General features: G+C 68.6%; 40 protein-coding genes and 2 tRNA genes. 25 read left to right on the top strand and 17 right to left on the bottom strand.

The window, feature by feature from the left end; genetic code table 11:
- The 7 genes from N1031_RS19755 to N1031_RS19725 all read right to left on the bottom strand — a co-directional run.
- A partial coding sequence (locus N1031_RS19755; protein WP_259481656.1) for a cutinase family protein occupies positions 1 to 1695 on the bottom strand: 1695 nt, incomplete at its 3' end.
- Between the two features lie 56 nt (positions 1696 to 1751).
- Positions 1752 to 2528, bottom strand: coding sequence for a hypothetical protein (locus tag N1031_RS19750; protein ID WP_259481655.1), 777 nt, complete (start codon positions 2526 to 2528; stop codon positions 1752 to 1754).
- A gap of 375 nt (positions 2529 to 2903) precedes the next feature.
- Positions 2904 to 3374 carry a hypothetical protein gene (locus tag N1031_RS19745; RefSeq protein WP_259481654.1) on the bottom strand — a complete coding sequence of 157 codons (471 nt, stop codon included), beginning with the start codon at positions 3372 to 3374 and terminating at the stop codon, positions 2904 to 2906.
- Positions 3375 to 3496: 122 nt separating this feature from the next.
- Positions 3497 to 3883, bottom strand: a complete 387-nt coding sequence (locus N1031_RS19740) for a VanZ family protein (RefSeq protein WP_259481653.1) — start codon at positions 3881 to 3883, stop codon at positions 3497 to 3499.
- A 165-nt stretch (positions 3884 to 4048) separates the two neighbouring features.
- Positions 4049 to 5065, bottom strand: a complete 1017-nt coding sequence (locus tag N1031_RS19735; RefSeq protein WP_259481652.1) for a hypothetical protein — start codon at positions 5063 to 5065, stop codon at positions 4049 to 4051.
- The gene (locus tag N1031_RS19730) at positions 5065 to 7962 is read right to left on the bottom strand and encodes a pre-peptidase C-terminal domain-containing protein (protein ID WP_259481651.1); all 2898 of its coding nucleotides are present in this window, start codon (positions 7960 to 7962) and stop codon (positions 5065 to 5067) included. Before N1031_RS19730 ends, N1031_RS19735 begins: the two co-directional genes overlap by 1 nt.
- A gap of 196 nt (positions 7963 to 8158) precedes the next feature.
- A complete protein-coding gene (locus tag N1031_RS19725) occupies positions 8159 to 9034 on the bottom strand; it encodes a TetR/AcrR family transcriptional regulator (RefSeq protein ID WP_259481650.1) in 876 nt (291 codons plus the stop codon).
- Between the two features lie 207 nt (positions 9035 to 9241).
- Between N1031_RS19725 and N1031_RS19720 the strand changes: the two genes are divergently transcribed.
- Both N1031_RS19720 and N1031_RS19715 read left to right on the top strand, forming a co-directional pair.
- On the top strand, positions 9242 to 10090 hold the full coding sequence (locus N1031_RS19720) for a hypothetical protein (RefSeq protein WP_259481649.1): 849 nt from the start codon (positions 9242 to 9244) through the stop codon (positions 10088 to 10090).
- Positions 10087 to 11034, top strand: coding sequence for a ThiF family adenylyltransferase (locus N1031_RS19715; protein WP_259481648.1), 948 nt, complete (start codon positions 10087 to 10089; stop codon positions 11032 to 11034). Before N1031_RS19720 ends, N1031_RS19715 begins: the two co-directional genes overlap by 4 nt.
- Positions 11035 to 11092: 58 nt before the next feature.
- On the opposite strand, the gene N1031_RS19710 is transcribed toward N1031_RS19715, so the two are convergent.
- Positions 11093 to 11665 carry a hypothetical protein gene (locus tag N1031_RS19710; RefSeq protein WP_259481647.1) on the bottom strand — a complete coding sequence of 191 codons (573 nt, stop codon included), beginning with the start codon at positions 11663 to 11665 and terminating at the stop codon, positions 11093 to 11095.
- A 169-nt stretch (positions 11666 to 11834) separates the two neighbouring features.
- The gene (locus N1031_RS19705) at positions 11835 to 12245 is read right to left on the bottom strand and encodes a hypothetical protein (RefSeq protein WP_259481646.1); all 411 of its coding nucleotides are present in this window, start codon (positions 12243 to 12245) and stop codon (positions 11835 to 11837) included.
- A gap of 136 nt (positions 12246 to 12381) precedes the next feature.
- On the opposite strand from N1031_RS19705, the gene N1031_RS19700 reads away from it, so the two are divergent.
- Positions 12382 to 13368: a GlxA family transcriptional regulator gene (locus N1031_RS19700; RefSeq protein WP_259481645.1), complete on the top strand. Its 987-nt coding sequence runs from the start codon at positions 12382 to 12384 to the stop codon at positions 13366 to 13368.
- Here the strand turns inward: N1031_RS19700 and N1031_RS19695 are convergent.
- Both N1031_RS19695 and N1031_RS19690 read right to left on the bottom strand, forming a co-directional pair.
- The gene (locus N1031_RS19695) at positions 13353 to 14174 is read right to left on the bottom strand and encodes an alpha/beta fold hydrolase (protein ID WP_259481644.1); all 822 of its coding nucleotides are present in this window, start codon (positions 14172 to 14174) and stop codon (positions 13353 to 13355) included. The genes N1031_RS19700 and N1031_RS19695 overlap by 16 nt on opposite strands.
- Before the next feature lie 110 nt (positions 14175 to 14284).
- Positions 14285 to 14887: a TetR/AcrR family transcriptional regulator gene (locus tag N1031_RS19690; RefSeq protein ID WP_259481643.1), complete on the bottom strand. Its 603-nt coding sequence runs from the start codon at positions 14885 to 14887 to the stop codon at positions 14285 to 14287.
- Between the two features lie 85 nt (positions 14888 to 14972).
- Here N1031_RS19690 and N1031_RS19685 point away from each other — a divergent pair, with 85 nt between their 5' ends.
- Positions 14973 to 16118, top strand: coding sequence for a heparan-alpha-glucosaminide N-acetyltransferase domain-containing protein (locus N1031_RS19685; RefSeq protein WP_259481642.1), 1146 nt, complete (start codon positions 14973 to 14975; stop codon positions 16116 to 16118).
- A gap of 6 nt (positions 16119 to 16124) precedes the next feature.
- On the opposite strand, the gene N1031_RS19680 is transcribed toward N1031_RS19685, so the two are convergent.
- A complete protein-coding gene (locus N1031_RS19680) occupies positions 16125 to 16367 on the bottom strand; it encodes a hypothetical protein (RefSeq protein WP_259481641.1) in 243 nt (80 codons plus the stop codon).
- Positions 16368 to 16648: 281 nt separating this feature from the next.
- On the opposite strand from N1031_RS19680, the gene N1031_RS19675 reads away from it, so the two are divergent.
- The 3 genes from N1031_RS19675 to N1031_RS19665 are packed head-to-tail and all read left to right on the top strand — an operon-like array spanning position 16649 to position 18795.
- Positions 16649 to 17035 carry a VOC family protein gene (locus N1031_RS19675; protein ID WP_259481640.1) on the top strand — a complete coding sequence of 129 codons (387 nt, stop codon included), beginning with the start codon at positions 16649 to 16651 and terminating at the stop codon, positions 17033 to 17035.
- Between the two features lie 53 nt (positions 17036 to 17088).
- A complete protein-coding gene (locus N1031_RS19670) occupies positions 17089 to 18174 on the top strand; it encodes an Rv2578c family radical SAM protein (protein WP_259481639.1) in 1086 nt (361 codons plus the stop codon).
- A 9-nt stretch (positions 18175 to 18183) separates the two neighbouring features.
- Positions 18184 to 18795: a thymidine kinase gene (locus N1031_RS19665; RefSeq protein ID WP_259481638.1), complete on the top strand. Its 612-nt coding sequence runs from the start codon at positions 18184 to 18186 to the stop codon at positions 18793 to 18795.
- 328 nt (positions 18796 to 19123) lie between these two features.
- On the opposite strand, the gene N1031_RS19660 is transcribed toward N1031_RS19665, so the two are convergent.
- The 3 genes from N1031_RS19660 to N1031_RS19650 form a co-directional block, all read right to left on the bottom strand.
- Positions 19124 to 19197 (bottom strand) — tRNA-Pro (locus N1031_RS19660).
- Positions 19198 to 19272: 75 nt separating this feature from the next.
- Positions 19273 to 20196: a metallophosphoesterase gene (locus N1031_RS19655; RefSeq protein WP_259481637.1), complete on the bottom strand. Its 924-nt coding sequence runs from the start codon at positions 20194 to 20196 to the stop codon at positions 19273 to 19275.
- Between the two features lie 11 nt (positions 20197 to 20207).
- On the bottom strand, positions 20208 to 22664 hold the full coding sequence (locus N1031_RS19650; protein WP_259481636.1) for a transglycosylase domain-containing protein: 2457 nt from the start codon (positions 22662 to 22664) through the stop codon (positions 20208 to 20210).
- A gap of 110 nt (positions 22665 to 22774) precedes the next feature.
- On the opposite strand from N1031_RS19650, the gene sp36 reads away from it, so the two are divergent.
- Together sp36 and N1031_RS19640 are read left to right on the top strand one after the other, a co-directional pair.
- Entirely contained in the window at positions 22775 to 22948 is a 174-nt protein-coding gene (sp36, locus tag N1031_RS19645) for a Sp36 family protein (RefSeq protein ID WP_259481635.1), read from the top strand.
- Between the two features lie 2 nt (positions 22949 to 22950).
- Positions 22951 to 23421, top strand: coding sequence for a RidA family protein (locus tag N1031_RS19640; RefSeq protein WP_259481634.1), 471 nt, complete (start codon positions 22951 to 22953; stop codon positions 23419 to 23421).
- 95 nt (positions 23422 to 23516) lie between these two features.
- On the opposite strand, the gene acs is transcribed toward N1031_RS19640, so the two are convergent.
- Positions 23517 to 25487: an acetate--CoA ligase gene (gene acs / locus N1031_RS19635; RefSeq protein WP_259481633.1), complete on the bottom strand. Its 1971-nt coding sequence runs from the start codon at positions 25485 to 25487 to the stop codon at positions 23517 to 23519.
- Between the two features lie 429 nt (positions 25488 to 25916).
- Between acs and N1031_RS19630 the strand changes: the two genes are divergently transcribed.
- The 5 genes from N1031_RS19630 to N1031_RS19610 all read left to right on the top strand — a co-directional run bounded on the left by N1031_RS19630 (position 25917) and on the right by N1031_RS19610 (position 29008).
- Complete coding sequence (locus tag N1031_RS19630) at positions 25917 to 26927, top strand: TadA family conjugal transfer-associated ATPase (protein WP_259481632.1); 1011 nt, start codon at positions 25917 to 25919, stop codon at positions 26925 to 26927.
- A complete protein-coding gene (locus N1031_RS19625; protein ID WP_259481631.1) occupies positions 26924 to 27940 on the top strand; it encodes a hypothetical protein in 1017 nt (338 codons plus the stop codon). Before N1031_RS19630 ends, N1031_RS19625 begins: the two co-directional genes overlap by 4 nt.
- A 68-nt stretch (positions 27941 to 28008) precedes the next feature.
- A complete protein-coding gene (locus N1031_RS19620) occupies positions 28009 to 28239 on the top strand; it encodes a DUF4244 domain-containing protein (RefSeq protein ID WP_259481630.1) in 231 nt (76 codons plus the stop codon).
- Positions 28240 to 28299: 60 nt separating this feature from the next.
- Entirely contained in the window at positions 28300 to 28623 is a 324-nt protein-coding gene (locus N1031_RS19615) for a TadE family type IV pilus minor pilin (protein WP_259481629.1), read from the top strand.
- Positions 28616 to 29008 carry an Rv3654c family TadE-like protein gene (locus N1031_RS19610; RefSeq protein ID WP_259481628.1) on the top strand — a complete coding sequence of 131 codons (393 nt, stop codon included), beginning with the start codon at positions 28616 to 28618 and terminating at the stop codon, positions 29006 to 29008. The genes N1031_RS19615 and N1031_RS19610 overlap by 8 nt, the downstream gene beginning before the upstream one ends.
- Positions 29009 to 29069: 61 nt before the next feature.
- On the opposite strand, the gene N1031_RS19605 is transcribed toward N1031_RS19610, so the two are convergent.
- A complete protein-coding gene (locus tag N1031_RS19605) occupies positions 29070 to 29303 on the bottom strand; it encodes a DUF8847 domain-containing protein (RefSeq protein ID WP_259481627.1) in 234 nt (77 codons plus the stop codon).
- Positions 29304 to 29446: 143 nt separating this feature from the next.
- Between N1031_RS19605 and topA the strand changes: the two genes are divergently transcribed.
- The 11 genes from topA to N1031_RS19550 form a co-directional block, all read left to right on the top strand.
- Complete coding sequence (gene topA / locus N1031_RS19600) at positions 29447 to 32236, top strand: type I DNA topoisomerase (protein ID WP_259481626.1); 2790 nt, start codon at positions 29447 to 29449, stop codon at positions 32234 to 32236.
- A complete protein-coding gene (gene tmk / locus N1031_RS19595; RefSeq protein WP_259481625.1) occupies positions 32233 to 32859 on the top strand; it encodes a dTMP kinase in 627 nt (208 codons plus the stop codon). The genes topA and tmk overlap by 4 nt, the downstream gene beginning before the upstream one ends.
- 49 nt (positions 32860 to 32908) lie before the next feature.
- Positions 32909 to 34135: a DNA polymerase III subunit delta' gene (locus tag N1031_RS19590; protein ID WP_259481624.1), complete on the top strand. Its 1227-nt coding sequence runs from the start codon at positions 32909 to 32911 to the stop codon at positions 34133 to 34135.
- Positions 34132 to 35700, top strand: a complete 1569-nt coding sequence (locus N1031_RS19585; protein ID WP_259481623.1) for an alpha/beta hydrolase — start codon at positions 34132 to 34134, stop codon at positions 35698 to 35700. The genes N1031_RS19590 and N1031_RS19585 overlap by 4 nt, the downstream gene beginning before the upstream one ends.
- 88 nt (positions 35701 to 35788) lie before the next feature.
- Positions 35789 to 35861, top strand: a tRNA-Thr gene (locus N1031_RS19580).
- Positions 35862 to 36041: 180 nt separating this feature from the next.
- Positions 36042 to 36722, top strand: a complete 681-nt coding sequence (locus tag N1031_RS19575) for a hypothetical protein (protein ID WP_259481622.1) — start codon at positions 36042 to 36044, stop codon at positions 36720 to 36722.
- An 85-nt stretch (positions 36723 to 36807) separates the two neighbouring features.
- Complete coding sequence (locus tag N1031_RS19570) at positions 36808 to 36969, top strand: hypothetical protein (RefSeq protein ID WP_259481621.1); 162 nt, start codon at positions 36808 to 36810, stop codon at positions 36967 to 36969.
- A gap of 61 nt (positions 36970 to 37030) precedes the next feature.
- Positions 37031 to 38020, top strand: coding sequence for a Gfo/Idh/MocA family protein (locus N1031_RS19565; RefSeq protein ID WP_259481620.1), 990 nt, complete (start codon positions 37031 to 37033; stop codon positions 38018 to 38020).
- Between the two features lie 67 nt (positions 38021 to 38087).
- Positions 38088 to 39551 (top strand): D-alanyl-D-alanine carboxypeptidase/D-alanyl-D-alanine endopeptidase, encoded by a 1464-nt coding sequence (gene dacB, locus N1031_RS19560; protein ID WP_259481619.1) that lies wholly within the window; start codon positions 38088 to 38090, stop codon positions 39549 to 39551.
- Positions 39552 to 39608: 57 nt separating this feature from the next.
- Complete coding sequence (locus N1031_RS19555) at positions 39609 to 40202, top strand: isochorismatase family protein (RefSeq protein ID WP_259481618.1); 594 nt, start codon at positions 39609 to 39611, stop codon at positions 40200 to 40202.
- 87 nt (positions 40203 to 40289) lie between these two features.
- On the top strand, positions 40290 to 40564 hold a 275-nt coding region (locus tag N1031_RS19550; protein WP_259481617.1), incomplete at its 3' end, for an aldehyde dehydrogenase family protein.

Here is a 40564-nt window from a genome sequence, read left to right as displayed (position 1 = left end):
GACTGCCCGCAACCGTTCACTTTTCAACCGCCACAACCGTTCAGAACTGCACCGCCACCGACAGGAGACTGAGCCATCGGCGTCCCGAATGAAAAAGCTGAGACTCATCATGCATCCGTAGTCAGCCGAACCATCGATCTTGTAGGACTTCTTGATTGCGCCGGGGATGCCATCAGGTGCGTTGACGGCCCCCTCCCCCTGACAGTCGTACTTTGACCAGCGGTATCCGATCTGAAAAGGCGACGCATCCCACGAGCCCGTCTTGGCGTTCAATGTTCCGTTCCATGGCAGGACCCCACCCGTTGGTTTCGTGATGGTGTAGTTCGGCGTCGGAATGAGCGCGATCGGATCGGAACTGATGGTGTGGTTGGCGTATCCGGAATCTGGCCCTGAGACAACGACACGCAGGGTGGGACTTGGTGTGAGGTAGTCATCCCATACTGGCGTATAGGTCTGTGCCGTTGCGCCTGCGATTGGCTGGTTCCCTCGATACCACTGATAGGTCACCGGGATGGACTCAGCTGCCCAGGCGCCGATCTTTGCGGTGAGCAACTTGTTCGCACCGAAGGGGCTGCCTCCGATTGTCGGCCTTGGGCCGTTGATGGAGTTCATCACCTTCGCCATCTCGGCGCCACTCTTGTCAAGATTGCGACCGTACTGCTCGTGGATGCTCTTCCCGATCGCCACCTGTGCGAGAGCCGCAGGAACAAATGCTGGCCCAAGGAGCGACGTGTTCGCCACATCGCACACGGGATCATAAGCCAGGCAATATTCAATCGTCTTCATCCGCGTCGCTTTCGGAATACTGCCGAACTGGACACCGAGCCCGTACAGCAGGCCGCCGACCTTCGCCGGGTTGCCGAATGTGACAGCGTTCGCGTGATTCTTGTGACGGGAGGGGTCTGCGATCAACACGACACCGACGAGCTTCTCTACGTCACCAAAAGTCAGAAGTGCAGAATGAACGACGCCTGCACCTGCCGAGTATCCCGCCAGCACCAGCTTCTCTGACGGGCACCTCTGCTGCGAGTCAGCGATCACATCTTCGATCTTGCGACGGCCCTCGGCCATCGAATCGAAGTATATATTAGTGCCGTCCCGGACGTCATTGGCGGCCTGCTCTGTCGGAGGAGCAGGATAATCGACGGCAAGCTGCCGAACTCGCACATCCGTTCGCAACGTTGAAACGAAACCATCCCGTACCTTCGCGACCATGTGCCCGTAGCCATCGAAAGTGTCGTAACTCTCTCCAGATCCGCGTGCTCCGATGAAGAGCACATCCGCACACGGCGACACGGTCGCCTCCGTTGCTGTCATCGGAGGCGACACTTTCGACGACGCAGCTGTTGCAGACTGCGGAATCTGGACAATCAACACAGCGATCAGGCCGGCCACTGAAATTGCCGCGCCGAGCGTTTTCTTCGACATCCCCATCATCGTTCGGTTCATCTTCAACCCCCAACGGAAGACTACGGACCGATCGCTGATCCCTGCATCTCCCCATTGGGGGGCCACATCTGTCGAACAATGAGGTGTCTTGTTATCGCGCTCGGTCGCGAAGTACGCGTTGTTTGTGATCTGACAGCCATCCATCGATGCGATGTCAACATCGCTGGTGCACACCGGGTTGTAGATGTTGCGGGAAGAGTAGCAGCCCGAGGTATCAGCAATCCCCGCCGCGCGAATGTGCCTCATCGCACAATCGCCGAGCGAAGCGGGGGGGGGTCCGTGTGACACCCTCTATGACGAGATCACTGCTCTTCTCGCGCGGGCGTGGAAAACGGACTGATTAGAGTCTTGCTCACCGGACTGTACATCACGGAGACGTCATGCTTTCCCACGATGTTGAAGGGAGAGTGCTTCCACTCTTTCTGACGAAGCGACTGCGTCGTGCCAGCAGGAAGATCCTGGCATGGCCATCGGATCGACTCTTTCACCGTCGGTGCGAGATATGGGAAATCATCCCTAGGGGGGTTGTCCTTAGTGAAGGCGACGCGCTGGCCGGGAAAGAAGATCACGCTCTCGAAGAGAAGAATGCCGAGCGGTTCGACGCTGCTGAGAACGTGACTATTCCACTCCTTTGGCCAATTGGGCGCCAGGAGCTTCGGAGGCGTGGTGGTATTGAGCGGATCGACAATTCCGACTCTAACGCTCGCTTCGGGCAGGTCGGATCCCTCGGAGTCGAGCATTCGCATCACCATAGCGCGGTCACGCTCATAGGATTCGTCAGTCTTCGGCTCCGGTCCCTCGATGTAGAAGGTCTCGGTGCGGAGAAGGTTGTACAGCAGATCAGTCTTCACGCGCCAGCGGGCCACAACTAGCTGTTCCTCACGAGTCAGCACTCCTGGAGTCCGGTTCATCATGTGCTTTAGAACCTTCGACGCAGGCGTGTCGAACACTCGGCTCAGCTCGTTGTTGCACCGTTCACAGATATGGATGACTACTCGCGGTGGGAAGCCCGTCGGATTCGTTGACTTGTCCGCAAGAAACTTACGAAGCCAGGAGTTGAACACGTCTTCTTTAGTCATGTCCACGCCTGGCGTGAGGCACAGCGGGCACCTCTCGGGCTCGGTATCATGAAACAGCGCTGGCTTCAGATTGCCACCCACAGGCTGCTCCGACTGATGTGCCACCTTTACCGCTCCCCGTGATCGATGTGCGAGAACGCTAGCGGCACACCAATCAGGCACGCGAAATGCCAAACGCCGGCCCTATCTGCAGGCTCTTTCTGCCGACGCGAGCTGAGTTTCGCAAGTGGATCACCACCGACCGCTGTTGATGCGTTCTTCGAGCCACCAGTGCGGGGGAAGGGCCAACCAGCCGTCCGCTCGAGCAGTGCCCAGATACAGGTGCGACGGGCGGCCATTGATTGTGCAAACCGGTCCAAGAACTTGGCTTCTCCGCTATTCGTCGAGTCCCACCGCGTTGGAGTGGAGCATGATGCCGTTGACTATGAGCGTGTATTCGAGCACTGCTCCGTAAACGCTGTTGGGGATCAGATTGGCGTCAAGGGTGACCGTGTAGGCCTCTCCGGCGGCCATCCTTCGCCCGGAGATGCTCAGGGACGAGGGATTCTGTCGTTCGGTCACGGTTGGCCAGCCCCCGGGTACCTGAGAGGCTGTGAAGGTCGTCTGGCCGCGACGGAAGATGCTGAAGGTGACGCCACCCTGGGTTTCGTAGGCGCTGTCGTTGAATACGGTGAACGTCACCTCCTGCTGACCATAAAGGAGCGGATACGTGGTGATCGCAACTACGACGTCCTCTGTCACGCTCGCCGCTACCAACGGTGTGCCGACCGTGACGGCGATGACAGGCAACGACCATGCAGCTGCTGAGATTACGGTGCGGCGCTGCACCTGCTTTGGAGGCTCCATGCAGCGAATACTAGGACTAAGCAACACCTGTGTGGAAGTCCCAGTGGCAAATCCAAGCGGGAGCGCTCAACTGTAGAGACCGTGGCCGAGGTGTCATCGCTCAGGTCCTCACACGCGTTCTCTCACAAGCGAGACCGCCGCCACGGCCGCGCCGAATACACCGCCCCCGCGACGACGGTGCCGAGCGCGGCGCCGAAGGAGTTCGCGACCACGTCTTCGTAGGTCGCGAAGCGCTCGGGGAGGAAGAAGTATTGCAGCAACTCGATCGAGGTCGAGAACCCGATCCCGACCACGAGCGCGATCCACCACCAGTGCGGCCCGAGCGTCAGGCCGAGCAGCACCCCCAGCGGCACGAACATCGCGACGTTCGCGGCGAACTCCACCTCCGAGTAGCCGATCGAGCGCGGTAGTCCGTGATCGTGCAGCACCGACAGAAAGCGCAGCAGGTCCCCCCGCGACCCGGAGTCCACCGGCGTGGGCCAGAACACCACGTAGGCCACCCCGAGCACATAGAGCGCGAGCAGGATGCCGGCGACGAGCTGCAGTTTGGGCGATCTGGTCAGAGCGTTCCTCCTCAGTGGAACCTCGACCCTATCCAGTCCCGAGCATCCGACCCTGGGTTCTCTCCGAGTGTCGGACGCACGTCAGGGATGGGGACCCAGAACAGGTGACACTCAGCTCTGGGGCCCGAGCGCGCCCAGCACGATGTCTCGCAGCACCTCCACCTCGGGCGAGGCGTAGGTGTAGTCGTAGAACCAGTAGCCGCTGTCGAAGAGGTCGTGCATCGAGCCGTACCAGTCCGTCTCCATCGAGTTCGCCTCGCCCGCGTAGGCGTATGACGTGCCCGTGCCGCTCGGGGTGGCCGTGAACCCGAACGTGGCGAGATCGGCCTCCTTGGCCGCCCGAGTGGCGTCGTCGATGGCGGCGTATCCCCAGCCGCCGGCGCAGCCGTCGAGGCAGTCCGAGGCGATCGAGCAGTGCAGGCCCTCGAGCGGGATGCGCTCACCGGTCGTGCTCCCGATCATGACGAGGGAGGGCGATCCTGACTGGATGGACTGCCCCTCGGCCGCGGTCTTCGAGATGCGCGACGACGGCACCAGGGAGTCGCAGTCGAGCGTGTCGGCGGTGCGCGCCGTGACCAGCCGCTCCACGACCGCCGTGCCGGGATCCGAACACGGCAGCCCCGCATCCTCATCGGCCCTGGTGCGCACTCTCTCCACCACCACGAACCCGCCCTGCCCCGGGGTGACGCTCTCGGCGAGAGTGCCGCAGCGGCTGCCCGACGAGATCGAACCCGGTTGCTGCACGGGAACGCCGTCGGCGCCGGTGAGCCAGAGGTACCACTCGTGGAACGCCCAGGTGTCGCCCGTGAGCGACACCGACACGGCGGCATCCTCGACGCCGTCGCCGTTCGCGTCGCCGTACACGATCTCGCCGAGGCTCAGCGTGCCGTTCGCGGTGGCCGCGGTGCCGTCGATGAGGGCCGCCGCGCTCGGTGCCACCATGAGCTGGTGCCAGGTGGTGTTGCCGAAATCGAAGTCCCGGATGCTCGGGGCGGCTTCAGCGGCCGACGTCGAGTCGGTCGCGGTGCCATCCGGTGCATCGTCGGGTGCGGGCGCACCCGTGGAGCAGGCCGCGACTGTGATCAGTACGGCGGCCGACGCGAGGGAAGCGAGCAGGAGGCGCCGCATCACTTCGCCTTCACCGTCACCGCGGCGCTCGACTTCTTCACCGTGGCGTAACCGGCCTTCGAGCCCACCACGACGACGGTGAGCTTCTTGCCCACGTCGGCGGTGGCGGCCTTGTAGGTCGACTTCGTCGCGCCCGAGATGGTGACGCCGTTGCGGAACCACTGGTAGCGCAACGCCACCGACGCGGGCGACCACGTGCCCGGCTGAGCCGTGAGCGTGCTGCCCACCTTCGGGGTGCCCGAGATCTTCGGGGTGGGCGTGGCGGTCAGGGTGCCGAGCGGGATCGCGAGCTTCGCGCTGGTCTTGCTCGCGGTGGCGTAGCCGGCCTTCTTGCCCGTGACCGTCACCGTGATCGTGGTTCCCGCATCCGCCGTCGTGAGCTTGTAGGTCGACTTCGTCGCACCGGTGATCGCCTTGCCGTTGCGGCTCCACTGGTAGGTGAGTGAGACCGGCGCGGGCGACCAGGTGCCCGGCTGTGCCGTGAGAGTGCTGCCGGCTTTCGCGGTGCCCGAGATCTTCGGGGTGGGTGTGGCGCTGAGGGCCGGAACCGGGATCGCGAGCTTCGCGCTCGTCTTCGTCACGGTGGTGAAGCCGGCTTTGCGGCCCGTGACCGTGACGGTGATCGCGGTGCCCACATCCGTGGTCGTGAGCGTGTAGCTTGACTTCGTCGCGCCCGAGATGGGCTTGCCGCCCCTCAGCCACTGGTAGGTCAGCGTGACAGGTGCGGGCGTCCAGGTGCCGGTGGTGACGGTGAGGGTGCTGCCCGCCTTCGTGGTGCCCTTGACCGTGGGGGTCGGGGTGGCGGTGAGGGTGCCGGGGGCGACGGTGACGGCCGCGCTCGTCTTCGTCGAGGTGGTGTAGCCCGACTTCTTGCCCGTGACCGACACGGTCAGCTTGGCACCCGCATCCGACGCCGTGGCCGTGTACGTCGGCTTGGTGGCTCCTGAGATCGGTTTGCCGCCCCGCAACCACTGGTAGCTGAGAGTGGGTGACGGGTTCCAGGTGCCGGGCTTCGCGGTGAGGGTGCTGCCCACCTTCGCGGTGCCGGAGATCGTGGGGGTGGGGGTCGCCTTCCACGGGTAGGAGACGGTGAGACTGTACGGCTTGCCCCAGCTCGACCAGTTCTGCCGCGCGAAGACCGTGATGACGGAGCGGCCACGGGGCAGCTCGATGGTCTGGCCGCGCAGCCACTGGCCGTTCGCTCCGCCGAATTCGGTACCGGAGAACGTGTGGGAAAAGAGCTGCGCGCCGGTGGGGCCTGTGACCCAGAACTCGTAGACGCTTCCACCAGCCAGGCCGGCGGGATAGCGGAAGTCGAGCGTGACCCGGCCGGAGGCGGGGAGGTCGACGGCATAGTAGTCGTGGTCGTAGGAGCGGTGGATGAGGCTCGAACCCGTGACGGTGGTGGCGAGGGGGAGCGCGTCGGCGGAATTCGAGGTGTCGTTGAATTCCGTCTCGACCGCGCCGGGCGTGTTGGTGAGCGTGAGCGAGTAGGGCTTGCCCCAACTGGCCCAGCTGTTACGGGCGAAGATCTGCACGTAGTAGCGGCCCTTGGCCACGAAGGTGGCCTGGTCGCGCAGGAAGCTGCCGTCGGAGTCGAAGCCGTCGAGATCGTAGCTGTAGAGGTAGTTCTGCGCGTCGTCGAGGACGGCGAGGGAGTAGGCGGAGCCGCCCCCGAGATTCTTGTCGAAGCGGAAATCGATGCCCAGGCGGCCGGCGGTCGTGACGTCGACCGCGTAGTAGTCGTAGTCGTACGAGCCGTGGGCGAGCGAGGAGCCCGCGAGCGTCTTGCCGAGCGGCAGAGCGTCGGCCGAGCCGCGATTGTTGTTCAGCTCGGTCTCGACCAGCCCGGGCGTCACCTGCGCGGCGAGGGTGTACGGCTTGGACCAGCTCGCCCAGGTGTTGCGGCCGTAGATCTGCACGTAGTAGCGGCCCTTGGCCGCGTAAGTGGCCTGGTCGCGCAGGAAGCTGCCGTCGGAGTCGAAGCCGTCGAGGTCGTAGCTGTAGAGGTAGTTCTGCGAACTGTCGTACACGGTGAGGCCGTAGGCGGAGCCGCCCCCGAGGTCTCCGTCGAAACGGAAGTCGAGAGTGAGGCGGCCGGCGGCAGGGGCGTCGAGGGCGTAGTAGTCATAGTCGTAGGTGCTGTGCACCAGCGACGAACCGCCGAGCGTCTTGCCGAGCGGCAGGGCGTCGGCCGACGAGGTGTTGCTGTTGAACTCCGTCTCGACCAGACCGGGGGAGTTCCTCGCGGTCAGGGTGTAGGTCTTTCCCCAGCTCGCCCAGGTGTTGCGTGCGCTCAACTGCACGTAATAGCGGCCTTGAGCGAGGAAGGTCGCCTGGTCGCGCAGGAAGCTGCCGTCGAACTGGTAGCCGTCGAGCGTGTAGTCGTAGAGGTAGTTGCGTGCGTCGTCGAGCACGGTGAGCGTGTAGGCGCTGCCGGCACCGAGATTCTCATCGAACCGGAGATCGAGGGTGAGGCGGCCGTCGGCGGGGATGTCGAGGGCGTAGTAGTCGTACTCGTAGGTGCGGCCGGCGGTGAAGACGGAGCCCGTGACGGTGTCGCCGAGCGGGAGGGCGGTGGCGGTGATGGGGGTGTCGTTGGGTTCGATCTCGGTGCGGGTGGCGAGGGGGGTGACGGGGGCGCCGGGGGTGCGGGTGGGGGTGGGTGTGGGACTGGCTGTGGGAGCGGTTGTCGGGGCCGGCGTCGGCGTCAGGGTCGGGGTCGGCGTCGCGGTCGGCGTAGCGGTGGCAGAGGGCACGGGCTCAGGAGCGGGTGCCGGGGTGGCTGCGTTGGCGGGCGTGGCGAGGGTGAGGATGAGGGCGGCCGTGGTGGCCAGCGCCGTCGCGGTGAGGCGGGCGGTGCGGAGCGGGCGGCGCGAACGGGGGGCGGGGCTCATGACGGGTCCTCTGCGGATGGCCGCGGAGACGCGGCACAGGGCGGAGGGAGCCCGGGCGATCGTGGGTGGCGACCGCATCGCTCGACTGCTCCCCCCAGGCGTCGAGCGACGCAGCCAGGATGGCAGGAGACCACAGTCGTCGCACAGTCCCCGTCAGGGGGTCATCCGCCGCTCAGGCGTTCAAGAGAGCTGCCAGTCAGTCGTCGGCGAGTCCGTCGAGGTCGCGGCTGCGCGGCTGAACCACGGGCATCTCGTCGATGCCGCCCGAGAGCCGGGCGATGGCCGCCTCGGCGTCGTAGGCCGGATCGGGCACGATGAACGCGGTGATGATGGCGTGGTACGACAGGCCCGCCAGCGACACCTCGGCTGGGCGGCCCTCGTTGTCGACGTCGTAGCGCGCCTCCACCAGGTCGGGGATGGTGGTGCGGGCGATGCCGAGGCCCTCGATGATGGCGGCGGCGGCCACGACGAGCGGGCGGTAGTCGTCGTTGAGGTCGGGGCGGAGGCGGTACCCCACCGCGGGCACGATGTTGCGGTAGAACACCTCCATCTGGTCGAGGAAGGCGAGCTCGCTGGCGCGCAGAGCGCCGATGATGCGCTCCCGCAGGCGGGCGTCGGGGTAGGAGTTCGCGGTCGACGACAGGGCCACGTAGGTGCGCCACTGCACCGACGAGGTGACCGACTCGAAGTTCTGCTCGGCGGCCAGGCCGATGACGTCGACGAGGATGCGGCGACGGCCCTCCGGGGTGCGCAGTTCGTCGGCGCGGAAGCCGAGATATTCCCACGTGGCTATGAGTGATTCCTCGTCGGCGCGACCGGGGGAGACCTGGTTCGCGACCTCGCCGAGGAGCTCGTTGTAGAAGTCGTCCTTCGACTCCCAGATGCGGTTCACGGCGTTGCGGGAGACACCTGCCTCGCGCACCAGCTCGTCGAGTTCGAGGTGGCTGAAGCCGGCCGTCAGGCCGTCGGCCGCGACATGCTCGAGGGCCGCGTTCAGAAGGGCAGAACGCTCCTCGTCTTTGGGCACGCGCACACGTGGCGTCGGCGACTTCGCCCAGTTGGTCTCAGACATACATGCCCCTCTCGACACTATCTTGGGACAAGGCGTCCCAAGTTGCAAACGACTAGCCGCGCTTCTATGCTCGGGTCAACGGCAGGGCTCGTCAGGAGGACGCGCCGGAGGCCCCATCTACCCTTGAAAACGGAGGATCGCGAGTGCTCCGGAATGTCGCGCGCAAGGGCCTGAAAACGAGAACTCCGGCCACGAGAAAGCCGTGCGGTGTCGAGGATTGATCGCACCGTCTCCAATGCTGCGGTCATCCCCGTCGTCTCCGAGTCACCCGCGTTCGCATCCGAACCCGAAGCACGCCTCGCCACGGGCATCATCGGCGTCAACGGCGTAGCCCGTCCTGGCTTCGAGGCCGTCTACCGCGAGCACTTCGAGTTCCGTCGTCGTGTCTACGTGGAGCAGACCGGCCAGCTCGACCCCGCCGACCTGTCCGACGACGGCCTCGACCGTGATGACGACGATTCCCGCTCGGTCACGTTTGCCGTGCTCGAGAACGCGCCGGAGGGTGTGCGCATCGTGGGGGTCGCCCGCACCATCATCAAGGGAGCCGACGGCGAAGACCGCCCCCTCCCGGTGGAAGACTTCTGTCCCGAGCTCTTCGCCGAGCATCCGCTGGCCCCGGGCAGCGTCGAGGTGTCGCGCATGATCTCCCGGCACGAGCGGGTGGCGATGCAGGAGCTCGTGCAATGGCACCTGTTCGCCCTCATGTCGTCGTACTTCTCGTCGCACGATGTGGGGCGCACCTTCGCCATCATCGAGCCGTGGCTCGAGCGGCACCTCGCCGGCGTGCTCGCCATCGACCGCATCGGAGAGCCCCGCTACATCGAGCACTACCTCGACTACAACCTGCCGGTCGAGTTCGACCTCGCCGGCTCGGCGGCGCGCATCACCGAGCGCAACGCCACCATCCTCGGCCAGCTCGCTGCCGCCGACGGAGAGCTGGAGTACTTCGGTCGCATCCCCCGCCAGCAGCGCGAGGCGGCGGCGTCCGACGCCGAGGCGGCAGCCGACACCGAGCTCGAGACCGCTGAGCCCGAGAGCGTCACCGAGGGCGGATGAAGTCCGTCGACTCCCCGGAGTTCTCGCGCAACTACGGCTTCTGGAGCGAAGCCGAGCAGCAGGCGCTGATCTCCTCGCGAGTCGCCATCGCCGGGGTCGGGGGAGTGGGTTTCCAGGTCGGCACGAAGCTCGCGCGCATGGGCGTGTCGAGCTTCAGCATCGCCGATCCCGAAGACTTCGAGCCGCAGAACGCCAACCGCGTCCCCGGCGCCACCACGGCGACCTACGGCCGGTCGAAGGCCGACGTGTTCCGCGAGCAGGTGCGCGAGATCAACCCGCGCGCGGTGGTGCACGTCTACCGCGACGGCGTGACCGTCGACAACGTCGACGAGTTCCTGGCCGGGGCCACGCTCGTGTTCGACGAGTCGGAGACGACGCATCCCGAGATCGGCACCACCATCGCCCGCACCGCGCGCCGGCTCGGCATCCCCGACGTGCTCGTGGTGAACGTGGGCTTCGCCGCTCAGGTGACGGCGTTCCATCCGCGCAGCCACCACACCTTCGAGCGGTTCATGGGCCTGTCGGAGACGGCGCCCCTCGACGAGATCGCCCGGGCGAAGGTCGACTTCACCCGGTTCCTTCCTTATATACCGCCGTACAGCGATCTGCGGGGCCTCATCGCGATGACGACGGATGCGCCCGACGGGTCGAGCGTGTCGCTCCCGTCGATCTCACCGGGAGTCGACCTCGCGAGCGCCATCGGCACCACGCAGGCCTTCCTGCATCTCACGGCGGCGGCCGGCATCGTGAATCGCCGAGTGCGCCCTGTGTGGGCACCGCGGTTGGCGCTGCTCGACGCGTACACGATGAAGGGCCGCACGATCCGCGCCGGACGGGCCGCGCACCTCCGTAGCGTGATCGTCGCCGCGCTACGCGACCGCCTGGGCCGCAACCCCAAGGGCTCCTACACCCACGACGACATCGCCCGCCGCTCCACGCGCTGAATGGGGATGCTGCGCGGGAACGGCGGGCGATGAACGGATGCTCGGGTGAGCAGCTGGATCAGCCCTCGTCGGGGTCGAAGGTGTAGGTGAGGCCCACGGCGCCGATGCCGGCCTGGGCGACCGCGAGGTTCACGGCCACGCTCACGTAGTCCGAGTCGGCGCCAGACCACGAAGCGGTGCCGGTGGGGATGGTGCCGCTCGAGATGGCGGCGTGCTGGAAGCGCGCGGTGCCGTTGCGGTCGGAGAGTCGGGTCCAGCCGAGGCTCGTCCAGGAGGCGTTGTCGACGGTGAGGGGGAAGTTCGGGCTGTCGCCGAACAGCGAGAGCGCCACCGTGATGTTGCCGGTGGTGAGTCCGCTGCCGTCGGGGTCGTAAGTGACGGCACCCGCGCTGTAGTTGACGGTGCGCACGCCGCCGGCGAACGACGCGTTGAGCGCGCCGCTGATCGCGGCGGCCGGCTCCGACACCGGACCGGTCGAGGCGGCGGCCAGCGGGGTGGCGACCGCGAGGGCGATCACCGGCGCGGCCCAAGCGGCGCCGACGGCCACCTGGCGGCGGGTGAGGGTGTGCTTCTCGGCGGTGACCGGGGAATCGGTGACCGGAGAGACCGGGGTCTGGTTCAGTTCGTCCATGGACGCGCTCCTCCTGTGCGTGTCGCGACCTCGGCGTGTGCACAGAGGATCGGCGATGACGGGAACCGGAGGCGGGTCACCCCCGGGTGAGAGAACTCTCATGATCAGCCTGGTGGGCACGCGGCGGCGCTCTGGCCGCGAGCATCCGTTTTCACCCGGCCTTTCACCCTCACCAGATGGCGACGACCTCCACCTGGAACGGCTGGTAGCCGGGGAGCGTGATGTACATGATGAACTCGTACGGCGGGTCGGCGGCGCTGCTGCCGAAGTCGAAGAAGAAGAACTCCTGGTCGATCTCGTAGAAGAGGTTGCTCACCGAGATCGAGTCGTCGTCGAAGGTGATGTACTCGGCGAAGATCTCGGGCCCGGGAGGGTCGCTCACGCGCGCTTCGAAGTGGCCGCGGTTGTTGTCGCGCTCCCACCACAGCTCGGTCTGGGCCACGTAGGGTCGGGTGTCTCCACTGGCGGCGGCGTGGGGTGCGGCCGCCGCGAGTGCGACGACGGGCACCGTCCACGCGGCGGTGAGCACCGCCCGGCGTGACGGTGCGTTGGACTCGGTGTGCTCGGCCGACAAGGTCATCCCCACGATCTGTCGCTGCGCGATCCTCCCCATGAGATTCGCTGGAACCCCCTCAGCCTAACCGAGCCCGTGCACCGCTTCCGCCCATCCGGATGCTTTAATGGAGTGATCAATCCAGAATGAGGGGGCCATCGGGATGCGCAACCGGAGTCACGAAGAGCGCCCACGCATCGGTGTGCTGCTCTTCGACGGCGTGAAGATGCTCGACTTCGTGGGGCCGGCCGAGGTCTTCCTGGAGGCGGGGCAGCGCTCGGGTGGCTACGAGATCGTCATGATCTCGCCCGACGGGCGCGAGGTGACGAGCTCGATGGGGGTGCGTGTCGGCGTGCAGGCCTCGGCCGCAGACGCGGGCCGTCTCGACACCCTCATCGTGCCGGGCACCGAGGCGCCGCTCAGCGTGTTCGCCGACGCCCGCGTGGTGGAGGCGATCCGGATGCTCGACGGCCGCTCCCGCCGCACGGCCGCCATCTGCACGGGCGCCTTCGGCGTCGCCGCGGCGGGCCTGCTCGACGGCCGCCGTGCCACCACCCACTGGAAGTTCACCGACGAACTCGCCGCCGCGCATCCGTCGATCACGGTCGAGGCCGAAGCGATCTTCACCATCGACGGCCGCATCTCGACGTCGGCCGGTGTCGCGGCGGGCATCGACCTCGCCCTAGCCTTGGTCGAAGACGACCACGGGCCCGAGATCGCCCGCTCGGTGGCGCAGTTGCTGCTGGTCTACATGAAGCGATCGGGCAACCAGTCGCAGTTCTCGGCGTCGCTGCGGGGCAGGCCGCTGCGCACCTCGCTCGTGAAACGCATCACGGAGGTGATCGACGCCGACCCAGCGCGGCCGCACACCGCAGCGGCGCTCGCCGCCGAGGTCAACGTGAGCGTGCGGCACCTCACACGGGTGATGCGCGACGAACTGCAGACCACGCCTCGGGAGTATGTCACCTCCATGCGCCTCGACCTCGCCGTGTCGTACCTCGATTCCGGGTCGAGCGTGACCGAGGCCGCTCAGCGGGCGGGCTTCGGGTCGCCGATCGCCTTCCGCCGCGCTTTCGGGTCGCGGTTCACGCTGACGCCGTCGGAGTACCAGCGGCGGTTCCAGTCCACCAGGCGTCACTCGGCCAGATAGGCGAGAATGTCGGCGTCGAGCGCCTTCTGATAATCGCCGGCGATGCCGTGCGGCGCGCCGGGGTACACCTTGAGGGTGCCGTTCTTCACGAGGGTGATGGTCTTCTCGGCGGCCGCCGCGATCGGCACGATCTGGTCGTCGTCGCCGTGCGCGATCAGGATGGGCACGTCGAGCGAGGTGAGATCGTCGGTGAAGTCGGTCTCCGAGAACGCCTTCACGCAGTCGTAGGCCGCCGCGAGGTTCACCAGCATGCCCTGGCGCCAGAAGTCGTCCGCGGCCCCCTGCGACACAGTCGCGCCCTCACGGTTCGCGCCGAAGAAGGGCGCCGCCAGGTCGCGGTAGAACTGCGACGCGTCGTCGAGCACGCCCTCGCGAATGGCGTCGAAGGCCTCGATCGGAGTGCCCTCGGGGTTCGACTCCGACCTCACCATGACGGGCGGTACCGCTCCCGCGGTGAGCAGCTTCTTCACGCGGCCGGCACCGTGCCGCGCGGCGTAGCGCACCACCTCGCCGCCGCCGGTGGAGTGGCCGATGAGCACGACGTCGTGCAGATCGAGGTGCTCGATGAGCTCGGCGAGGTCGCGGGCGTAGGTGTCCATGTCGTTGCCGGCATAGGTCTTCGACGATCGGCCGTGGCCCCGGCGGTCGTGCGCGATGGCGCGGTAGCCGGCGTCGGCGATGAGCTTCACTTCCCGCTGCCAGGCGTCTGACGACAGCGGCCAGCCGTGGCTGAGCACGACCGGCGAACCCGCGCCCTGGTCGATGTAGTAGATCTCGGTTCCGTCGGAGGTGGTGAAGTACGGCATCGTGTCTCTCCAGTGGGCGCTGCGAACGGGACACGCTCATCATCGGCCCGGGGGAGTGCCGGTGTCGTATCCCTGCTCCAGCCCCTCTCGGCCGGTCGCGGGTCTGCCGTTCAGGCGGCGCCGAGCAGCGCCGACATGCGGCTCGAGGTGTGTGCCAGTGCGCGCAGCCGTTCGGCCGGCACCCCGAGCCTGCTGAGGTTCACCAGTCCCTGCGAGACCAGCAGGATGTGCGCGCTCAGCACCTGCACCTCGGCCGGCTCGAGATCGAGCTCGCCGTCGGCGACGGCGCTCTGCACCCGGGTGCCGATGCTGTGCTCCATCCGGTCGTTGGCGCGGGCGCCGATCGCCACCACCTCGGGGTGCTTCGCTCCCAGCTCGGTCAGGCTGTTGAGCATGAGGCACCCGCGCAGGTCGTCGTAGGAGGTGCAGTCGGCCACGATCACGTCGAGGAAGTGGGCCACGGCCTCCTCGAACGACCCCTCGGCCTCGTGAGCGGCGTGCTCGACGAGCTCGATGCGGTGATCGCAGTAGCGGCCGAACACGGCCAGGAACAGTCCGAGCTTGCTGCCGTAGGCGGCGTAGATGCTGCCGTTGCCGACTCCGGATGCGGCCGCGATGTCTTCGAGGCGGGTGTCGCCGTAGCCGTTGGTCCAGAACTGCTCCTGGGCTCGGTCGAGCAGCGCCGTCTCGTCGAAGCTGCGCCGTCGTCCCATGCGACCACGCTACTCGTCGGCGCGCCGCGGGAGAAATGGGAGGAGCAGACACGAACCGACGGCAGAGATGAGGTATCCTCGCCCGGTGTCCTTCGTTGTTGCCGCCACACGCATCCGGAGTCTCGACGTGGTGCGCGGGGTGATGCTCGTGGCGAGTGTGGTCAGCGACACGCTCCTCGTTCAGAAGGAATGGTTCGGGCACACGGTGTGGGAGGGTGTGCACCCGCTCGACCTGGTGTTCCCCGTGTTCGTCACGCTCACCGGATGCGGGCTGGCGTTCGCGATGCATCGCCGGGTGCCGGCGTGGCCGATGACGCGCCGGGTGCTGGTGCTCGTGCTGGCTGGGCTGCTGTACAACGCGATCGCGATGAACTCGTGGAGCCTGGGCGACTGGTGGCTGACCGGCGTGCTGCAGCTCTATGCCGGGGTCGTGGCCGTGCTCGCCCTGCTGCACCTGGTGACCCGCCGATGGTGGGGCTGGGCGATCGTGACGGTCGTGCTCGGGGCGGCGGATGCGACGCTCCAGGGTGTGTGGGCGACCGGCTGCGCAGGCGGTGTGCTCTCCCCGGAGTGCAATCCCTCCGGGGCGATCGATCCGTTCGTGTTCGGGGTCGCCCACGTGTACCACCAGGGCGCGTTCGGGCATGATCCGGTGGGGCTGGTGGCACTGCTCGGGGCGTTGGTGAGTGCGTCGGCCGGGGCGACCGCGGGGCACCTGATGCTGTGGCTGCGGGAGCGTCGGGATGCGCGGGGAGGCCGGGTGGCGGGGCCCGTCGCCGATCTTCCGTCGTTGCTCGGAGCGGCGTGCGCGATGGCCCTACTCGGATGGGTGCTGGTGACGGCCCCTGAAGCGGTGTGGTCGGTGCACCCTCTCGTGATGAAGAGGCTCTGGACCCCGCCGTTCGCGCTCTGGGTGGCGGCCGGCACCGTCGTCGCGCTCGGCGTTGCGCACGTGATCGTCGACCGCCCGCGGCTGTCGGCGCCGCTGCGGGCGCTGGTCTGGCCGCTGGAGGCGCTGGGGCGCAACTCGCTGCTGGTCTACTTCGGGTCGCACGCGCTCATGAGCGTGCTCACGCGCCCTCTGGAGGGCGGTGGCACGGCGGCGGTGAGACTCGCCGAGATCGTGGCGGTTACCGGCGATCCTCAGCTGGGCCTGAGCATCCTGATGCTCGGGTTCTGGCTCGCCGTCGCGTGCGTGTTCCGGTGGCGCGGGTGGTACCTGCGACCGTAAGGGTGTTCAGACCGCGATGCGCTGCAGGGGGCCGGTGACGTCGGCCGGGGTGTAGCGGTGGATCGCCTCCTCGGGGGCGGCGAACGGCCCCGACCAGGCGAAGCGGTCGTGACGGTGGGTGAGCTTCATGTGCCACCCGTCTTTCAGGCGGTAGACGGTGGCCAGGGGACGCACGGTCTCCGGGTCGTCGTTCTCACCGATGAGAATGGCGATGGTCTCTGTCTGGTGATGGAGCACGATCTCATTCATGACAGTGACCATATCCGGGTCGGGGCCTCCGATTGTTACGGGCAGAAGAACTTTCGAGGCGAGTGCATTGCACGCCCGGCGTGTTCGTGCAATCCCGTTTCTGGGAGTGCTGTGGGAGTGTAATGTAAGGCCAACGGGGACGCCGAACGCGCGCTCCGTCGTGGCCGTAAGGGTAACGGCTTCAACACGACGGGCTCGCAGGTGTTTCCTTGCGGGATGAGAGTATCGGGTCCTCTCATCCCGCTAAATTCATTCTGGTGGGGCTCGGGTAGGGTCGCACCGTGAAGCTGAATCGCGTGCACCACATCGCCGTCATCGCCACCGACTACGAACGGTCGAAGGCCTTCTATCTCGACGTGCTGGGATGCACGCTCCTCGCCGAGGTGTACCGGGCTGAGCGTGACTCGTGGATGGGCGACCTGGCCCTGAACGGCGAGTACCTCATCGAGCTGTTCTCGTTCCCGTCGCCGCCCGCCCGCCCTACTCGACCCGAGGCGACCGGCCTTCGGCATCTCGCCTTCGAGGTCGACTCGGTGGCGGATGCGCGGGAGGAACTCGTGGCCAAGGGCGTCGCCTGCGAAGAGCTGCGCACCGATCCGCACACCGGCAGGGCCATGATGTTCTTCGCCGACCCCGACGGGCTGCCGCTGGAGCTCTACGAGCGCTGAGGCGGGGCGCGCGCGGGCTTGACCGACATTCGAAACTGTGTTCGAATGTCGGCATGCGATGGACGGCACAGGCACTCGAGGCAGAATCGGCGACGGCCCTGCCCGGGCTGGCGCGCTTGAGCAACCTCGTGCGGAGCGTGCAGACCCCGGAGTTCGCCGGCATCACCTTCCACGAGGTGCTCGCGAAGAGTGCGCTCAACCACGTGTCGGCGGCGAGCCGCATGATGGCGGGTGCCTACACGGTCAACCCCTATCGAGGGTGCACGCACGCCTGCGTCTACTGCTTCGCCCGGCCCACGCACGAGTACCTCGAGCTCGACGCGGGGCGCGACTTCGATCAGCAGATCGTGGTGAAGGTGAACGTGGGGGAGGTGCTTCGCCGAGAGCTCGCCCGGCCGTCATGGCAGCGTCCGCCCGTGGCGCTCGGCACCAACACCGACCCGTATCAGCGGGCGGAGGGGCGTTATGCGCTCATGCCGTCCGTGCTCGGCGCGCTGGCCGAGTCGGGTACGCCGTTCTCGGTGCTCACGAAGGGTTCGCTCCTCCGCCGTGACCTCGACCTCGTCGCCGCCGCGGCCCAGACGGTGCCGGTGAGCCTGGCCCTGTCGATCGCCGTCTACGACGACGAGCTGCAGCAGTCGATCGAGCCGGGCACTCCCTCGACGGCCGCGCGGCTGGCCACCGTGCGCGCGGTGCGCGAGAAGGGGCTCGACTGCCAGGTGTTCCTCATGCCGGTGCTGCCGTTGCTCACCGACGGTGTCGACCAGCTCGACCATGCGCTCGGCCGCATCGCCGACGCCGGTGCCTCGAGTGTCGTGTACTCGGCGCTCCACCTCAAGCCGGGGGTGAAGCAGTGGTTCTTCGCCTGGCTCGGCCGCGAGCATCCGGAGCTTCTGCCCGCGTACAGCAAGCTCTACGGGGCCCGCACCTACGCGCCCAAGGAGTACACCGACTGGCTGGCCGAGCGCATCCGGCCCCTCATCAGAAAGCACCGCCTGCACCGAGGCCGCCCCGTGGGGGTCACCGGGCACGTGCTGCCCGAAGCGGTCGACCAGGGGCTCGGGCCGCTCACTCCCGGGAGCGGCGGCTCGCCGCCGAGTTTCGGGCCCGTGGCCGACGCGCAGCCCCTGCTGTTCTAGGGTGATCGGGTGGCGAAACTGTACTTCCGGTTCGGAGCGATGAACAGCGGCAAGAGCACCGCGATGCTCCAGGCCGCCTACAACTACGAAGAGCGCGGCCAGCGCGTGCTCATCGCGAAGCCCGCGATCGACACGAAGGGCGAGCTGCGCATCGTGTCGCGCCTCGGGGTGACGCGGGAGGCCGACTTCCTCATCGCGCCCACCACCTCGGTGCGTGAGGAGTTCGCCGAGCGGAGGGCCGCCGTGCGCGCCCGGACGGGCGAAGACGTGCATTGCCTGCTGATCGACGAGGCGCAGTTCCTGAACGCGAGCCAGGTCGACGACGCCTTGCGCATCGCGATCCTCGATGACGTGCCGGTGCTCGCCTACGGCATCCGCAGCGACTTCCAGACGGAGGGCTTTCCGGGGAGCATCCGCCTGCTCGAGATCGCCCACAGCCTCGAAGAGCTGAAGACCATCTGCCGATGCGGCCGCAAGGCCATCTTCAACGCCCGGCGCATCGGCGACAGGTACGTCTTCGACGGCGACCAGGTGGCGATCGACGGCGAGCACGTGACCTACGAGTCACTGTGCGGATCGTGCTACCTCGAGGAGTCGGGCGGCGTGCTCGGCCGCCCGTAGCCCGCTCTGCGGTTCAGCGCAGGCTCGGGCTCCGCGGCTCCGCGGCTCCGCGGCTCAGCGCACGCGGTCGCGGATCTTGATCGACCTCCCGATGACCACGGCGAACACCGTGGCGCTCACGAACCAACCCGTACCGATGAGTGCTGCAACTCCGATGAGCTCCACGATGACCTCCTTGTCATACCGCGATGCTACTGCCTGTTGGCCACAGCGTAAGACCACGAGGTTGCGGAAGGTTGCATGACCACGGCGCGTCGGCTGGGAAGACCCTGATGGAGGGTATCAGACGACGGAAGCCGGGCGGAGGGTCTCCGCCCGGCTTCTGCTGTCGGGGTGGCGGGATTCGAACCCACGACCTCCTCGTCCCGAACGAGGCGCGCTACCAAGCTGCGCCACACCCCGAAAATGGATGACCGCCTTCGCGGCCGAGGCCTCAACAAGGATAGCTGATAAACGGAGCGTTCGAGACCGCGTGCGTCAGCGGGCGGCCGTCAACGTGAGGAGAGTGGCCTCGGGAGGGCACGCGAACCGGAACGGGGAGTAGATCGACGTGCCGAGCCCGGCCGAGACGTTGAGGAACGCGGACCGGAATCCGTGGCGCCACAGGCTCAGGCCCTTGACCTGCTTGCGCGGGATGTCGCAGTTCGTGACGATGGCGCCGTAGCCGGGCACACACACCTGACCGCCGTGGGTGTGGCCCGCGAACACGACCTCGGCGCCGTGGGTGAGGAAGGAGTTGAGCACGTACTGGTAGGGCGCGTGGGCGACACCGATCGTGAGCCGGGGGCCCCGCTCGTCCTCCTCGCGCAGCTCGTCGAGGGCCGCGGGGATGCGGTCGAGTCGGTCGAAGCCGCGATGGGGGTCGTCGACCCCGAACGCGTCGATGATGGTGCCCTGCACCTCGAGAGTCGTGGCGGTGTTGTTGAGGTTCGTCCAGCCCAGTCCGTCGAAGTAGCTCTCGAGCGCCTCGGTGTCGAGCCGCTGAACCTTCTTGTTGTGCTTCGACGGGCCGAGGAAGTACCGCAGCGGGTTCTTGAAGCTGGGACCGAAGTAGTCGTTGGAGCCGTTCACGTAGAGGCCGGGAACGCCACTGAAGACATCGAGCGCCGCACGCACACCCTCGAGCCCGTCGTGATGACCCAGGTTGTCGCCGGTGTCGACCACGAGGTGCGGGTCGAGTCGAGCGAGGTTCCGGATCCACGCCTGCTTGTCGCGCTGCCAGGGCGCCATGTGCAGGTCGGAGAGGTGGAGCACCCTGATGTCGGAGGCGCCAGGAGGCAGCACCGGGATGCTCGCGGTGCGAAGAGTGTAGCGCTTGCGTTCGACGAAGGTTCCGTAGGCGAACGCGCCGGCTCCGGCCGCCGCGAGCGCACCGAGTGCGCCCACGGCGGCCCGTGCCACGGGCGTCACGGTCAGCCGGCCTTCGTAGTGACCCTGAGGCGATCGGGACCGTAGCGGATCGGCTCGCCGGCGCTCGGACTCGAGCCGGTGACCTTGGCGTTGCCGTCGGTCGGGCCGGAGAAGGTGACCTGACCCGAATCGATGCCCGCAGCCGCGATGGCCTTGCGCGCCGCATCTGGTGAGAGGCCCACGAGGTTCGGCACCGTGCGGAGCTCGCCGTTCGAGGTGTAGACCGTGATCGTCGAGCCGCGGGTGGCCGTGCCGCTCGGCGAGCTGGAGTCGACCGTGCCCGCCGCGGCGGTGGAGTCGATCGTGCCGCCGTCGTCGAAGTCGAAGCCGGCCGCGGTGAGAGCGGCGCGGGCTGCGTCGAGGCTCATGCCCTCGATGTTCGGGATCTGCACGCGCACACCGTTGAGCAAGGTGCTGTCGGGTGCGGGGAAGTCGGTGCCGCCGTACTTTCCATCCGCATCCGTCATGTACTGCTTCCAGATGTAGTGGCGCAGGTTTCCGCCGCTGTTGCCCGCGATCGAGGTGTTGCGGATCGAGACGGTACCGACGACGTTGCCCACCCAGACCGCCGTGGCGAGCTCGGTGGAGGCGCCCACGAACCAGGTGTCCTTCTCGGAGTCGGTGGTTCCGGTCTTACCGAAATGCGGGATGCCATCGCGAGGGTTGGAGAGCGTGGCCGTGCCGCTGTTGATGACGTCTCCGAGCGCCACGATCATGGTGGCGGCCACATTCGGTGCCACCGCCTCGGTGCACGTGCTCGACGGAACCGGCAGCTCGTTGCCCGAGGAATCGAGGATCTTGTCGATCGCGACCGGGGTGCAGTAAATGCCGTCGTTGGCCACCGCCGCGAACGCCGCCGCCATGGTGAGCGGTGCGATCTCGTTGGTGCCCAGCACGTCGGCCGGGTTCTCGCCCAGCGGGTTGCCGTCGGCGCGGTGCACGCCGAACGCCTCCGCCGTCTTGCGGATCTCGCACTGGTCGAGCTTCTGCGCCATGCGGAGGAAGGCGAGGTTCACCGAGTTCGCGGTGGCGGTGCGCACGGTGACGTTGCCCGGGTTCGAGCCGCCGTCGTTCTTCACCGAGTACGTGCCGCCGTTGCCACCGGTGCAGCTGTCCTTGAACTGCGAGAGGTTCAGCGTGCCGGCGTTGCCGTTGATGATGTCGTTCAGCGAGTGGCCGGTCTTCAGCCATTCGGCGAGCGTGAAGATCTTGTAGGTCGAACCCACCTGGAAGCCCGTTGAGCCGCCGTACTCGAAGTCGGTGCTGTAGTTCACGGCACTCGCGCCGAGGTTGGTGGCGGTGACCTCGGGGTCGTCGCTGAAGTCCTTGTTCTGCACCATCGCGAGCACGCGGCCGGTGCCCGGCTGCACCGTCACGAGCGAGGAGCCGAGGTCGAAGTCGTAGGTCTTCGGCACGTAGGTGTTCATCGCCGACATCGCCGCGTTCTGCAGGTCGACGTCGAGCGTGGTGTAGATCTGGTAGCCGCCGGTCTTGAAGTTGGTCCAGCGGGTGTCCTCGTCGGCACCGAACGTGGGGTCGTTCTTCACGATGTGCGTCACGTAGTCGCAGAAGAAGCCCGCGGCGATGGCGTTGGCCGTCTGGCAGCCGGTGGACGGCTGCACGATGTTCGGCGTGACCGGCGTGGCGATGGCCTCGTCGTACTGCTGCTGCGTGATCTTGTGCTCTTTGAGCATGGCGGGCAGCACGTCTTTGTCGCGCCGGGCCTGGTTGTCGGCGATGTTCGTGCCCTCCTCGGCCGGCACGTCGATGCGCAGGTCGTTGGGGGCGTTCACGATGGCCACGAGGCTCGCGGCCTGGGCGAGCGTGAGGTCGGAGGCGTTGACGCCGTAGTAGTACTGAGCGGCCGACTGGATGCCGTAGACGCGCCCGCCGAACGGGGCGATGTTGAGGTAGCCGAGGAGGATGTCGTCTTTCGAGTACTCCTTCTCGAGCCCGATCGCGAGCTTCATCTCCTTGAGCTTGCGGTCGAGGGTGGTCTTCGTGGCCTCCTCGTAGGCGGCCTGGCGCTGCGCCTCGTCTTGAATGGCCTCGGCCTTCTGCACCTGGATGTTGCGCACGTACTGCATCGAGATGGTCGACGCACCGCTCGCGGAGGTCTCCAGGGCGTTGCCCGCCGCCGCGCGCAGGGTCGACGCGATGTCGACGCCGCCGTGCGTGTAGAAGCGCGGGTCTTCGGTGGCGACCACCGCATCCTTCACGAACTGCGAGATCTGGTCCCACCCCACCTCCTCGCGGTTCTGCTCGAAGACGGAGGCGAGCAGGATGGGCGTGCCATCGCTCTGGGTGGCGTAGATGTTCGTCTTCTCGGCGAGCGCGTCGGGCTTGATGTAGCTCGGGAGGTTCTCGAACATGCCGATCGAATTGTTCGCGGCGATACCTGTGACGGCGAGCGCGGGCGTCACCATCGCGGTCACCAGGATGCCCGCGATTGCGCTCATACCGACGATGCCCAGGACGGCTCCGACCACACCCGTAGCAGTGGCTTTCGGGGCAGACATAAGATCGATGGTAAGCGATGACTCTGTGAAAACCCGAGAAAGGGGCGCCCGTGCCCGCTGTACCTGCCTGGGAGTACGTGACGACGCCCCTCATGATCCACAACACCGCCGCCATCCTCAACACCTGGGGCTCGGAGGGCTGGGAGCTGGTTCAGATCGTCACCGGGCCGGAGGGCGGTCTGGTGGCCTACCTCAAGCGCCCCGTCGCCGGAACGGGGGCCTGATCATGTCCCAGGTCACCGCCCGACTGGCCGAGCTCGGGCTCGAACTGCCCACCGTCGCCGCGCCCGCGGGCGCCTACATCCCGGCCGTGGTGTCGGGCCGGCTGGTCTACACCGCAGGTCAGCTCCCCTTCGTGGGCGGCGCGCTGCCCGCCATCGGCAAGGTCGGTGAGGGAGAGGGACTCGTCTCGCCGGCCGACGCCAAGCGCTACGCCGCCACCAGCGCCCTCAACGCGCTCGCGGCCGTGGAGAGCGTGCTCGGCTCGCTCGACCGGGTGGTGCGCATCGTCAAGGTGACGGGCTTCGTCGCGAGCGACCCGTCGTTCACCGGCCAGCCCGGTGTCATCAACGGGGCCTCCGAGTTCCTCGCCGACGTGTTCGGCGACGCAGGCGTGCACGCGCGCTCCGCCGTCGGCGTCGCCGTGCTGCCCCTCGACTCTCCCGTCGAGGTCGAGCTCATCGCCGAATTCGCGTAGCGCCGTGCGCATCCTCTGACCGTCGAGTGGGCTCGATCAGTCGGCTCCGCGTGCTGGATGCGACCGATTGAGCCCACTCGACGGCGGGGAGGGCGTCAGCGCACCGTCGTGGCGATGATGCTCATCACGTGGGTGTCGGCGAGGGTGGTGGTGTCGCCGATCTCGCGGCCCTCGGCGACGTCGCGGAGGAGGCGCCGCATGATCTTGCCCGAGCGGGTCTTCGGCAGCTCGTTCACGATGAACACCTGCCGAGGCCGCGCGATCGCGCCGATCTGCTGCGCGACGTGGGCCCGCAGCGTGGCCGCCGCATCCTCGGCCGCCGCGGCATCCGCGTGGCTGGCCTTCGTGATGACGAACGCCACGACCGCCTGACCCGTGGTCTCGTCGCTCGCGCCGACGACGGCGGCCTCGGCGACCATCGGATGCGACACCAGGCTCGACTCGATCTCGGCCGTGCTGAGACGGTGGCCCGACACGTTCATCACGTCGTCGACGCGGCCGAGCAGCCAGATGTCGCCGTCCTTGTCGCGCCGCGCACCGTCGCCGGCGAAGTAGGTGGTGGGGCCGAAGGTCGACCAGTAGGTCTCCTTGAAGCGCTCGGGGTCGCCCCAGATGCCGCGCAGCATGCTGGGCCAGGGCTGGGTGATCACGAGCAGGCCGCCCTCGTCGGCCGGTGTCGAACGGAAGCGCTCGTCGACCACGTCGAGCTCGATGCCCGGCACCGGCACCTGGGCGCTGCCCGGTTTCAGCGTGGTGACGCCGGGGAGCGCGGAGATCATGATGGCGCCCGTCTCGGTCTGCCACCAGGTGTCGACCACGGGGGTGAGGCCGCCACCGATGACCTCGCGGTACCAGACCCAGGCCTCGGGGTTGATGGGTTCGCCCACCGAGCCGAGCAGGCGCAGGCTCGACAGGTCGAACTGCTGCGGAATCTGACGGCCGAGCTTCATGAAGGTGCGGATGGCCGTGGGGGCGGCGTAGAGGATGCTCACCCTGTACTTCTGCACGATCTCCCACCACCGCCCGGGGTGGGGTGTGTCGGGGGTGCCCTCGTAGATGACCTCGGTGGCGCCGTTGGCGAGGGGGCCGTAGACCACGTAGGAGTGGCCGGTGATCCAGCCGACGTCGGCGGTGGACCAGTAGACGTCGGATTCGGGGTGGAGGTCGAAGACGTTCTTGTGGGTGAAGGCCGCCTGGGTGAGGTAGCCGCCGCTGGTGTGCAGGATGCCCTTCGGCTTGCCGGTGGTGCCCGAGGTGTAGAGGATGAACAGCGGGTTCTCGGCGGGGAACGGCTTCGCGACGTGCTCGGCGGAGGCCACGGCGATCTCGTCGTGCCACCAGAGGTCGCGGCCCTCGTGCCACTGCACCTCGCCCTTCGTGCGCTCGACCACGAGCACATGCTCGACGTTCGTCGTGGCACCGTCCGCATCCGGGGCGAGCGCGGCGTCGACGGTCGGCTTGAGAGGGAAGGCCCGGCCCTTGCGGTAGCCGCCGTCGGCGGTGATGACGAGCTTCGCATCCGCGTCGTCGATGCGCGCCCGCAGGCTCTCGGCGCTGAAGCCGCCGAAGACGACCGAGTGGATGGCGCCGATGCGGGCGACGGCGAGCATCGAGATGATCGCCTCGGGGATCAGGGGGAGGTAGATCGCCACGCGATCACCCTGCCCGACACCGAGGGCGGTCAGGAGGTTCGCGGCCTTCTTGACCTCGGCCGTGAGCTCGGCGTAGCTGATGCTGCGGCTGTCGCCCGGCTCGCCCTCCCAGTGGACGGCGATGCGGTCGCCGAGACCCGCTTCGACGTGACGGTCGAGGCAGTTGTAGGCGACGTTGAGCTCGCCGTCGTCGAACCAGCGGGCGAAGGGCGGGTTCGACCAGTCGAGCACCCGGGTGAAGGGCGTGTGCCAATGGAGGGCGTTCGCCTGAGCGGCCCAGAATCCCTCGCGGTCGGCGGCCGCCCGCTCGTAGAGGTCGCTCGTCGCGACGGCGCTCTCGGCGAAGGCGTCGCTCGGCGGAAAGCGGCGGCTCTCGTGCAGCAGGTTGTCGATGTGAGGGGTGGTGGCTGTCATCTTCGCTGTCGCTCCTTTGCGAACCCGTGCTGTGCCCCGTGGTGTGCGGCGGATATGACGATACTGCACCCGTTCGGCCGCGCGGTTGCATCGGATTGCGGGCCCGGATCGCTGGGAATTCGCTGGGCCGAATTGCGCAATTGTTTCGAGCGGGTAAACTCGATCTCACCGAACCTCGTGTTCGGATGCAACGCACTAGCGATTCCCCCCAATCCAGCGTTGCTGCGGCGGCACCCTTTCCCCCCATTGGGTGCCGCCCCTTCTTCTTTAAGTCGGTTTCTTCGACCCGGGGTCGCCTTCATCGGCACGGGCGTTCTGCCACTTCTCCTCCACAGCACTTCTCCTCCACAGGGCGGAATGGTGCACGCGTTCTCCACCGAGTGGGTGCAGACGCAGACCTGGGGGTGGTCGTCTTCCTAGCGTGGGCGCATGTCCACCATCTCTTCAGACCGAGTGAGCGGCACCGGCGACGAACCGTTGCCCGGGGCCGGCGAACGGCTGCAGCTCGCCGACCTGGCCGCGTTCGGGCCGCTGGCACGCCACCTGGCCGACCCCTCGGTCACCGACCTGTTCGTCAACGGGCATCGCGAACTCTGGGTCGACCACGGCCGCGGTGCCCGGAGGGTGCTCGAGTGGACGTGCCCCACGGAATCGCAGCTCCGGGAGTTCGCCGTGCGGCTCGTGGCCCGCGGCGGCCGCCACCTCGACGAATCGGCGCCGTGCGTCGACGTGACCGTCGCGGGGCGGCGCGTGCACGTCGTTCTGCCGCCGGTCGCGGTCGGAGGCACCCTGGTGTCGGTGCGGGTGCCCGGGGCGAGGGAGCTCGGTCTCGACGAGCTCGCGGAGTCGGGGTTCTTCGGTTCGAGCGCCGCGTACGAGCGGGTGCGGCTCGCGGTGGGGGAGCGCACGAACCTGCTCGTCTCGGGTGCTGCGGGCAGCGGAAAGACCACCTTCCTGAGCGCGTGTCTCAGCGCGGCCGACCACGGGGAGCGCATCGTGGTGATCGAAGACGTGACCGAGTTGCGCGTGACGCATCCCCACGTGGTGGCGCTGCAGGCGCGGCAGCCGAACCTCGAAGGGGCGGGGGCCGTGGGCCTCCCCGAACTGGTGCGTCAGGCGCTGCGCATGAGGCCGGACAGGCTCGTGCTCGGTGAGTGCCGGGGCGCCGAGGTGCGCGAACTCTTCGCCGCCCTGAACACGGGCCACGACGGGGGTGCGGGCACGCTGCACGCCAACGCCCTGGGCGATGTGCCGGCCCGGCTGGAGGCGCTCGGGGCGCTCGCGGGCCTCGACGCGGTGGCTGTTGCGCGACAGGCGGTCAGTGCCATCGGGCTGCTGTGCCACCTCGGCAGACGCGGTCCACAGCGGGTGCTGGAGGGATTCGGTCGGTTCGAGCTCGATCATCGAGACCGGCTCGTCGTGCGGGAGGTCTCACCGTGAACGGCGCATCGGTGCCGACCGCTCTCGACGAGGTCTCGGCGGTGGCCGATCGGGTGGCCGCGCTGTTGGCGGCCGGTGTCTCTCCGCGAGCGGCCTGGGGGCACCTGGCCGCGGTGGAGTGGGCGCAGCCCGAGAAGGGGTCGGTGACGCGTTCTCGGCAGCGGGAGCGGTCGGGTGCGGGATCGGGTTCGGGTGTGGCGGGGAATGGCGCCGCGATCCACACGATCGCGGAGGCTCTCGCTTCGGGGATGGCCGTGCCGGAGGCTCTCTGTGCCGTCGCAGAGGAGGGGCGGCAGGGGCTGCCCGTGCGTCGTGCGTGGCGGATGCTCGGGGTGACGTGGGCGGTGGCGGAGGAATCGGGTGCTCCGCTGGCGGTGTGCCTCCGAGACGCCTCCGCGGCCTTCGCCGACGCGGCCTCAGCTGAGAGAGACCGGGCCGTCGCGTTGGCGGGTCCCCGTGCCACGGCACGGCTGGTGACCGTCCTGCCCCTGATCTCGGTGCTGGGCGGAACCCTGATCGGCCTCGACACCGTCCACATCCTGATCGCCACGGCCGGTGGCTGGATCTGTCTGGTTCTGGGCCTGGGGCTGATGCTCGCGGGCCGGGCGTGGTCTGCTGCACTCCTGGCGAAGGCCGCGGGCTCGGGCGATCGCATGACGACCGGGCTCGCGCTCGATCTCGTGGCCGTGGCCGTGCGTGGGGGAGGCCCGCTCGAGACGGCGGTCGACCGCGTCGAGCGGCAGTGGCGACGGCTCGGCCTCGGCGGGTCGTTCGGGGTGGAGCGCGTGCAGGGGGTCGTGGAGCTCGCCCGTCGGTCCGGTGCCGCGCCGGCCGAACTGCTCCGCGGCGAAGCGGCACGACAGCGGCGCGCCGGCGTCGCGCGAGGCCGCGCCGACGCGGCTTCGCTGGCCGTGTGGCTCATGCTCCCGCTGGGCGCGTGCGTGCTGCCCGCGTTCTTCGTGCTCACCGTGGTTCCGATGTTCCTCGGTGTGCTGGGCCGGGTCACGGGATGACCACGCCGGAACACCACTCCACAGAGAGCCCCCCAGAAAACAGAGAGCCTCACAGAAAGAAGGACGACATGAACGACATCCCATCCCCCCTCGATCGACAGCGGTTCGCCCCCGCCATGCTCCGGAGACGCCTCGCCGAGCTTCTCGGCGACGACAGCGGAGCGGCCACCGCCGAATACGCCATCGCCACCCTCGCCGCGGTCGGGCTCGCCGGGCTGCTCGTGGTGATCCTGCGGGGAGACGAGGTCAAGGGAATGCTCACCGAGCTCATCAGCCGTGCACTCACGAGTGCCGGGTAGGTGAGTCCGGTGCACAGGATCGACCGGTCCCTCTCGCGGCGAGATCTCGAGCGGGGTTCGGTGACCGCCGAGTTCGCCATGATGCTGCCGGCTGTTGCGGTGCTGCTGGCACTCGGGGCGGTGGGCGCCCAGCTCGGTGCCACCCAGGTGATGCTCACCGACGCCACCGCCGACGCGGCCCGCCTCGCGGCGAGGGGCGAGCCGCACGCTGCGCAGGATCGGCTGTCCGGGGCGGTGCCGGGTGCCAGTCTGGAGATTCAGCACCGCGGCGGTCTCGTGTGCGTCGCGACCCGCGTGCGGGCGGGAGCGAGCGGGCTCGGCTCCCTCGTCGAACTCACGGCGACGGGGTGCGCGCTCGACGACTCGAGGCCTCCCGATGGCTGATCGCCACGGTGGGTTGCTGCGCGAGGTCACCCGCGAGCGCGGTTCGGGGTCCGTGCTCGCGATCGCCGTGCTGGTCGTCGCCGCGACGCTCGCCGGGACGGGCTTCCTGCTGGGATCCGCACTCGCTGAGCGACAGCGGCTCCAGGGCGCCGCCGACGCCGCGGCACTCGCGGCCGCCGACGTGCTGGCGGGCCGCGTCGCCGGGGAACCGTGCGGCGTCGCCGGTGAGGTGGCGAGCGCCCTCGAGGCGCGGCTCGTCGACTGTCACGCCGTCGACACAGCGGGTGAGGCGGGGGCCGGTGGAGACGTGGTCGTGAGACTGGGCGCGCGGGTCGCCGACCTCGTCGACCTGACGGTGTCGGCCCGGGCGGGGCCTCGTGGATGAAGCCGCCGCGGCCGGCCGGAGCCCCGCCGCGGCCGGGCGGAGCCGGTCCGGCCGGAGCCGGTCAGCGCACGACGGCCTCGACGTAGCGGTAGTCGACCGCGCTCGGGCGCTCGGAGTCGGTGAACTCCACCCCGGCCGCACGGCGGTAGAGGTAGTGTTTGGCGGTGCTGCCGGCCGGAACGGTGAGACGCGCCTGCGGTTCACCCGACGAGGTGAAATCCGTGCGGATGGTCTTGCCCTCGAGGGGGCCGTCGGTGAGCTTGGCGGTGTAGCTGCCGGAGCCGATGGGCGTCATGGTGCCTTCCCTTCATCATCGAAGTGATCGCTACCATTGTGCTCCAGCCGCGCGGCGTGCACCAGGCGATTAGGCACCCTCCAGCCGGAGGTGTGTATGGTGTGGCTGACACGTCCCCCGTGTCGCATATATAAGGAGTGACTGTGCCAGGCCCGAGAAAGCTCGTCATCGTGGAGTCCCCCACGAAGGTGAAGTCGATCGCCCAGTATCTGGGAGACGGCTTCGATGTGATGGCGTCGGTCGGGCACATCCGCGACCTGGTGGAGCCCAAGAACCTCCCCGCCGAGCTCAAGAAGGGGTCGCTCGGCAAGTTCTCGGTCGACGTCGAGAACAAGTTCGAGCCGTACTACGTCGTCTCCGACGCCAAGAAGAAGACCGTCGCCGAACTCAAGAAGGCGCTCGCCGGAGCCGACGAACTCTATCTCGCGACTGATGAAGACCGCGAGGGGGAGGCCATCGCGTGGCACCTCCTGCAGGTGCTGAAGCCCAAGGTTCCGGTGCACCGCATGGTGTTCCACGAGATCACCCGCGAGGCCATCGAGGCGGCGCGCGACAACACGCGGCAGATCGACGACGCCCTGGTCGACGCGCAGGAGACCCGGCGCATCCTGGACCGTCTGTACGGCTACGAGGTGTCGCCCGTGCTCTGGCGCAAGGTCGGTCCCGGTCTCTCGGCGGGGCGGGTGCAGTCGGCAGCCACGAGGCTCGTGGTCGACCGCGAGCGGGAGCGGCTCGCCTTCGTCTCGGCGAACTACTGGGATCTCACGGCCACCCTCGTTCCCGATGCCTCGGCGCCCCAGACCGATGCCTTCGACGCCCGCCTGGTGCGGCTGAACGGCGAGCGGGTCGCCTCCGGTCGCGACTTCGACGAGTCGGGCGTGCTGAAGGGCAAGGCTGTCGCCCTCGGCGAGGCCGCCGCGAAGTCGCTCTCCGAGGCGCTCTCCGCCGACGGCGTCGACATCCGGGTCACGAGCGTGGAGTCCAAGCCCTACACGAGGCGCCCGGCAGCGCCCTTCACCACGTCGACGCTGCAGCAGGAGGCCGCCCGCAAGCTGCGCTTCTCGGCTCGGCAGACCATGAGCGTGGCCCAGTCGCTCTACGAGAACGGCTACATCACCTACATGCGCACCGACTCCCCGTCGCTGTCGCAGCAGGCCATCACCGCCGCGCGGAACCAGGCGAGCAGTCTCTACGGTCCGGAGACGATCCCCGACAAGCCCCGCCTCTACAGCGGCAAGGGCAAGAACGCCCAGGAGGCGCACGAGGCGATCCGCCCGGCCGGAGAGGTGTTCAAGACGCCCGCCGAGCTGTCCTCCACGCTGCGCGGCAACGACTTCCGGCTCTACGAGCTGATCTGGAAGCGCACGGTCGCCTCGCAGATGGCCGACGCGCGCGGATCGACCGCCACGGTGACCATCGCGGCCGGCCCGGTCGAGGTCGCCGAACTCGGGGGCGCCACGAACGCGGAGTTCTCGGCATCGGGAACCGTCATCACCTTCCGCGGCTTCCTCCACGCCTACGAGGAGAGCCGCGACGAAGAGCGCAACGCCACCGCCGAGCCCGCCGAGGCCAAGCTGCCCGCCCTCACCGAGAAGCAGCAGCTCGCCGCGGTCGAGGTGGCCGCCGCCGGCCACGACACCACGCCGCCGCCGCGCTACACCGAGGCCAGCCTCGTGAAGGCGCTCGACGAGCTCGGCATCGGCCGGCCGTCGACCTACGCCTCGATCATCTCCACCATCATCGACCGCGGCTACGTCACCCCGCGCGGCCAGGCTCTCATCCCGAGCTGGACCGCCTTCTCGGTGGTGCGGTTGCTCGAAGACTTCTTCACCGAGCTTGTGGACTACGACTTCACCGCGGCGCTCGAGGCCGACCTCGACAAGATCGCCGACGGCGAGGAGGACCGTGTCGACTGGCTGAACGGCTTCTACTTCGGCAGCGAGGGGCACCCGGGCCTGCGCAGCGTCATCGACAACCTCGGCGAGATCGACGCGAGGGCCGTGAACTCCGTCGCGATCGCCGACGACATCACCTTGCGCATCGGCAAGTACGGCCCCTACCTCGAGGTGCTCGACCCCTCGGGCGACCTCGACGCGCCGCCGCGCCGAGTGAACCTGCCCCAAGACCTCGCACCCGACGAGCTCACCCCTGAGCGGGCGCGGGAGATCGTCGACGCACCGGTCGTGACCGACCGCGTCATCGGCGTCAACCCCGAGAACGGCAAGGAGATCGTGGCGAAGGACGGCCGCTTCGGCCCCTACGTCACCGAGCTCGAGCCCGCCGCACCCGAGACGGAAGCGGCAGCCGTGGCAGCACCCGCGGCGCCTGCCGAAGGCGCCACGGCGGCCAAGGCCACGAAGAAGGTAGCCCCCAAGAAGGCAGCCGCGGTGAAGCCGCGCACGGCCTCGCTGTTCAAGTCGATGGACCTCGCGACCATCGACCTCACCACAGCGCTCCGGCTGCTCGAGCTGCCGCGGACCGTCGGAGACGACCCGGAGTCGGGTGAGCCCATCACCGCCCAGAACGGCAAGTTCGGCCCCTACCTCAAGAAGGGCACCGACACTCGCTCTCTCACGAGCGAGGACCTCATCTTCGACATCGACCTCCCCGGTGCGGTCGAGCTCTTCGCCCAGCCGAAGTACGGCGCTCGCCGGGCGTCGTCGGCGCTCAAGGAGTTCGAGGCCGACCCCGAGAGCGGCAAGCCGATCAAGGTCAAGGACGGACGGTTCGGGCCTTACGTCACCGACGGCGTGACCAATGCCACCATCCCGCGTGGTGAGACCGTGGAGGAGATCGACTTCGACCGCGCCGTGCAGCTACTCGCCGACAAGCGTGCCAAGGGCCCGGCGAAGCCCCGGGCGAAGGCGTCGTCGACGGCGGCCAAGAAGCCTGCCGCCCGAAAGACGGGCAGCCGGGCCGCGACGAAGTCGTGACCGGGCTGTTCATCACCCTCGAAGGCGGCGACGGCGTCGGCAAGTCGACCCAGGCCGCACTCCTGGAGTCCTGGCTCGTAGCGGCCGGCCGCACCGTCGTGCGCACGCGCGAACCGGGTGGAACCGAGATCGGCACCGAGATCCGCGAGATCGTGCTGCACAGCCGCGGCCACATCAGCCCGCGCGCCGAGGCCCTGCTCTACGCCGCCGACCGCGCGCAGCACATCGCCATGAAGGTCAGGCCCGCCCTCGAGCGCGGCGAGGTGGTGGTGCAGGACCGCTACCTCGACTCCTCGGTGGCCTACCAGGGTGCCGGCCGGGTTCTCGACGGGGGCGAGATCCGCTCCCTCTCGCTGTGGGCGGCCGACGGCCTGCTGCCCGACCTCACGGTGCTGCTCGACCTCGACGAAGACGCCGCCCGCGCGCGCCTCGACGGCGCCAACAAGCGCTTCGACCGGCTCGAGGCCGAGAAGTCCGACTTCCACCGGCGCGTTCGCGGTGCCTTCCTGGGCCTCGCGAACGCCGAGCCGGCGCGATTCCTCGTGGTCGACGCGGCGGGCGCGCCCGACGAGATCGCGGCGAGCATCCGTGCCCGGGTCGAGTTCCTGCTCGCGCACCCGTGAGCGGCGCCGCCCTCGGCGCGCTGTCAGCGGGTGCCGATAGGTTGACCGCATGACAGTCTGGGACGACCTCACCGGTCAAGAGGCCGCCATCGAGGTGTTCCGTGCCGCCGCCGAGTCGGCCGCCGCGCCGCGCGATCCGTCTGCCACCCTGGTCTCCGACGAGGCCGCCGCCCCCGCGCATCCGGATTCGATGACCCACTCGTGGCTCGTCACGGGCCCACCCGGCTCGGGCCGCTCGAATCTCGCCTACGCTTTCGCCTCGTCGCTCCTCTGCGCGAACGGCGGATGCGGAGTGTGCGCCGACTGCCGCCAGGTGGCGGCCCGCTCGCATCCCGATCTCTCGGTGCTGGCCACCGAGCGCGTGATCATCTCGATCGACGAGGTGCGCAGGCTCGTCACGGCCTCGCAGTTCTCGCCCTCGGTGTCGAGGTATCGCGTCGTCGTCATCGAAGACGCCGACCGCATGGCCGAGCGCACCTCGAACGTGCTTCTCAAAGCGCTCGAAGAGCCGCCCGAGCGCACGGTGTGGGTGCTCTGCGCGCCGAGCGAGGCCGATCTGCTGCCCACCATCCGGTCACGCGTGCGATCGGTGCGGCTGCGGGTGCCGAGCACCGCCGACGTCGCCGCGATCGTGATGCGGCGCGACGGCGTCGACGAAGAGCTCGCCCTGCGGGCGGCGCGCGAGGCTCAGAGCCACATCGGCATGGCGCACCGGCTCGCCACGAACCAGGAGGCCCGTGAGCGGCGGGCGGAGACGCTCAGGCTCGCGCTGTCGGTCACGTCGGTCGGCGACGCCGTGCGGGGGGCCGCCACCCTGCTCGAGGTGGCGGGGGCCGATGCGAAGGCCATCACCGAGGAGCGCGACGCCGAGGAGCGAGCCGCCGCCCTGCGCTCGCTCGGTGTGGAGCCGGGGCAGGCCGTGCCACCGGCGCTCCGCGGGCAGATCAAGGCGCTCGAAGACGACCAGAAGCGCCGGGCCACCCGGAGCCTTCGCGATGGCATCGACCGCATCCTGACCGACCTGCACTCGCTGTATCGCGACGTGCTGGTGGTGCAGCTCGGTGCCCATGTCGAGCTCGTGAACGAGGCGATCTCGGGCGAGGTGGCCTCGCTCGCGGGCGCGGGGGAACCCGCCACCACCCTCGGCGTCATCGACGCCGTCGCCGATGCCCGCCGGCGGGTGGCCGCCAACGTCGCCCCCGCCCTCGCCCTCGAGGCGATGCTCGTCACGGTCGCCGAGGCGAACCGTCTCGCGGCGCGAAAGGTGCAGTCGTGAACCGTCCCTCCTCCGTTCGCCGCCTCGCTGCCCTGACGGCGCTCGCGGCGACCGCAGCGCTCGTTCTCAGCGGGTGCGTACCCTGGATCGTCGGAGCGGCCGGACCGGGGGGTTCCGCGGCGGTGCCCGCGACCTCGACCCCGACAGGCGAGGAGGTCGCGGCCGAGCTCGAACCCTTCTACACGCAGGAGCTCGTGTGGACGCCGTGCGGCAGCGGCTTCCAGTGCACCACCGCCACCGCGCCGCTGGACTGGTCGAACCCCGGTGGAGACACGATCGAGCTCGCGCTCATCAAGAAGCCCGCGACCGGTGACACCAGGCTGGGTTCGCTGTTCGTCAACCCGGGTGGCCCGGGTGCGTCGGCCTACGACTTCGTGGAGCAGTCGGCAGACTACGCCGCGCATCCGTCACTCCAGTCCTCGTACGACCTCATCGGTTACGACCCGAGGGGCACCGGGCATTCCGACCACGTCTCGTGCCTCACCGACAGTGAGCGCGACGCCTGGCTCTACGACCTCGTGCCCGGCGAGCGCGGTTCGGAGGAGTGGATCGAGGCGTACACCGAGTCGTCGCGCGACTTCGCCGAGAAGTGTGCCGAGAACACCGGCCCGCTGCTGGAGTTCGTCGATACCGAGAGCACCACGCACGACCTCGACATGCTGCGCGCCGCGGTGGGCGACGAGAAGCTCAACTACCTCGGCTACTCGTACGGAACCCTGCTCGGGGCGGTTTACGCCGAGAACTTCCCCGAGAAGGTCGGTCGCATGGTGCTCGACGGCGCCGAAGACCCGAGCTCGAGCGGGTTCGACATCACCATCTCCCAGGCCGCTGGCTTCGAGAACGCCCTGAAGAACTATCTCGCCGATTGCGCCACGCGCGACGACTGCTGGTTCTCGGGGAGTGCGGATGCGGCGCTCACGCGGGTGCAGGAGCTGCTGGCGCAGGTGGAGGCGAGCCCCATCCGTGCCTCCGACGGCCGGCAGCTCGGGGCCAGCAACCTGCTCACCGCCCTCTTCTTCCCGCTCTACAGCGAATCGAACTGGCCCTACCTCGACACGCTGTTCAGCTCGGTCGAAGACGGCGACGCCGACTTCGCCTTCCAGCTGGCCGACGCCTACAACAGCCGCAACGACGACGGCACCTACGCCGACAACCTCATCGAGTCGTTCACCGCCATCTCGTGCGCCGACTACCCGTTCACCACCGACCCGGCGGTCGTCGCCGAGCAGAACGCCGCCCTCGTCGCGGCCTCGCCGACCGTGGGGCCGTATTGGACGTACGGCGACATCGGATGCGCGGAGTGGCCCTACCCGAGCACCCGGGTGCCTGCCGCGGTGACGGCGGCCGGTTCGCAGCCCATACTGGTCGTGGGTACGACCGGCGACCCGGCGACGCCCTACCACTGGGCGCAGGCGCTGGCCGAGCAGCTCGAGAACGGGCAGCTCGTGACCTTCGAGGGCGAGGGTCACACCGCCTACAACTCGTCGAGCTGCGTGGCCGGGGTAGTGGATGCGTACTTCCTCGACGGGACGGTGCCGTCGGCCGATCCGCGCTGCACCAGCTGAGACCGGTGCACTGCACGCGGTCGGCGTGCGCGGGCGTCGCGGTGATCGGCTATGCTGTGTAGCTGTGCCTGCGCCCGACGCAGGCCAGGCCGCCTTAGCTCAGTCGGCAGAGCGATTCACTCGTAATGAATAGGTCGTGGGTTCGATTCCCACAGGCGGCCCTCACACGGCACCCGGCCCTTCTCGGCCGCATCGCGTCACGATGGCGCATCTGGCGGGTTCAGCCCGATTGGCATCGGCGACATCTGTCACGTAGGGTGTAACTCGCGTTTCTTCAGCACCATCTAGCACACCAGTTACGAAAATGCGGGCGCGACACCTGCCGATCTACCCGGAGGATCATGAGCAACGCAGAACTGTCGTTCGACGACCTCATGAGGTTCGACAAGCCGACGGCCGTGCCGGCGGCGTCCGAGGTGAACCCCGGTCCGAGACGGCGGCTGCGCGCGGTGGAGCCGGAGGAGACGACCTTCCCAGCAGGCCACGTGGCCGAGGGCTTCGAGGGTGCGGAGAGCGATTCCTTCGACGAGTTGTTCGGTCTGACCGGGCTCGACTCGACGGACCTGCAGATCGTCGACCTGCAGGTGACCGAGAAGCCGGTCGCGGTCGCGTCTCCGGTGGCCGCCGTGCCCGCAGCCCCTGCGGTGCCAGAAGCGGCTCCGATCTCGCCTCGGCGCGCTGCGGCGGCCGAGCGGGAGGCCGCCGAGCGTGCGGTCGCCGAGCGGGAGGCCGCCGAGCGGGAGGCCGCCGAACGTGCGGCAGCCGAACGTGTCGCTGCGGAGCGCTCCGCGATCGAGCCCGCCGCTGAGCCGGCCACGACCCCGACGGTCGAAGCGCCGATGGCGGCACCGGCCTCCCGCGTGCGCGCCTCGGCTTCTGAGCGGCGCGGCGAGTTCTACCGCCGTGACCTGCACTCCGGCTGGACCCGCTTCCGCGAGAACCTCGCCGTGCGCATCACCGGGTGGACCGTTCTCGTCGGCGCGACGGGCGTTCTGGTCGTCTTCGCGATCGAGCGCTTCTAATTCGACTGTCGTCGTCCAAGTAACCCTCAGCTTCCGTTCACACGCTCGACACCGGGGCCGCGTCGCGCGGGTCTAACCTGGCGCCATGCCTTCGACGCAGAGACGTCGGAGGTCACGACGTCGCCACTACGACAAGTACTATCGTCCCCAGCGGCCGCGCCTGCGGTTGTTCTTGACCATCGGTCTGGTCGCTCTGCTCGTGCTGCTCGCCGGCATCCTCACCTGGGCGGCGCTCGTGTACAAGTGAGCGCCCGGTCGTGTCGGTGGCGACCGCTAGAGTCGAGGTGACGAGAGTTAGGGAGTCATCGATGACATCATTCCGCTGGGGCGTTCTCGGCAGCGGCGGCATCGCCGCCACCTTCACACGCGACCTGCAGCTCACCGGCCGCGAGGTCACGGCCGTGGGTTCGCGCTCGCAGGGGTCGGCCGACGCGTTCGCCGAGCGTTTCGGCATCGGGGCGGCGCACGGCAGCTACGAGGCGCTGGTCTCCGACCCCGAGGTCGACATCGTCTACATCGCGACGCCGCACCCCTATCACGCCGAGAATGCGCTCCTCGCGATCGCGGCGGGCAAGCACGTGCTGGTCGAGAAGCCCTTCACCCTCAACGCCGCCGAGGCCGAGCAGGTGGCCGTCGCGGCCGCCGAGGCCGGCGTGGTGGTGCTCGAGGCGATGTGGACGCGGTTCCTGCCCCACATGGCGCGCATCCGCGAGATCATCGCCGCGGGCACCCTCGGCGACGTACGCACCGTCATCGCCGACCACGACCAGAAGCTGCCCTCCGACCCGAACCACCGGCTCAACGACCCGGCGCTCGGCGGCGGCAGCCTGCTCGACCTCGGCATCTACCCGGTCTCGTTCGCGGTCGACATCCTGGGTCTGCCCGAGCGCATCATCGCGCACGCCACCCTCACCGCGACGGGCGTCGACCGGCAGACCGCCCTCATCTTCGAGCACGACGGCGGCCGCCAGTCGCTGCTGCACTGCGCGCTCGACACCCGAGGCCCGGTGACCGCGTCGATCATGGGCACCGAGGCCCGCATCGAGATCGACTCCTGGTGGTACAACCCCACCTCCTTCACGGTGATCGCGCCCGACGACACGGTGCTCGAGCGCTACGAGACGCCCGACTCCGGTGTCGGCGCCCGGGGCATGGATTTCCAGGCCGCCGAGATCGAGCGCGTCATCGCGGCCGGCGAATCGGAGAGCCCATTGCTCCCGCTCTCGCAGACCGTGGCCATCATGGGGGTGCTCGACGCCGCCCGCGAGCAGATCGGGTTGCGCTACCCGGGTGAGTAGCCCGGCCGGCGAGTAGGCGGATGCGCGGGGCCCGTGCTTGGATGGGCTGCGTGAACGGGATCGAGCGATGAGCAGCGACGGAGCGAAGCGCGGCGGCGCGGTCGCGGCTCTCCGGCGACGGCCGCGGCTCACCGCGATCGTCTCGGCGGCGGTCGCGGTCGTGGTGCTCGGCGGCGGTGCTTTCGCCGTCGGGGCCGCCACGGCGGCACCTGCCGTTCCGACCTCGACCGCGGCTGCAGAGGACAATGGCGCCACCGGAGCCGTGACCTCGACCGCCACAGCCACCCCGACTCCCACCCCGACCCCTGATCCGCGCCCCGTCCCCGCCGCGGGCTCCGCCCCGGCCCCCGTGCGCACCTGCTCGGTCGCCGACCTCGCGGCCGACTCCCGCCTCGGCACCTTCCTCGGCGAGGTGCGCAATGCCACCACCGGCGAGGTGCTCTTCGACCGGAGCGGCTCGACCTTCGCGCGCACCGCCAGCGTGATGAAGGTGCTCACCAGCGCGGCGGCCCTCGCCGTGCTCGGCTCCGCCTACCAGGTGCCCACCACCGTGGTGAAGGGGGCGAACCCGGGCGAGGTCGTGCTCGTGGGCGGCGGCGACATCACCCTCGCCAGTGGTTCGTCGAACATCTACACGGGCTCTGCCAGCATGCTCGACCTCGCCGACCAGGTGAACGCCGCCTGGAACGCCGACCCCTCCACCGCAGGCACCGCCATCACGAGCATCGTGCTCGACGCCGGTGCCTTCTCGGGCGACCGGTGGCAGCCGAGCTGGAACCGCAAGGAGCTCTACGACGGCTACTCCTCCGAGGTCACCGCCCTCCAGGTCGACGGCGACCGCGCCTCCCCGTCATCGAACGTCTCCGAACGCAGTGAGAACGCCGTGCTCTCGGCCGGCGAGGCCTTCGCTGACGCGCTGGGCGCCTCCGGAGCCACGCTCACCGAGGGGGTCGCGCCGGCAGGCGCGGCGCAGCTCGGACAGGTGCTCTCGGCGCCGGTGGGCACGATGATCCCGGATGCGCTGCTGCGCTCCGACAACACCGAGGCCGAGATGCTGGCGCGCCTGGTGGCCATCGAGCTCGGCGTGGGCAGCGACTTCGCAGCGCTGCAGACCGCCATCCCCCAGGCGCTGGCGCGCTACGGGCTCGACACCAGCGGCCTCGTGATCGCCGACGGGTCGGGGCTGAGCGACGACAACGGGGTGTCGCCCGACTTCCTCACCGAGCTGTTCGTGAAGATCCAGGCGGGGGAGGGCGAGCTCGCGATCATCCGCGACGGGCTCCCGGTGGCCGGGGTGAGCGGTACGCTCGCCGGCCGTTTCACCGACTCGCCCGCCGCGGGCAGCGTGATCGCCAAGACCGGGTGGATCGACACCGGATACACCCTCGCGGGGATCGTGAACGCCCCCGACGGCGCGGTGCTCACCTTCGCCTTCTTCGCGCTCGACGACGTGGGCGACAGCGCCCGCACGGCCCTCGACGCTCTCACCACGGGCGTCTACCAGTGCGGAAACGGCCTCTCCACCCTCTGAGAGCCTCCCGATCGAGACCGGGTGTCGCCCGGCCGCGTGTATACCTAGACTGTACACATGGCCAGAGCGCTCTTCATCATCGACGTGCAGAACGACTTCATCGAGGGCGGCGCCCTCGGGGTCGAAGGCGGCACCGCTGTGGCCGAGGGCATCTCGCGACTGCTCGCCGAGCATCCCGACAGCTACGACTTCGTCATCGCCTCGCGCGACTGGCACGACCCCGACAACGACAACGGCGGGCACTTCGCCACGGATGCGGAGCCCGACTTCGAGAGCACCTGGCCCGTGCACTGCGTGGCCGGCACCTTTGGGGCCGAATACCACGACGAGCTCACCACCCGCGCGATCGACCATCACGTGCGCAAGGGGCAGGGCGAGCCCGCCTACTCCATCTACGAGGGCACCACCGAGGAGGGCGGCACCGTGCACGAGCTGCTCGACGCGAACGGCGTCACCGAGATCGACGTGGCCGGCCTTGCTACCGACTACTGCGTGCGTGCCTCGGCGCTCGACGCGATCGAGCACGGCCGGCACGTGCGCATCATCACCGACCTCGTCGCCGGGGTGTCTCCGGATGCGTCACGCGAGGCCATCGCCGAGCTCGCGCGGGCGGGGGCCGACCTGGTGACCTCGGACCTCATCGACCGCTGACCCGACCACCGCCACGACCACTGACCCGACCGCGCTGCACCGCGCATCCCGAATCACCCGACCTCACACCGCTGTGAAAGGAACACCATGACCGACCTCCTCGTGCCCTCCGCCGCCTCCGCCGCCGAGGCCGCGCTGCTGGCCTCCGTGCCCGACGGCCTGTTCATCGGAGGGAAGTGGGGTCCCTCGTCGACCGGGCGCACGCTCGACGTGATCGACCCCTCGTCTGGAGCGGTCATCAAGTCCATCGCCGACGCCACTCCCGACGACGCGATCCGTGCTCTGGATGCGGCGGTGGGTGCGGCGGATGGGTGGGCGGCGACGGCTCCGCGGGTGCGGGGTGAGATTCTTCGTCGGGCGTT

This window comes from Herbiconiux moechotypicola, from assembly GCF_024979255.1.
GTDB lineage: Bacteria > Actinomycetota > Actinomycetes > Actinomycetales > Microbacteriaceae > Herbiconiux > Herbiconiux moechotypicola.
Note: the sequence above shows the minus strand (reverse complement) of the source record. Positions and strands in the feature narration are given on the sequence as shown.

What these genes read in the sequence shown, in the direction of transcription:
- N1031_RS19725 (WP_259481650.1), bottom strand. Translation starts at nt 9,034, where the DNA reads ATGTCTGAGACCAACTGGGCGAAGTCGCCGACGCCACGTGTGCGCGTG.
- N1031_RS19695 (WP_259481644.1), bottom strand. Translation starts at nt 14,174, where the DNA reads ATGCCGTACTTCACCACCTCCGACGGAACCGAGATCTACTACATCGAC.
- N1031_RS19650 (WP_259481636.1), bottom strand. Translation starts at nt 22,664, where the DNA reads ATGAGCGCAATCGCGGGCATCCTGGTGACCGCGATGGTGACGCCCGCG.
- N1031_RS19640 (WP_259481634.1), top strand. Translation starts at nt 22,951, where the DNA reads ATGTCCCAGGTCACCGCCCGACTGGCCGAGCTCGGGCTCGAACTGCCC.
- N1031_RS19750 (WP_259481655.1), bottom strand. Translation starts at nt 2,528, where the DNA reads ATGACTAAAGAAGACGTGTTCAACTCCTGGCTTCGTAAGTTTCTTGCG.
- N1031_RS19575 (WP_259481622.1), top strand. Translation starts at nt 36,042, where the DNA reads ATGAGCAACGCAGAACTGTCGTTCGACGACCTCATGAGGTTCGACAAG.
- N1031_RS19630 (WP_259481632.1), top strand. Translation starts at nt 25,917, where the DNA reads ATGTCCACCATCTCTTCAGACCGAGTGAGCGGCACCGGCGACGAACCG.
- N1031_RS19565 (WP_259481620.1), top strand. Translation starts at nt 37,031, where the DNA reads ATGACATCATTCCGCTGGGGCGTTCTCGGCAGCGGCGGCATCGCCGCC.
- N1031_RS19605 (WP_259481627.1), bottom strand. Translation starts at nt 29,303, where the DNA reads ATGACGCCCATCGGCTCCGGCAGCTACACCGCCAAGCTCACCGACGGC.
- dacB (WP_259481619.1), top strand. Translation starts at nt 38,088, where the DNA reads ATGAGCAGCGACGGAGCGAAGCGCGGCGGCGCGGTCGCGGCTCTCCGG.
- N1031_RS19555 (WP_259481618.1), top strand. Translation starts at nt 39,609, where the DNA reads ATGGCCAGAGCGCTCTTCATCATCGACGTGCAGAACGACTTCATCGAG.
- N1031_RS19620 (WP_259481630.1), top strand. Translation starts at nt 28,009, where the DNA reads ATGAACGACATCCCATCCCCCCTCGATCGACAGCGGTTCGCCCCCGCC.
- N1031_RS19735 (WP_259481652.1), bottom strand. Translation starts at nt 5,065, where the DNA reads ATGCGGCGCCTCCTGCTCGCTTCCCTCGCGTCGGCCGCCGTACTGATC.
- N1031_RS19570 (WP_259481621.1), top strand. Translation starts at nt 36,808, where the DNA reads ATGCCTTCGACGCAGAGACGTCGGAGGTCACGACGTCGCCACTACGAC.
- N1031_RS19690 (WP_259481643.1), bottom strand. Translation starts at nt 14,887, where the DNA reads ATGGGACGACGGCGCAGCTTCGACGAGACGGCGCTGCTCGACCGAGCC.
- acs (WP_259481633.1), bottom strand. Translation starts at nt 25,487, where the DNA reads ATGACAGCCACCACCCCTCACATCGACAACCTGCTGCACGAGAGCCGC.
- N1031_RS19730 (WP_259481651.1), bottom strand. Translation starts at nt 7,962, where the DNA reads ATGAGCCCCGCCCCCCGTTCGCGCCGCCCGCTCCGCACCGCCCGCCTC.
- N1031_RS19590 (WP_259481624.1), top strand. Translation starts at nt 32,909, where the DNA reads ATGACAGTCTGGGACGACCTCACCGGTCAAGAGGCCGCCATCGAGGTG.
- N1031_RS19715 (WP_259481648.1), top strand. Translation starts at nt 10,087, where the DNA reads ATGAAGTCCGTCGACTCCCCGGAGTTCTCGCGCAACTACGGCTTCTGG.
- N1031_RS19705 (WP_259481646.1), bottom strand. Translation starts at nt 12,245, where the DNA reads ATGACCTTGTCGGCCGAGCACACCGAGTCCAACGCACCGTCACGCCGG.
- N1031_RS19610 (WP_259481628.1), top strand. Translation starts at nt 28,616, where the DNA reads ATGGCTGATCGCCACGGTGGGTTGCTGCGCGAGGTCACCCGCGAGCGC.
- N1031_RS19710 (WP_259481647.1), bottom strand. Translation starts at nt 11,665, where the DNA reads ATGGACGAACTGAACCAGACCCCGGTCTCTCCGGTCACCGATTCCCCG.
- N1031_RS19670 (WP_259481639.1), top strand. Translation starts at nt 17,089, where the DNA reads ATGCGATGGACGGCACAGGCACTCGAGGCAGAATCGGCGACGGCCCTG.
- N1031_RS19745 (WP_259481654.1), bottom strand. Translation starts at nt 3,374, where the DNA reads ATGGAGCCTCCAAAGCAGGTGCAGCGCCGCACCGTAATCTCAGCAGCT.
- N1031_RS19680 (WP_259481641.1), bottom strand. Translation starts at nt 16,367, where the DNA reads ATGAATGAGATCGTGCTCCATCACCAGACAGAGACCATCGCCATTCTC.
- N1031_RS19700 (WP_259481645.1), top strand. Translation starts at nt 12,382, where the DNA reads ATGCGCAACCGGAGTCACGAAGAGCGCCCACGCATCGGTGTGCTGCTC.